The 54983-nt window shown below is 70.5% G+C and carries 57 protein-coding genes and 3 tRNA genes (2 of these 60 cut by a window edge); 24 read left to right on the top strand and 36 right to left on the bottom strand.

Translation table 11 applies throughout. The annotated features are described in order from the left end of the window. A protein-coding gene (locus tag V6S02_RS12715) for a hypothetical protein (RefSeq protein WP_124292213.1) crosses the window boundary here: on the bottom strand, positions 1–183 show its 5' portion. Its footprint begins 27 nt before the window's first position; the window shows 183 of its 210 coding nt (coding positions 1–183); its start codon is at positions 181–183; its stop codon lies beyond the left edge, outside the window. Between the two features lie 155 nt (positions 184–338). Between V6S02_RS12715 and V6S02_RS12710 the strand changes: the two genes are divergently transcribed. Beyond that, the gene (locus V6S02_RS12710; RefSeq protein ID WP_336401138.1) at positions 339–1496 is read left to right on the top strand and encodes a DUF4192 family protein; all 1158 of its coding nucleotides are present in this window, start codon (positions 339–341) and stop codon (positions 1494–1496) included. Positions 1497–1500: 4 nt separating this feature from the next. On the opposite strand, the gene lysS is transcribed toward V6S02_RS12710, so the two are convergent. From lysS to V6S02_RS12695, 3 genes are all read right to left on the bottom strand, one after another. After that, a complete protein-coding gene (lysS, locus tag V6S02_RS12705; RefSeq protein WP_336401137.1) occupies positions 1501–3039 on the bottom strand; it encodes a lysine--tRNA ligase in 1539 nt (512 codons plus the stop codon). Between the two features lie 103 nt (positions 3040–3142). Further along, complete coding sequence (panC, locus tag V6S02_RS12700; protein ID WP_336401136.1) at positions 3143–3988, bottom strand: pantoate--beta-alanine ligase; 846 nt, start codon at positions 3986–3988, stop codon at positions 3143–3145. 153 nt (positions 3989–4141) lie between these two features. Beyond that, positions 4142–5044: an alpha/beta fold hydrolase gene (locus V6S02_RS12695; RefSeq protein WP_336401135.1), complete on the bottom strand. Its 903-nt coding sequence runs from the start codon at positions 5042–5044 to the stop codon at positions 4142–4144. Between the two features lie 81 nt (positions 5045–5125). On the opposite strand from V6S02_RS12695, the gene V6S02_RS12690 reads away from it, so the two are divergent. The 4 genes from V6S02_RS12690 to V6S02_RS12675 all read left to right on the top strand — a co-directional run bounded on the left by V6S02_RS12690 (position 5126) and on the right by V6S02_RS12675 (position 8414). Then, on the top strand, positions 5126–5632 hold the full coding sequence (locus tag V6S02_RS12690; protein ID WP_336401134.1) for a CGNR zinc finger domain-containing protein: 507 nt from the start codon (positions 5126–5128) through the stop codon (positions 5630–5632). 103 nt (positions 5633–5735) lie between these two features. Further along, positions 5736–7040 (top strand): RNA polymerase sigma factor, encoded by a 1305-nt coding sequence (locus tag V6S02_RS12685; RefSeq protein WP_336401133.1) that lies wholly within the window; start codon positions 5736–5738, stop codon positions 7038–7040. A gap of 93 nt (positions 7041–7133) precedes the next feature. Beyond that, positions 7134–7490 (top strand): YciI family protein, encoded by a 357-nt coding sequence (locus V6S02_RS12680; protein WP_124292206.1) that lies wholly within the window; start codon positions 7134–7136, stop codon positions 7488–7490. Between the two features lie 54 nt (positions 7491–7544). Further along, positions 7545–8414: an aldo/keto reductase gene (locus tag V6S02_RS12675; protein ID WP_336401132.1), complete on the top strand. Its 870-nt coding sequence runs from the start codon at positions 7545–7547 to the stop codon at positions 8412–8414. A gap of 125 nt (positions 8415–8539) precedes the next feature. Here the strand turns inward: V6S02_RS12675 and V6S02_RS12670 are convergent, their stop codons facing one another. From V6S02_RS12670 to V6S02_RS12585, 18 genes are all read right to left on the bottom strand, one after another. Beyond that, positions 8540–9241, bottom strand: a complete 702-nt coding sequence (locus V6S02_RS12670; protein ID WP_336401131.1) for a Rossmann-like and DUF2520 domain-containing protein — start codon at positions 9239–9241, stop codon at positions 8540–8542. Then, complete coding sequence (locus tag V6S02_RS12665) at positions 9238–10902, bottom strand: PH domain-containing protein (protein ID WP_336401130.1); 1665 nt, start codon at positions 10900–10902, stop codon at positions 9238–9240. The genes V6S02_RS12670 and V6S02_RS12665 overlap by 4 nt, the downstream gene beginning before the upstream one ends. After that, positions 10899–11582, bottom strand: coding sequence for a PH domain-containing protein (locus V6S02_RS12660; protein ID WP_124292202.1), 684 nt, complete (start codon positions 11580–11582; stop codon positions 10899–10901). Before V6S02_RS12660 ends, V6S02_RS12665 begins: the two co-directional genes overlap by 4 nt. Continuing rightward, a complete protein-coding gene (locus tag V6S02_RS12655) occupies positions 11530–12018 on the bottom strand; it encodes a DUF3180 domain-containing protein (RefSeq protein WP_124292201.1) in 489 nt (162 codons plus the stop codon). The genes V6S02_RS12660 and V6S02_RS12655 overlap by 53 nt, the downstream gene beginning before the upstream one ends. Next, positions 12015–12548 (bottom strand): 2-amino-4-hydroxy-6-hydroxymethyldihydropteridine diphosphokinase, encoded by a 534-nt coding sequence (gene folK, locus V6S02_RS12650; RefSeq protein WP_336401129.1) that lies wholly within the window; start codon positions 12546–12548, stop codon positions 12015–12017. The genes V6S02_RS12655 and folK overlap by 4 nt, the downstream gene beginning before the upstream one ends. Then, positions 12529–12930 carry a dihydroneopterin aldolase gene (folB, locus tag V6S02_RS12645; RefSeq protein ID WP_336401128.1) on the bottom strand — a complete coding sequence of 134 codons (402 nt, stop codon included), beginning with the start codon at positions 12928–12930 and terminating at the stop codon, positions 12529–12531. The genes folK and folB overlap by 20 nt, the downstream gene beginning before the upstream one ends. Beyond that, positions 12906–13763: a dihydropteroate synthase gene (folP, locus tag V6S02_RS12640; RefSeq protein ID WP_336401127.1), complete on the bottom strand. Its 858-nt coding sequence runs from the start codon at positions 13761–13763 to the stop codon at positions 12906–12908. Before folP ends, folB begins: the two co-directional genes overlap by 25 nt. Continuing rightward, positions 13760–14350, bottom strand: coding sequence for a GTP cyclohydrolase I (gene folE / locus V6S02_RS12635; protein WP_124292197.1), 591 nt, complete (start codon positions 14348–14350; stop codon positions 13760–13762). The genes folP and folE overlap by 4 nt, the downstream gene beginning before the upstream one ends. Before the next feature lie 9 nt (positions 14351–14359). Further along, positions 14360–16363: an ATP-dependent zinc metalloprotease FtsH gene (gene ftsH / locus V6S02_RS12630; RefSeq protein WP_336401126.1), complete on the bottom strand. Its 2004-nt coding sequence runs from the start codon at positions 16361–16363 to the stop codon at positions 14360–14362. Between the two features lie 135 nt (positions 16364–16498). Further along, the gene (locus V6S02_RS12625; RefSeq protein WP_336401125.1) at positions 16499–18010 is read right to left on the bottom strand and encodes an aldehyde dehydrogenase family protein; all 1512 of its coding nucleotides are present in this window, start codon (positions 18008–18010) and stop codon (positions 16499–16501) included. After that, positions 18007–18651 (bottom strand): HD domain-containing protein, encoded by a 645-nt coding sequence (locus V6S02_RS12620; protein WP_336401124.1) that lies wholly within the window; start codon positions 18649–18651, stop codon positions 18007–18009. Before V6S02_RS12620 ends, V6S02_RS12625 begins: the two co-directional genes overlap by 4 nt. 9 nt (positions 18652–18660) lie before the next feature. Beyond that, positions 18661–19947, bottom strand: a complete 1287-nt coding sequence (locus tag V6S02_RS12615) for an NAD(P)/FAD-dependent oxidoreductase (RefSeq protein ID WP_336401123.1) — start codon at positions 19945–19947, stop codon at positions 18661–18663. 9 nt (positions 19948–19956) lie between these two features. Next, entirely contained in the window at positions 19957–20277 is a 321-nt protein-coding gene (locus tag V6S02_RS12610) for a 2Fe-2S iron-sulfur cluster-binding protein (protein WP_336401122.1), read from the bottom strand. 9 nt (positions 20278–20286) lie between these two features. Beyond that, the gene (locus tag V6S02_RS12605) at positions 20287–21045 is read right to left on the bottom strand and encodes an SDR family NAD(P)-dependent oxidoreductase (protein ID WP_336401121.1); all 759 of its coding nucleotides are present in this window, start codon (positions 21043–21045) and stop codon (positions 20287–20289) included. A gap of 8 nt (positions 21046–21053) precedes the next feature. Beyond that, positions 21054–22892, bottom strand: coding sequence for a PEP-utilizing enzyme (locus V6S02_RS12600; RefSeq protein ID WP_336401120.1), 1839 nt, complete (start codon positions 22890–22892; stop codon positions 21054–21056). Between the two features lie 59 nt (positions 22893–22951). After that, entirely contained in the window at positions 22952–24031 is a 1080-nt protein-coding gene (locus V6S02_RS12595) for a PEP/pyruvate-binding domain-containing protein (protein ID WP_336401119.1), read from the bottom strand. Next, a complete protein-coding gene (locus V6S02_RS12590) occupies positions 24028–25308 on the bottom strand; it encodes a cytochrome P450 (RefSeq protein WP_336401118.1) in 1281 nt (426 codons plus the stop codon). The genes V6S02_RS12595 and V6S02_RS12590 overlap by 4 nt, the downstream gene beginning before the upstream one ends. A 126-nt stretch (positions 25309–25434) precedes the next feature. After that, complete coding sequence (locus V6S02_RS12585; protein WP_336401117.1) at positions 25435–26244, bottom strand: IclR family transcriptional regulator; 810 nt, start codon at positions 26242–26244, stop codon at positions 25435–25437. 76 nt (positions 26245–26320) lie between these two features. Between V6S02_RS12585 and V6S02_RS12580 the strand changes: the two genes are divergently transcribed. Next, positions 26321–26995: an HD domain-containing protein gene (locus V6S02_RS12580; RefSeq protein WP_336401116.1), complete on the top strand. Its 675-nt coding sequence runs from the start codon at positions 26321–26323 to the stop codon at positions 26993–26995. A 4-nt stretch (positions 26996–26999) separates the two neighbouring features. On the opposite strand, the gene hpt is transcribed toward V6S02_RS12580, so the two are convergent. Then, positions 27000–27551: a hypoxanthine phosphoribosyltransferase gene (gene hpt / locus V6S02_RS12575; RefSeq protein WP_336401115.1), complete on the bottom strand. Its 552-nt coding sequence runs from the start codon at positions 27549–27551 to the stop codon at positions 27000–27002. 56 nt (positions 27552–27607) lie between these two features. Next, positions 27608–28600, bottom strand: a complete 993-nt coding sequence (gene tilS, locus V6S02_RS12570) for a tRNA lysidine(34) synthetase TilS (protein ID WP_336401114.1) — start codon at positions 28598–28600, stop codon at positions 27608–27610. Positions 28601–28669: 69 nt separating this feature from the next. Between tilS and V6S02_RS12565 the strand changes: the two genes are divergently transcribed. Next, positions 28670–28864 carry a hypothetical protein gene (locus V6S02_RS12565; RefSeq protein ID WP_124292193.1) on the top strand — a complete coding sequence of 65 codons (195 nt, stop codon included), beginning with the start codon at positions 28670–28672 and terminating at the stop codon, positions 28862–28864. 62 nt (positions 28865–28926) lie between these two features. Continuing rightward, positions 28927–29463, top strand: coding sequence for an inorganic diphosphatase (gene ppa, locus V6S02_RS12560; protein ID WP_124292192.1), 537 nt, complete (start codon positions 28927–28929; stop codon positions 29461–29463). 53 nt (positions 29464–29516) lie between these two features. On the opposite strand, the gene V6S02_RS12555 is transcribed toward ppa, so the two are convergent. After that, positions 29517–30923, bottom strand: coding sequence for a peptidoglycan DD-metalloendopeptidase family protein (locus V6S02_RS12555; RefSeq protein ID WP_336401662.1), 1407 nt, complete (start codon positions 30921–30923; stop codon positions 29517–29519). A gap of 268 nt (positions 30924–31191) precedes the next feature. On the opposite strand from V6S02_RS12555, the gene V6S02_RS12550 reads away from it, so the two are divergent. The 4 genes from V6S02_RS12550 (at position 31192) to V6S02_RS12535 (ending at position 32067) form a co-directional block, all read left to right on the top strand. After that, positions 31192–31264: transfer RNA gene (locus V6S02_RS12550), tRNA-Glu, on the top strand. Positions 31265–31291: 27 nt separating this feature from the next. Continuing rightward, a tRNA-Asp gene (locus V6S02_RS12545) sits at positions 31292–31365 on the top strand. 80 nt (positions 31366–31445) lie between these two features. Then, positions 31446–31518, top strand: a tRNA-Phe gene (locus V6S02_RS12540). 198 nt (positions 31519–31716) lie between these two features. Further along, entirely contained in the window at positions 31717–32067 is a 351-nt protein-coding gene (locus tag V6S02_RS12535) for a hypothetical protein (protein ID WP_124292191.1), read from the top strand. 14 nt (positions 32068–32081) lie between these two features. Here the strand turns inward: V6S02_RS12535 and V6S02_RS12530 are convergent, their stop codons facing one another. Next, positions 32082–32516, bottom strand: coding sequence for a MarR family winged helix-turn-helix transcriptional regulator (locus V6S02_RS12530; RefSeq protein ID WP_240638759.1), 435 nt, complete (start codon positions 32514–32516; stop codon positions 32082–32084). Between the two features lie 172 nt (positions 32517–32688). Between V6S02_RS12530 and V6S02_RS12525 the strand changes: the two genes are divergently transcribed. The 3 genes from V6S02_RS12525 to V6S02_RS12515 all read left to right on the top strand — a co-directional run bounded on the left by V6S02_RS12525 (position 32689) and on the right by V6S02_RS12515 (position 34772). Continuing rightward, a complete protein-coding gene (locus tag V6S02_RS12525) occupies positions 32689–33042 on the top strand; it encodes a DUF7882 family protein (RefSeq protein WP_124292189.1) in 354 nt (117 codons plus the stop codon). A gap of 63 nt (positions 33043–33105) precedes the next feature. After that, positions 33106–33948 (top strand): hypothetical protein, encoded by an 843-nt coding sequence (locus tag V6S02_RS12520; RefSeq protein ID WP_336401113.1) that lies wholly within the window; start codon positions 33106–33108, stop codon positions 33946–33948. Beyond that, entirely contained in the window at positions 33945–34772 is an 828-nt protein-coding gene (locus V6S02_RS12515; RefSeq protein ID WP_336401112.1) for a hypothetical protein, read from the top strand. The genes V6S02_RS12520 and V6S02_RS12515 overlap by 4 nt, the downstream gene beginning before the upstream one ends. On the opposite strand, the gene V6S02_RS12510 is transcribed toward V6S02_RS12515, so the two are convergent. From V6S02_RS12510 to V6S02_RS12500, 3 genes are read right to left on the bottom strand one after another with little or no spacing between them, the layout of a single operon-like run. After that, a complete protein-coding gene (locus V6S02_RS12510; protein WP_336401111.1) occupies positions 34730–35647 on the bottom strand; it encodes a metal ABC transporter permease in 918 nt (305 codons plus the stop codon). The two genes, V6S02_RS12515 and V6S02_RS12510, sit on opposite strands and share 43 nt — an antisense overlap. Next, a complete protein-coding gene (locus tag V6S02_RS12505) occupies positions 35644–36405 on the bottom strand; it encodes a metal ABC transporter ATP-binding protein (protein WP_336401110.1) in 762 nt (253 codons plus the stop codon). The genes V6S02_RS12510 and V6S02_RS12505 overlap by 4 nt, the downstream gene beginning before the upstream one ends. After that, positions 36402–37337 carry a metal ABC transporter substrate-binding protein gene (locus V6S02_RS12500; protein ID WP_442927930.1) on the bottom strand — a complete coding sequence of 312 codons (936 nt, stop codon included), beginning with the start codon at positions 37335–37337 and terminating at the stop codon, positions 36402–36404. Before V6S02_RS12500 ends, V6S02_RS12505 begins: the two co-directional genes overlap by 4 nt. Positions 37338–37467: 130 nt before the next feature. Between V6S02_RS12500 and V6S02_RS12495 the strand changes: the two genes are divergently transcribed. Beyond that, on the top strand, positions 37468–38634 hold the full coding sequence (locus tag V6S02_RS12495; protein WP_336401109.1) for a polysaccharide deacetylase family protein: 1167 nt from the start codon (positions 37468–37470) through the stop codon (positions 38632–38634). Positions 38635–38755: 121 nt separating this feature from the next. On the opposite strand, the gene V6S02_RS12490 is transcribed toward V6S02_RS12495, so the two are convergent. Beyond that, positions 38756–39898 carry a glycosyltransferase family 2 protein gene (locus V6S02_RS12490; RefSeq protein WP_336401108.1) on the bottom strand — a complete coding sequence of 381 codons (1143 nt, stop codon included), beginning with the start codon at positions 39896–39898 and terminating at the stop codon, positions 38756–38758. Between the two features lie 102 nt (positions 39899–40000). Between V6S02_RS12490 and V6S02_RS12485 the strand changes: the two genes are divergently transcribed. From V6S02_RS12485 to V6S02_RS12460, 6 genes are all read left to right on the top strand, one after another. Next, positions 40001–40261 (top strand): glutaredoxin family protein, encoded by a 261-nt coding sequence (locus V6S02_RS12485; RefSeq protein ID WP_124292182.1) that lies wholly within the window; start codon positions 40001–40003, stop codon positions 40259–40261. 74 nt (positions 40262–40335) lie between these two features. Then, positions 40336–41922: a molybdopterin-dependent oxidoreductase gene (locus tag V6S02_RS12480; RefSeq protein ID WP_336401107.1), complete on the top strand. Its 1587-nt coding sequence runs from the start codon at positions 40336–40338 to the stop codon at positions 41920–41922. A gap of 67 nt (positions 41923–41989) precedes the next feature. Beyond that, entirely contained in the window at positions 41990–42853 is an 864-nt protein-coding gene (kynA, locus tag V6S02_RS12475) for a tryptophan 2,3-dioxygenase (protein ID WP_124292180.1), read from the top strand. Next, positions 42840–43865 (top strand): amidohydrolase family protein, encoded by a 1026-nt coding sequence (locus V6S02_RS12470; protein ID WP_336401106.1) that lies wholly within the window; start codon positions 42840–42842, stop codon positions 43863–43865. Before kynA ends, V6S02_RS12470 begins: the two co-directional genes overlap by 14 nt. Beyond that, the gene (locus V6S02_RS12465; RefSeq protein WP_205783009.1) at positions 43858–45162 is read left to right on the top strand and encodes a kynureninase; all 1305 of its coding nucleotides are present in this window, start codon (positions 43858–43860) and stop codon (positions 45160–45162) included. Before V6S02_RS12470 ends, V6S02_RS12465 begins: the two co-directional genes overlap by 8 nt. Before the next feature lie 9 nt (positions 45163–45171). Next, complete coding sequence (locus V6S02_RS12460; protein WP_336401105.1) at positions 45172–46878, top strand: aldehyde dehydrogenase family protein; 1707 nt, start codon at positions 45172–45174, stop codon at positions 46876–46878. 38 nt (positions 46879–46916) lie between these two features. On the opposite strand, the gene V6S02_RS12455 is transcribed toward V6S02_RS12460, so the two are convergent. The 5 genes from V6S02_RS12455 to V6S02_RS12435 all read right to left on the bottom strand — a co-directional run bounded on the left by V6S02_RS12455 (position 46917) and on the right by V6S02_RS12435 (position 53146). Beyond that, positions 46917–47627, bottom strand: coding sequence for a hypothetical protein (locus V6S02_RS12455; RefSeq protein WP_336401104.1), 711 nt, complete (start codon positions 47625–47627; stop codon positions 46917–46919). Between the two features lie 236 nt (positions 47628–47863). After that, positions 47864–49195: an ABC transporter substrate-binding protein gene (locus tag V6S02_RS12450; protein ID WP_124292175.1), complete on the bottom strand. Its 1332-nt coding sequence runs from the start codon at positions 49193–49195 to the stop codon at positions 47864–47866. A 53-nt stretch (positions 49196–49248) separates the two neighbouring features. Further along, the gene (locus V6S02_RS12445; protein WP_240638757.1) at positions 49249–50175 is read right to left on the bottom strand and encodes a carbohydrate ABC transporter permease; all 927 of its coding nucleotides are present in this window, start codon (positions 50173–50175) and stop codon (positions 49249–49251) included. After that, the gene (locus V6S02_RS12440; RefSeq protein ID WP_336401103.1) at positions 50172–51119 is read right to left on the bottom strand and encodes a carbohydrate ABC transporter permease; all 948 of its coding nucleotides are present in this window, start codon (positions 51117–51119) and stop codon (positions 50172–50174) included. Before V6S02_RS12440 ends, V6S02_RS12445 begins: the two co-directional genes overlap by 4 nt. Then, complete coding sequence (locus tag V6S02_RS12435; RefSeq protein ID WP_336401660.1) at positions 51116–53146, bottom strand: beta-galactosidase; 2031 nt, start codon at positions 53144–53146, stop codon at positions 51116–51118. The genes V6S02_RS12440 and V6S02_RS12435 overlap by 4 nt, the downstream gene beginning before the upstream one ends. Positions 53147–53363: 217 nt before the next feature. On the opposite strand from V6S02_RS12435, the gene V6S02_RS12430 reads away from it, so the two are divergent. Both V6S02_RS12430 and V6S02_RS12425 read left to right on the top strand, forming a co-directional pair. Continuing rightward, complete coding sequence (locus V6S02_RS12430; RefSeq protein ID WP_124292172.1) at positions 53364–54383, top strand: LacI family DNA-binding transcriptional regulator; 1020 nt, start codon at positions 53364–53366, stop codon at positions 54381–54383. Continuing rightward, on the top strand, positions 54380–54691 hold the full coding sequence (locus V6S02_RS12425; protein ID WP_124292171.1) for a hypothetical protein: 312 nt from the start codon (positions 54380–54382) through the stop codon (positions 54689–54691). The genes V6S02_RS12430 and V6S02_RS12425 overlap by 4 nt, the downstream gene beginning before the upstream one ends. 123 nt (positions 54692–54814) lie before the next feature. Here V6S02_RS12425 and V6S02_RS12420 read toward each other — a convergent pair whose 3' ends face one another. After that, positions 54815–54983 carry the final stretch of a helix-turn-helix domain-containing protein gene (locus V6S02_RS12420; RefSeq protein WP_336401102.1) on the bottom strand. 641 nt of this gene lie beyond the right edge of the window, so only the last 169 of its 810 coding nucleotides appear in the window; its start codon lies off the right edge, out of view; the stop codon is at positions 54815–54817.

Genomic DNA, 54983 nt, shown 5'->3' with positions numbered 1-54983 from the left:
GTCTGGCGCCGGCGATGCGGGGGGAAGTCCGCGCTTGGCGCGCTCCTGCGCCTCGATGCGCGTGTAGGCGCGCCGCTCATTGCGGTCGGCATGCAGGATGCTGCGGAGGATCCAGAAGAAGAGGGCGCTGACCACCACGGTGGGGAGAAGCGTCCACGCCGCTGCGATCCAGAAGCCGTCCATGCCTACCAGGATACGCGGGGCGACCCCGGGAGCGGCCCGGGAGAGGACGGATGCGGGGACGCATTCTCTCCTGCACAACCGGCGCAGATCGCCGGTTGACCACAGAGTGCGCCGGCGACCTCCCACGGCTGCACGCCGACGACCAAGGTCGGGGCATGACCACGATCGTGAAGGCCACTACCCCGGCCGAGTTCCTGTCCTTCGTCCCGCGCATGCTCGGCTACCTCCCGTCCGACAGCGTCGTGCTCATCCCTTTCGACGGCACGCGCACGCTCGGCGCGATGCGCATCGATCTCCCGGCGATCGCCGACACCGATGCCGCGGCGGCCACCTGCGTGGGCCTCGTGTGCCGGATCGAGGCCGCCGATGCACTCGCGGTGGTGGTGTTCACCGACGAGTGGTTCGACGGCGGCCGCGCTCCCGCGTCGGCGCTGGCGGAGGGCATCCGCGAGCGGGCCGACGCGAGCGGTCTGAGGGTGGTCGACATGCTCTGCCGAGCCCCCGACGGCTGGGCGTCGTATCTCGACGCCGACGCCCGGTCCGGCGGCCGGCCCCTGTCCGAGCTCCTCGATGGCGACGGGTCGCCGACCGCCCCCGCGGGCCTCCCGCTCGCGGCCGGCGACCAGTGGACGGGAGCCGCCCTTCCCGTCGTCGACCTGGCCGAGAAAGAGAGGGTCGGGCACGCCCTGCAGGCGATCCGCGTCGCGATCGAAGGCTTCGGGTCGAACGCGGCCGGGCCCACCGTGCGCGTCGACCCGCGGGGGCTTGAAGCGGTGTGCCTGCTCGACGACCTGCCGGCCCTGTTCGAGGAGGCGCTGCAGTGGAATCCCGAGATGCTCGACCCGTTCGATGCGGCCCTGCTGCTGTGGTGCCTCGAGCGGCCGGCGACCCGGGATGTGGCGCTGGTGCAGTGGTGCGACGACATCGACCGGGGCGATGAGGCGATGGCTGCGCAGCTGCGGTGGGAGGCGGGAGAGCCGTACCCCGCCGAAATCGCCAAGCGCATGTGGGGCGAAGGCCCGCAGCCGTCTGCCGAGCGCCTCCGCGGCGCGCTCGAGGTGACCCGCCGGGTGGCGGCTGCTGCGCCGCGAGCCGCGCGACCCGGCCCGCTCGCGGTCTGCGCCTGGCTCTCGTGGGCACTCGGCCGATCGACCCACGCCGAGTGGTTCATCGGACAGGCCGCCGAGATCGACCCCGCCCATGGTCTCACCGGAATCGTTGAGGCGATGGTCCGCCGCGGGCACCTTCCGGAGTGGGCGTTCGCCCGCACCGGAGTCTGGCGCCCGGAGGATGCGATGGGGGCGGCGACGTGACCGGCTACTTCACCAGGGGGAAGAGGATCGTCTCGCGGATGCCGAGCCCGGTGATCGCCATGAGGAGCCGGTCGATCCCCATGCCCATGCCGCCCGTGGGGGGCATGCCGTGCTCGAGGGCGCGGAGGAACTCCTCATCGATGCGCATGGCCTCGACATCGCCGCGCGCGGCGAGCTTCGCCTGCTCGACGAACCGCTCGCGCTGGATGACCGGATCGACGAGTTCGGAGTACCCGGTGGCGAGCTCGAACCCGCGGACGTACAGGTCCCACTTCTCGACCAGGCCCGGGATCGACCGGTGCTCGCGTACGAGCGGGCTGGTGTCGACGGGGAAGTCCATGACGAAGGTGGGGCGCGTGAGGCCCGGCTTGACGAAGTGCTCCCACAGCTCTTCAACGAGCTTGCCGTGGGTGGCGTGAGGGGGAGCCTCGACCCCGACCTCGGCGGCGAAGGTCAGCAGGTCCTCCAGCGAGGTCTCGGGCGTGATCGACCTGCTCGCTGCCGCCGAAAGGGAGTCGTACATCGACAGCCGCTCCCACTGCCCGCCCAGGTCGTAGACCGTGCCGTCGGCCCAGGTGACGGTCGTCGACCCGGCGACCGCGACGGCGGCGTTCTGGATGAGCTCCTGGGTGAGGTCGGCGATGCCGTGATAGTCGGTGTAGGCCTGATAGGCCTCCAGCATCGCGAACTCGGGGCTGTGGGTGGAGTCGGCACCTTCGTTGCGGAAGTTCCGGTTGATCTCGAAGACCCTGTCGAGCCCACCGACCACCGCACGCTTGAGGAACAGCTCCGGTGCGATACGCAGGTACAGCTCGGTGTCGAACGCGTTGGAGTGCGTGACGAAGGGGCGCGCCGATGCGCCACCGTGCTGCACCTGCAGCATCGGCGTCTCGACCTCGATGAAGTCGTGAGCGGTGAAGGTCTGCCGAAGGCTGGCGTTCACCGCGGCCCGTGCGCGCACGGTCGCTCGTGCCTGATCGCGGACGATGAGGTCGAGGAAGCGGCTCCTCACCCGGCCTTCCTCGCTCAACTCGCCGTAGACGTTGGGAAGGGGGAGCACAGCCTTCGCGGCGATCTCCCACGAATCGGCCATGATCGACAGCTCGCCGCGGCGGCTGGAGATCACCTCACCCGAGACGAAGACGTGGTCGCCGAGGTCGACCAGTTCCTTCCACCGCTGCAGCGACTCCTCACCCACGGCGGCGAGGGAGATCATGGCCTGGATGCGACTGCCGTCGCCCGACTGCAGAGTGGCGAAGCACAGCTTGCCGGTGTTGCGGCTGAAGACGACCCGCCCCGCGACCCCGGCCGTCACACCGGTTTCGGCGCCCGCCTCGAGGTCACCGAACCGGGCGCGGAGCGTGGGGATGGTGTCGGTCACCGGCACCGCTACCGGATAGGCGCCGCCGGCGGCATCCGTCCGCTCTGCGATGAGCCGCTCCCGCTTGGCCAGACGCACCGCCTTCTGCTCGAAGACCTCTTCGTCGCTGGGCTCGGAAGCGTCGGCGTCGTGAGCGGCACCGGGCGCGGGCGAATCGGTCATGAACAGGCTCCTCGGGGGTCGCAGTCAAGTCTATCGACGGGCGCCGGGGCGCCCGTCGGCTCGGTCGACCGACCCCGGCGCATCATCACCGGGGGCGCGGCGATCACTGCAGCGAGATCTCGGTGTTGTCGATGAAGCGGTGTCCGGCGACGGTCGCGGCGATCAGCGCGAGCGCTCGCCCGCGATGGTTCTCGTCGACGGGGAGGAAGGTGGCGGGGTCCACCACCGTGAGGTACTCCAGGTTGATCCGCGGTTCCCCCATCAGCGCCGACTGCGCTGCGGCGATACAGGCGTCGACCCCGCGGTCGGCGTTCGAGGCCGCGGCGTCGAGGGCCACCGTCAGCTTGCCGGCCGCCTGGCGATCGCGATCGTCGAGCAGCGACGCACGGGTCGAGACGGGGAGACCGTCGTCGCCGCGAACGGTCTCGACGGTCGCGACGTCGACGTCGAAGAAGAGGTCGCGGATCATCCGCTCTACCAGGAAGATCCGCTGCCGGTCGCGGAGCCCGTAGACGGCGACATCGGGCTCGATCAGATGGAAGAGCGCGGCCTCGACGGTGAGAAGCCCGTCGAAGTAGTACGGCCGGAACCGGCCCTCGTACCGCAGCCCCAGGTCGCCCGCGCTGATCTTCGTCGTCGCCGTGCCGCGCGGCAGCAGGTCGGCGGTCTCGGGGGCGAAGACCACGTCGACGCCGAGCGACTCCAGCAGCAGACGGTCCGCGTCGGGAGTGCGCGGATACGCCTCGAAGTCGGCCGTCGTGCCGAAGCGCAGCGGGTTGACGAACGTCGACACGACCACGATCTCCGCTCGCTCACGGGCGGTGTCGATGAGGTCGATGTGGCCGTCGTGGAGGGAGCCGATGGTGGACACCAACCCGACTGTCGCGTCCGGAGCGTCGCGGCGGGCCTCGGCCAGGCGACTGCGCAGCGCCTCGGGGGTGCGGATCATCCGACGATCGTATCGGCGGTGCGCAGGGGGCGGTCGCCCGCGGCCGGTGACGCCGGCCCCGTGACGCCGGCCCCGTGACGCCGGCCCCGGTGACGCCGGCCCCGTGACACGGGGCACGTCGCCGGCGTCATCCGGAACCGGTCGAAGGGGACGTCACGGATTGATGGGCACCGGGCGTGCGGTCACAGCGCCCGATCCCTCGGCGTCCAGCCAGGAGGTGATCGTGGCGACGACCTCGTCGAGGTGGGATTCGAGCAGGAAGTGGCCGCCGTCGACGAGTTCGACGCGAGCCTCGTGTGCGTCACGGGCGAACGCGCGGGCTCCGTCGGCGTGGAAGATCTCGTCGTTACGCCCCCACACCGCCAGGACGGGCACGCCAGAACGCCGCAGCCAATCGTGCACCGCAGGATAGAGGTCGCGATTCGAGGCGTAGTCGCGGAAGAGAGCGAGCTGCACGGCGTCCTGGCCCTCCCGGGCGAGGAGTGCGAGGTCGTGCTCCCAGGCGTCCGGGTCGACGGTGGTGGGGTCGGGGACGCCGTGGGTGTATTGCCACTCCACAGCCTCTCGACCGAGCGCGGACCGAAGCGCATCCCGCGTCAGGGTGGTCTTCTCGGCAGCGTCGGCCCAGATGGGATCCCAGAAGCTCGGGACGAAACCGTCTTCATAGGCATTGCCGTTCTGCGAGATGACCCCGGTCACGGCAGCAGGGTCGGCAAGAGCCAGACGCCACCCGATCGGAGCTCCGTAGTCCTGGACGTAGATCGCGTAACGCTCCACGCCGATGGTCGACAGGAATCGACCGGTCACCGCAGCGAGGGCGGCGAAGGTGTAATCGAACTCGTCGACCGACGGCGCCGATGAGCGACCGAACCCGATGTGGTCCGGGGCGACGACGTGGTAGCGCTCCGCCAGTGCGGGAATGAGATGACGGAACATGTGCGAGCTCGTCGGGTACCCGTGCAGGAGGACGAGGGCGGGCGCGTCGGGAGCGCCGGCTTCACGGTAGAAGACATCGAACCCGTCGACCGACACGGTGCGGTGGTGGACAGCGACCATAACTAACCTTTCAATCTTGTTTTACCGGTTAGCCACACGCTAACATGATCGATACGCATCCACGACGCGAGGAGGTGAGGGATGGTGCTCCGCGACGAAGAACTGCTGCTCGCCGTCCTGAACAGCGCGCCCGTCATCGACGGCGTGGCCACCGATGCGCTCGACGACAACCGAGGGGGAGGCGCGCTGGCGCGCAGCTGGGGCGGATCGGGCTCGTCGACGGAGCTCGCGCGACTCCGTCGCGTGCGGTCGGCTCTGCACGCCGTCATCCGCGGCGAAGAGAATGCCACCGACGGTGAGCTGGCACGTGCGCTCGACGCCGTCACCCAGACGCCACGCGTGACCAGCAACGGCGTGAGGTGGGATCTGCGCGTCTCCGACGACGATCGTCTCGCGGTGGAGACGGTCCTCGCGTGGTCGCGGGTGATGACAGACCTCCCCGGCCGCCTCCGGCCCTGTGCGAACGAGGAGTGCAACCTGTTCCTCGTCGATCACAGCCGACCCGGCACCGCGAAGTGGTGCTCGATGGCCACCTGCGGCAACAGGATGAAAGTGCGGGCGTACGCCCGTCGCGCGGCCACAGGTTGAAGGTCGCGCGCGTGCCGCGAGGCAGTCCGGCAGCGCCCTCGTGTCGAATCGACGATTCCACCCTCGCCGAACATCTGAAAGGGTCTCCGCGAAGGAGGACGACATGAGCGAGCGCCTGGAGGCGGAGCATCCGGATGACGGCGACGCATCGGAGTCGACGGACGCCGACGTCGCGCTCGCCGAGGTCCACCGCGCGGAATGGGGGCGGATCGTCGCCGGGCTCGCCCGCCGCTTCGGCGACCTCGATCTCGCAGAGGAGGTCGCCGCCGAAGCATTCGCCGTCGCCGTGGAGCGGTGGGCCGCGGACGGTGTGCCCCCGAACCCGGGCGCCTGGATCACGACGACCGCACATCGGAGGGCCATCGACCGCCTCCGGCGCGAGGCCCGGCGTGACGACAAGCATCGAGAGGCCGTGCTGCTCGCCGACGACTCCCCCGCTGAACCGGTGGGCGCGGTCGCGGACGATCGCCTGCGGCTGCTCTTCGCGTGCTGTCATCCGCTCCTCGGCCTCGAGACCCGGGTGGCCCTGACCCTCCGTGTGATCGTCGGTCTCACCGTCGAACAGATCGCGCGCCTGTTCCTCGCGCCGCCGACGACGATCGCGCAGCGGATCACGCGGGGGAAGGCGAAGATCGGCGCGGCACGCGTCCCGTTCCGGGTTCCCGAGGCGAGCGACCTTCCCGATCGCGCCGCCGCCGTGGTCGCGGTGCTCTCGCTGATGTACACGCAGGGCTACGCCGCGACCGGCGACGCCCCCGACCGGCTGCGCCTCGACCTCCTCGCCGAAGCGCTCCGGCTCGCGCGCGAACTGCACGCACTGCTCCCGGGCGACGGCGACGTCACCGGGCTCCTCGCCCTCCTCCTCGCCTCGATCGCCCGCACCCCCGCCCGGATCAGCGCCGACGGCGCACTCGTGACCCTCGCCGAGCAAGACCGCGGAGCGTGGGACCGCGACCTGATCGCGGAGGCCGACGCGCTCCTCGGCGAGCGGATGCGACGAGCCCGCGCCACCGGCATCCGTCTCGGCCGTTTCGAGCTGCTCGCCGCCATCCATCTCGTCCACGCGCACGCCCCCGATGCCGGGAGCACCGACTGGTCGCAGATCGTCGCGCTGTACGAGATGCTCGTGCGCGTCGACCCGAGCCCCATGGTGGGCGTCAATCACGCCATCGCCGTCGCCGAGGCCGACTCCCCCGAGGCGGGCCTGATCGTCCTCGAGCGGCGCGAAGACGACCTCGCCGGGCACTACGCCTTCCACGCCGTCCGGGCCCACCTGCTGGCGTCGAGCGGCGCACCCGCCGAGGCCCTCGACGCGTACGAACGCGCGATCTCCCTCGCGCCGACCGCCGCGATGGCGGAGCTCCTGACCGCGCGCCGCGACGGCGTCGATGCGACATCGCCCGGATGAATCATCCACCGGGTGTCGTATCCGGCGCCCCCTGATCGTCGCTTGTCCGAGAGGGTCGTTCAGGGCCCGCGTCACCACACGAAAGAGGAGCAGATGAGCAACAGGTACCTGGTCATCCACATGACCGACCCCACCGGAACCGATATCACCCGCGAGGAAGACCAGCGCATGCTCGAAGGCTGGCTCGCCGAAGGCGAGAAGAAGGGGATGCTGCAGAGCGGCGCCCCGACAGCGCCGGCCGATCAGGCGAAGTCGGTGGTCGTCCGCGACGGCCGTGCCCTCATCACCGACGGCCCCTTCCCCGAGTTCACCGAGTGGTTCGCCGGGTACGACGTCATCACCGCGGAGTCGATCGACGACGTCGCGGGGCTGATGACCACGCACCCGACCGCGATCGCGGGACGGGTGTATGTGCTGCCGCTGGTGAAGCTCCCCTGGGACGAGGACTGAGCATCTCCGTGGCGCCCGGGAATGCTCGGGCGCCACGGTGCGCTGCACTCCTTCATGACGAACATCACGCAGCCCGCGCAGTCATCCGGCACCTTCCGCATCGGCGGCGACCTCGAGGTCAACCGCCTCGGCTACGGGACCATGCAGCTGACCGGACCCGGCGTCTGGGGCCCGCCGAAGGACCACGACGAGGCCATCCGCGTTCTGCGCCGGTCGGTCGAGCTCGGCGTGAACTTCTTCGACACCGCCGAGTCCTATGGCCCCTACGTCGCCGAGGAGCTCCTGAAGGAGGCGCTTCACCCCTACGCCGACGATGTCGTCATCGCGACCAAGTCGGGCCTGACCCGCACCGCCCCGAACGTCTGGCCGCCGCTCGGGCGCCCCGAGTTCCTGCGCCAGGGCGCCGAGATGAGCCTTCGCCGCCTCGGCCTCGAGCGCATCGACCTCTTCCAGCTGCACCGCATCGACCCGAAGGTGCCGCTCGAAGATCAGGTCGGCGAGCTGAAGGCGCTGCAGGACGAGGGCAAGATCCGCCACATCGGCCTGTCGGAGGTCACCATCGACGAGGTGAAGGAGGCGCAGAAGATCGCCGAGATCGTCACCGTCCAGAACCTCTACAACCTGCAGACCCGCGACGCGGAAGATCTTCTCGACTGGTCGGAGGAGCAGGGCATCGGGTTCATCCCGTGGTTCCCGCTCGCGACCGGCGGTCTCACCGGCACCGACTCGCCGCTCACCGACATCGCTGCGCAGAAGGGCGCGACGCCCGCGCAGATCGCGCTCGCGTGGCTTCTGAAGCGCTCGCCCGTCATGCTCCCGATCCCCGGCACGTCCCGCGTCGCCCATCTCGAGGACAACATGCAGGGCGCCGTCATCGAGCTGACCGACGAGGAGTTCGCCGAGCTGTCCGCGCTCCGCGGCTGACGCGAGTCGCGAGTGCACCCCCACGCGTGGCGAGTGCACCCCCCACGCGTGGCGAGTGCACCCCCACGCGTAGGGGGTGCACCCTCGCGCGTGGGGAGTGCACTCTCGCGTTGCGGGGGGTGGGGTCAGACCGCGGGCGGATCGATCGCCGGGGCGTCGGCGCGCGTCAGGGCGTGATCGATCGTGGTGTGCACGAGGCTCGACAGGTAGCGCCCGGGATCGTCGACCCCGGCGCGGGAGAGCAGACCCGCCGCCTGGGCGATGATCGAGCGCGAGAACTCCGTCGCGGTCGAGATCGCTTCGGCGTACGTCGACCGCTGATCTTCGGCCACCTCGACCGGTTCGCAGCCGAGCTCCACCGCCAGCGCCTGGGCGATCGGGAGCACGGGCGCCGGCGCTGTGACCGCCGCGTAGGCGTGGGTCAACTGCCGCAGATCGATGGATGACCCGGTGAAGGCGATCGCGGGATGGATCGCCAACGGGATGGCGCCGCGCACCGTGGCGGGCTGGAGCACCTCGATGCCGTAGGAGGCGTCGGTGTGCATCACCAGCTGGCCCGGCCGCCAGGCGTCCAGTGCGGCGAGGCCCGCGACGAGGCCCGGAAGCTCCGCACGCGGAACGGCGACCACGACCAGGTCGCTCCCCGCGATGATCTCGACCGGGTCGAGCACGGGCACATCGGGCAGTACCGCGTCGACGCGGTCGCGGTCGGAGCCGGCGGTGATGCCGACGATGGCGTGACCGGCGCCGCGGAGGGCGGCGCCCACCACCGGGCCGACCCGGCCCGCCCCGATGATGCCCACGCCGAGTCGTCCGTCACGTCTCACGGCGACACCTCTTCGGTGCGGCGCGAGTCGGTCGCTTCGACCGGTCCGCGTCCCTCCGGCGGCGCGGCGGCGACTCCGGAGGTCGCCGTGACCTCATCGAACGGTTCGTCCCCTGCCCACCGGTGGCTGCGGTCGGACGCCGCCGCCGCGATCGCCGCGGCTTCGGTGCGCTCGAACAGCGACACCGCGTCATCCCGATCGATGATGCCGAGCGACCCGCTCACGCGGCCGATGACGGTGTGCACCTGCAGATTGGCGACACCGACCGCACGGTCGACGGGTCCCTGCGCGATGGCGAGGCTCTGCATGCGCGCGAGCGGGAAGAGCGCGAGCTTGCGCCAGACGAACCCGCGGCGCACGAACAGCACGTCGGGCGTGAGGAAGGCGCCGTTGCGCCGCCAACTGGTGGGCCGAAGCCACCCGGCGCGGCGCGGCGTGGTCACGTAGGGGTCGCCCTCCTCCGGCCCGAGCACCCCGTGCTGGAACACCAGCGGCCATTCCTCGCGCGGCAGGTGCGGCAGCAGCAGCTGCAGGACGCGCTCGACGTCGGCGCGGTTGCCCACGGGGAGGACGGTGGCGAACTGATCGGTCCCCGCGGCTTCCAGACCTCGTCCGGACAGCCGATTGACCGTGATCGCCCACCATCCGGCCAGCCGCCACAGAATCGGCTGGCTGATCTCGAGGGCGTGGATGCGGCCGGGCGGCAGCGTCTCGGTGACGGTGGTGAACAGGCCGAAGGTGATGCGCACACCGCTCGAGGTGGGGGCGATCGAGTACCGCAGCGACCTCGTGATGGTGCGCACCCAGTACGCCCCGAAACCGAGCAGCGCCGGGATGGCGGTCAGCAGCAGCCACGGCGTCCCGAGGATCGAGGCCACCACGATCGCCGCGACGAGGACGATCAGGAACAGGAGCGAACCGTCGAGGAGGTGCGACGCGATGAGGCGCCCCACGGGGATCTTCACCACCGACTCGGGCTCGTCGGCGGGATCCTCCGCCCCGTCGATCATCTCGGTCAGCCCGGCGGCGACGGTCGACGCGGCTGCCGACACCCGACCGCCACCCGCCGTCGCGGCCGCCTGGCGGGCCTCTGCCAGACGGCGCCCCGAGGCGAGGCGGAGGATGTCGGCCCGCACCGCCTCGGCATTGGCGGTGGAGAGGTACTCGAGCTTGACGTTGCCGTCGGTGCCCGCGCCGACGACCTCGAGCTTGGCCATGCCCATGAGCCGGGCGATCATGGGCCTCGTCAGGTTGACCCCCTGCACCCGATCCAGCGGCGCGCGCCGCTGCGTGCGGAACAGCACACCGCTGCGCACCTCGACATCGTCCCCGGTGATGCGGAAGGTGTGGAACCGCCACGACAGGTAGAAGACGCCGACCAGCACGATGACGACCACGATCACCGCGCCGAGGGCGGCGAGGATGAGCCCGCGCTCGAAGATGAAGTCCAGCGGATCACCGGTCTCGAAATCGCCCGGGTCGACCTCGGGGACGAAGATCGGCACGACCCCCTGGATGAGGCGGTCGCGGAAATTCGCGATGAGGATGCCCGCGATGATGACGAGCGTCAGCCCGCCCCGCAGAAGCGGCGTGAGCGGATGCAGGCGGTGCCAGTCGCCGTCGCTGAGCGGCGACCGGGTCGGCGCGGGAGCGCTGGTCACAGTCCCGTCCGGCGGGTCTCGGCGACGTCGATGAGGGTGTCGCGCAGCTGCTCGGCGGCCTCCTGCGTGAGACCCGGCAGCGTGACCCCCGACACGGCGGCCGCGGTGACGATCTTCAGCTGAGCGATGCCGAAGCCGCGATCGAGGGGGCCGTGGGTGATGTCCACCAGCTGCATCCGGCCGTAGGGGACGGCCACGATGCGCTGCCACAGGATGCCCCGGCGGAAGACGAGGTCGTCGCGGCGGAGCTGATAACCGTACGACCGCGCCTGGCGGGGAGTGACGATGAGAACCGCGGCGAGGATCACGAGCAGAATCCCGGCCGGGATCATCAACCAGCGGAGGTCGAACGCGAACACCGCGACGAGACCGCCGACGAGCACCAGGGCGAAGAAGAAGCCGGTCGTGATCAGCTGTACCTGCACGTAGGCCTTCGCCAGCTGGTACCAGGTGCCGTCACCGAGGGGGAGACGGTTCTCCGAACGCGGCTCGACGACACGATCGAAGGTGCCGGTGGCGAACACCCCGGGATCGAAGTCGTCCTGCCGGACCTCGTCGGCGCCGAGCGGCACGGTCGCCGGCGGTGCCGGCGCGGTCGGCGCTCCGTCGAAGGCCACGGCGGCCGGCTCAGTGTCCGCCGGGTTGGAGTCCGGGGTCGGAGCCTCCGGGCTGTTCGTCATCGTCATCCTTCCGGATCGTGCAGAACTGCTCTGCGACCAGGCCCGCGACCACCAGCAGCACCGCGCACAGGGCCGTCGCGATGACGGCCCCCAACGAGCCTAGCGAGGGCGGAACGGGGCGGGTGAGCAGGAACAGAGCCAAGCCCCCCGCGATTCCCGTCACGATCGCCCCGACCAGGCTCGACGCCTTCGCCAGCACCGCGATACGAAGCGCGCGGAAGGGATCGACCGGTGCGGCGGTCCCGCGCGTGGCGCGGCGGATCGGCACCGCGAGGGCCACGACCACGGCAGCCAGCAGCACCAGGAGGATCGGCAGGGACACCGCCGGGGTGAAGGTCGCTCGCCCCGCCGAGGTGAGTGCCTGGTCGATCGCGAATCCGACGGCGACGCCGAGGACGGCGACGATGACGAGGACGAGCGGCCGCGTGCGCCTCACGAGGGTTCCCGCAGGCGGGCGAGGATGTCGGCGACGCGGCCGGCCCCGGGAAGCACCGCGTCGGGGTCGACCTGCAGCCAGGGCTCGAGGACGAAGTCCCGCTCCGCCGCCCGCGGATGCGGGAGGATCAGCACCGGACCGTCGCTGGTCACCTCGCCGTAGGCGATGAGGTCGAGGTCGAGCGTGCGGTCGGCCCAGCGGACCCCCCGCTCCCGACCGTGCCGCGCTTCGATGGCGTGCAGGTAGCCGAGCAGCACGGTCGGTGCGAGGCGCGTGGTGAGCAGTGCCACCGAGTTGAGGTAGGCGGGGGCGTCGGCGTCCGGTCCCTCCGGTGTCAGGGCCACCGACTCGACGGGCGTGGCGGTCTTCACATGGGTGACGAGCGGCAGCCGCGCGAGGTCGGTCAGCGCCGCGTCGAGAATGGCGGCGCGATCACCCAGGTTCGATCCGAGCGCGACGACGGCGACCGCCTCGTCGTGACGCCGGGGCGTCGCATCCGTCTCCGGACCCTCAGCCAGTCGACGACTCATGGGGGTGCCCTCCTGTTTCGGTCCGCGCGCGCGTGATCGTCACCGACACATCGGTGAAGGTCAGCGGGATCGGGGCCTGCGGCTTGTGAACGGTGACACGCGCGACCGAGACGAGCGGGCGCTCGAGCACGGCGCGGGCGATGCGGTCGGCGAGCGTCTCGAGCAGGTTCACCGGGTCGCCCGCGACGATGGCGGCGACCTCTTCGGCGAGCTCGCCGTAGTGCACGGTGTCGGAGACGTCGTCGCTGGCCGCCGCCGGGCGGGTGTCGAGCGTCAGAGTCAGGTCGATGACGAAGTCCTGGCCGTCGCGCCGCTCGTCGTCGTAGACGCCGTGGTACCCGAAGACCCGCAGGCCCGTCAGCGTGATCGTGTCGCCGTCCACCGGCGGTCCCCCTCCCACGCCTCGGCGATGAGCAGCGCGTCGCGGGTGGCGCGCACGTCGTGCACGCGCACGCCCCACACCCCCTCACGCGCGGCGAGCGCACTCGTGACGGCCGTGGCCAGGTCGCGCCGATCTTCGGATGCCTCGCCCTGCGTCGCGGTCGACGACAGGTCGGCGCCGCCGGAGACGAGCGTCTCGGCGAGGAACCGCTTGCGGCTCGTGCCGATGAGCACCCGGGGGCCGATGCCGAGGATGCGGGAGAGCCCGCGCAGCACCGCCCAGTTCTGGTCGCCGCGTTTGCCGAACCCGATGCCCGGATCGAGGATGACGCGCGACGGCGCGATGCCGGCGACCGCCGCGGCCTCCAGACGCGCCGCGAGCTCGGTGACGACCTCGCGGACGACGTCGCGGTACTCGGCCCGCGCGTACATGTCGCTCGAGGGCCCCCGCCAGTGACCGATGACGACCTCGGCGCCCGACCCGGCGACGGCGGCGAGCATCTTCGGGTCGGCGAGGCCGCCCGAGACGTCGTTGACGATCGCGGCCCCGGCCTCGACGGCGGCGATGGCGGTGGAGGCGTTCATGGTGTCGATGCTCACCGTCGCGCCCTCGGCGGCCAGCGCCCGGATGACGGGAAGCACGCGCTCCTGCTCGACACGCGGCTCGACCCGGTCGGCACCGGGACGGGTCGACTCCCCGCCGATATCGAGGATGTCGGCGCCGGCAGCACGCAGGACGCGGCCGCGCGCGATCGCGGCGTCCTGCGCGAAGTAGCGGCCGCCGTCGCTGAAGGAGTCGGGCGTGACGTTGACGATGCCCATGACGACGGTCATTCGCGCGGTGCCCCCATGAGCAGCATCAGCTCGGTCCGCGAGATCGGGTCGGTGAATTCGCCACGCGCGGCGATCGTCACCGTGGAGGCATCCCGCTGACGCTCTCCCCGGAAGGTGACGCACCCGTGGGTCGCCTCGAGCACGACGAGCACGCCGCGGGTGTCGAGCGCGTCCCAGATGGTGTCGGCGATCTGCTCGCCCAGTCGTTCCTGCACCTGCGGGCGCGAGGCGAGCACGTCGACGACCTTCGGCAGGGCACCCAGACCCACCACCTGCTCCCCCGGCAGGTAGGCGATGTGGGCTTTGCCGCGGAAGAGCAGCAGGTGGTGCTCGCAGACCGAGCGGAAGTGGATGTCGCGGAGCATCACCGCGCCCGATGGCAGCGTGTCGGGCGCGGGACCGCGACTGACCGAGATGGTGTGCGAGAGCGGCTCGGCGGGGTCCGCCCCGACGCCGGAGAAGAACTCGGTGTAGGCGTCGGCGACGCGCTGCGGCGTGAGCTTCAGTCCCGGACGATCGGGGTCCTCCCCGATCGCGGACAGAAGCTCGGTCACGAGCGCGGCGACGCGCTCTCGGTCAACGGCCACAGGCCGAGCCTACGCGGTCGCCGGGCGCGCCTGTCCGCTCGGCCGGCGACGCGGCGCCTTCTCGGCGGCAGGCTCGTCCGCTTCGACAGAAGCCGCCACGCCCGCGGGCTCCGCGCGTCTCGGCACGTCGACTGGGGGAAGAGTCGACACGGGCCGGTCGCTGCTGGAAAGCCACTGCGGACGTGGCGGGAGCTTGCTGATGTCGGAGAAGATCTCGGCGAGTTCGATGTGGTCCAGCGTCTCCTTCTCGAGGAGCGCCAGGGCGAGCTTGTCGAGGACGTCGCGATTGGCGTTGATGACCTCGTAGGCCTCGTTGTGCGCCTGCTCGATGAGCGCGCGCACCTCGGCGTCGACCCGCTCGGCGATGCGCTCGCTGAAGTCGCGGCCGTGACCCATGTCGCGGCCCATGAACACCTCACCCGAGGACTGGCCGAGCTTGACCGGGCCGACCTGCGTGGTCATCCCGTACTCGGTCACCATCTTGCGGGCGATGCTCGTGGCCTTCTCGATGTCGTTCGAGGCGCCGGTGGTGGGGTCGTGGAAGACGATCTCCTCGGCGACGCGGCCGCCCATGGCGTAGGTGAGCTGGTCCTGCAGCTCGTTGCGGGTGACGGAGTACTTGTCGTCGAGGGGCAGCACCATCGTGTAGCCGAGGGCCTTGCCGCGCGGCAGGATCGTCACCTTCGTCACCGGGTCGGTGTGGTTCATCGCCGCGGCAGCCAGAGCGTGCCCGCCCTCGTGATACGCGGTGATCAGCTTCTCCTTGTCGCGCATGACACGGGTGCGCCGCTGCGGCCCGGCGATGACACGGTCGATCGCCTCGTCGAGCGCGCGGTTGTCGATCAGCTGGGCGTTGGAGCGGGCGGTCAGCAGCGCCGCTTCGTTCAGCACGTTCGCGAGGTCGGCGCCGGTGAAGCCCGGGGTCTTGCGGGCGACGACCTCGAGGTCGACGCTGTCGGCGAGGGGCTTGCCGCGACCGTGCACCTGCAGGATCTTCTGGCGGCCCTTGAGGTCGGGCGCGTCGACGCCGATCTGGCGGTCGAAGCGGCCGGGTCGCAGAAGTGCCGGGTCGAGGATGTCGGGACGGTTCGTCGCCGCGATGACGATGACGTTCGCCTTCGGGTCGAAGCCGTCCATCTCCACCAGCATCTGGTTCAGGGTCTGCTCGCGCTCGTCGTGACCGCCGCCCATGCCGGCGCCACGGTGGCGGCCGACGGCGTCGATCTCGTCGATGAAGATGATCGCGGGAGCGTTCTCCTTGGCCTGGTTGAACAGGTCGCGCACGCGGCTGGCGCCGACGCCGACGAACATCTCGACGAAGTCCGAGCCCGAGATCGAGTAGAAGGGGACGCCCGCCTCACCCGCCACGGCGCGGGCCAGCAGCGTCTTGCCCGTCCCGGGAGGGCCGTACAGCAGCACGCCCTTCGGGATGCGCGCACCGACCGCCTGGAACTTGGCGGGGTCCTTGAGGAAGTCCTTGATCTCCTGCATCTCCTCGATGGCCTCATCGGCACCGGCGACGTCGACGAAGGTGACCTGCGGCATCTCCTTGGTCACGAGCTTCGCGCGCGACTTGCCGAACTGCATGACCTTGCTGCCGCCACCCTGGGCGCTGGAGAGCAGGAACCAGAACAGCAGACCCAGCAGCAGCAGCGGGATCATGAGCGACAGGAATCCGTCGAACCACGACGGCTGCGGCACCGAGTCGTTGAAGCCGTCCTCGGGGTCGGCGGCGTTGATGGCGTTCACGACCTCTTCGGCGCGGGCCTGGACGTAGTAGAACTGCACCTCGGTCGCACCCTCGTAGGGCTCGGCGAGGGTGAGGTCGACGCGCTGGTCGCCGTCGGTGTTGAGGACCTCGGTCACCGTGCCGCCGTCGAGGAGCTCCAGACCCTCCTGCGTGGAGATCTGCTTCGCACCGCCCAGGCTCGAGATCAGCGAGAAGCCCACGATCAGGAAGATCCCGATCAGCACGATGTAGAACAGGGGATTCCGGGTGATCTTCAGGTTCATGGTGCGGGCGGGGCCCGATCCCTTCCTCGACGAGCCGTGGGCGTGACGGGAGCCGCGGCAACGGTGGATTCAGGGTATCGCGGGCTCTCTATGCCCGGCCTGTGCGTTCGTCGTGGGCGGAATCGATGCCCGATCTCAGGGCCGGGCCCGCGGTCGGGCACGGTGGACGGACTGCGGAACGAGGTAGGCCTCCAGGCCCTCGATCCCGTACTCGACCCCCAGACCCGAGTCGTGGCGTCCACCGAAGGGCGCGAAGTGGTTCGAGGCGAAGAAGTTGATGCCGACCGAGCCGGTGTCGATGCGGCGGGCGACCTCGAACGCGGCATCCTCGTCGCGACCGAACACGATGCCCCCGAGCCCGAAGCGCGTGCCGTTCGCGATCGCGATCGCATCGTCGACGTCGCGGGCCGGGATGAGCGTGATGACGGGTCCGAAGATCTCCTCCTGCGCGATCGCGTGATGCGGTCGAACGTCGGCGAACACCGTCGGCGCGACGAAGAAGCCACCGTCGACCGGTGCCGCGACATCCCCGCCCACGACCGCTCGCGCACCCTCTCGGAGCCCCGCACGGATGTGCCCCACGACGCTGTCGCGCTGCGACGCCGTCGCGACCGGGCCGAACACCGTCGCGGGGTCGAGCGGGTCTCCGACCGGCGCAGCGACCACGGTGGCGGCGACCATGTCCACCACCTCGTCGTACCGCTCGGGGGTGGCGATGATGCGGGTGGAGATGTAGCAGGTCTGGCCGGTGTTCCGCAGGCAGCTGCGGATGAGTCCGGCCGACATCAGGTCGAGGTCGGCGTCGGGAAGAACGAGCGCCGACGACTTCCCGCCGAGCTCGAGGGTCACCGGGCGCAGCAGCTCCCCGCAGGCGGAGGCGATGCGGCGACCGACGGGTGTGGACCCGGTGAAGGCGACCTTGTCGACCCCCGGATGCCGCACGAGCGCGTCGCCGGTCGCCCCATCGCCGGTCACCAGGTTGATCACGCCGGCCGGGATCCCCGCCTCGGCGGCCGCGTCGAGGAGGAACCGCACCGAGAGCGGCGTCGGGCTGGCGGGCTTGATGACGACCGCGCACCCCGCGAGCAAGGCCGGCGCGAGCTTGATGACGACGAGGTTGATCGGGAAGTTCCACGGTGCGATGAGGGCGCAGACACCGATGGGATCACGCGCGACGAGCGTCTCCCTATCACCGTCGGGGAACGGGCGGACGTCGGGACGCTCGAGGTGATCGACGAGGGAGGCGAACACCCGGAGGATCGATGCGGCGTTCGCGGCCGCGCCCGAGCTCTCGGACACGGGCGTACCGTTTTCGAGCGTGTTGGTCAGACCCAGCACGTCGGCCCGGTGTTCGACGGCCTCGGCCATCCGTACCAGTGCCGCCGCGCGGGCGGCGGGCGGCGTCGCGGCCCACCCGGCGAGCGCGGCGCGCGCCGCAGAGACGGCGGCGTCGACGTCGGCGGGCTCGGCGACCGGCACCGCCCCCCACTGCTCGCCGGTGGCGGGGTCGATCACCGCCGACGAGCGGCGTCGCACCGCGACATCCTCCCCTCCGATCCGGAAGGACTCGACCTTGGTGTACGGAAGGGATGCCGCGGCGGCCCGATGCGCGTCGCGGAGACCGGAGACGGTGGCGGCGAGGGTCATGCGAGCTGCTCCGTCTTGAGCAGGATCTCCGATCGGGCGAGCTCCGCCTCGGCCATCAGCACGGCTGCCTCGGTCAGCAGCTCGGGGATGATCTCCGCGCGCAGCCGCCGGCAGTACTCAGCGGGCGTGAGCCGGAACCAGCCGGAGGCGAGAGCGATCCCGGCGGGGGTGAACCGCCACAGGCGATCGGCGTCTCGCACGAGGCTGTCCTCGAGCGAGTGGGCCACGGGCCGGGTGTCGTGTCCGTCGATGATCGCCGTCACCCGGTCGACGAAGTCGGCGTCGTAGCCGAGCGGCGGGAGAACCTCGCGCGCGATGTCGCAGCCGTGCCGCTCGTGCTCGTAGCGCACATCGGCCCGCCGCCAGTCGCCCGAGAACCCCTCGTCGAGGATGCGTCGCTCGTCCACGCGCGCCCAGCCGGTGTCGTGGAGCAGGATCGCCACCCGCACGAGGAGTGCGTCGGCGTCGGGGTAGGCGTCGCACAGCCGCTCGGCGAACGCGAACGAGATCGGCAGGTGGATGTCGTTCGCCCGCGTGCGGGACTCGGCGACGACCGCCCGCCAGACGGGGTCGAGATCGCCGTCTCGTTCATCGGCGTGGATGGGCGACGTGTCGACGGGGTGGGTGGTCTGCAGGGTCATGGCCTCACCTCAGGATGCGACGGCCACGGGGGCGTCGACGAAGGATTGCTTCAGGCGCGCGCTCGTGTCGGCGGCGGCCTCGGGCGGGATGGTCTGGCCCTTCGCGAGGGCCTGTTTGATCGCGAGGAACTCGGCGGGCTGGTTGACGCAGTCGGCGGCGATGAGCCGGTCGCCGCGGTAGTACAGCACGGTAAAACGCTCGGTGTCGGGGTCACCGCGCACGACGACGGCGTCGTACCCCGCGGAGAGCCCCGCGATCTGGAGCTTGAGGTCTGCCTGATCGGACCAGAACCAGGGCACGGTCGAATAGGTGGCGGCCTCCCCCAGCAGTGTCGCGGCGGCGACCCTGGCCTGCTCGAGCGCGTTGTTGACGCTCTCGATGCGCACTCTGCCGCCCAGCCCCCCGGGATACGGGTTCGGCATGACGGCGCAGTCGCCGGCGGCGACCGTGCGTCCGTCCGACGCGAGGCACGACGCATCCACCACGATTCCGCCGTCGACCTCGAGGCCGAGCTGCACCGCCAGCTCGACGCGCGGCAGGACGCCGATCCCGATGACGACGAGGTCGGCGGGGATGATCCGGCCGTCGTCGAGCTCGACCCCCGTGACCGATCCGCGGCGTCCGGCGGCGGAGGCGTCCACGCCGAGGATGCGTGCGAGGCGCGCGCCCAGCACGATCTCGGTTCCCCGGCGTCGGTGCGCGGCGAGATAGAACGCGCTCGTCGGTTCGGCGACAACGCGGCCGATCAGTCGGCCGGTCCCTTCCACGAGCGTCACGTGCTTTCCGAGCTGGCGGGCAGCGGCGGCCGCCTCGAGCCCGATGAAGCCTCCGCCGATCACGACCACCCGCTCGGCGGACGGCTCGGCGAGCGCGGGACCGAGGGCGATCGCATCGTCGGCGTCGCGGAGGTAGTGCACGCCCCGGTAGTCGGTGCCAGGAAGGGCGAGGCGACGAACCGAGGCGCCGGTCGTGAGCGCGAGGCGGGTGAAGGGGATGCGCCGACCGCCGAGGGTGTGGGCGACGCCCGCGCCGGTGTCATCCCGATGGATCGTCACGACCCTGTCGCCGGCGATCAGCTGGATGTCGCGATCGTCGAACCAGGAGCGGGTGCGCAGGATCACGTCGTCGGGCTCGAGTTCGCCCTTGAGCCATCCCTTCGACAGCGGCGGCCGCTGGTAGGGACGGTGCGCCTCCTCACCGACCGTGACGATCGCCCCGCTGTCGCCGAGGTCGCGCAACGTGGCGGCGAGCTGAACACCGGCCTGGCAGGCGCCGACGATGAGTGTGGTCTCCATCAGGCGCCTCTACAGCTGCTCGCTCGGCGTGGTGACGTGGTACTCGCACCCGTCCTGGAGCTTGATCTGGCACGACAGGCGGGAGTTCTCCCGCCTGTCGACGGCCGTGCCGTCGAGCATCTCGTCCTCGAGGTCACCGGGTCCGCCGACCAGGTCGACGGTCTCGGGGGCGACGAACACGTGGCAGGTGGCGCACGAGAGGCTGCCGCCGCATTCCCCCACGATGCCGGGGACGCCGTTTCGGACCGCGGTCTCCATGACCGAGTCACCGGGGCGACCCTCGATGGTCGTGGTGGTGCCGTCGTCGGCGGTGTAGACGACAGTGCTCATTTCTTCTCCTTAGATGAACTGACGGCCACCGTCGACGACGAGCGTCTGGCCGGTGACGAAGCCGGAGTCGGGTCCGGCGAGGAACAGCACGGCGCCGACGATGTCGTCGGGGGCGATGGCTCGCCGGATCGACCCGCGGTCCACGCCGTAGCTCTCCGCGTCGTCGATGAGGGCGTGGCTGGCCTCGGTGAGGGTGAATCCGGGTGCGACGGCGTTCACCGTCACGCCCCGCGCGCCGAGCTCCTTCGCCATGACGCGGGTGAGGCCGATGACGCCCGCCTTGCTCGCGACGTAGTGCGCCCACTGCGCCGAGCCGCTGAAGACGGTCGCGGAGGCGATGTTCACCACCCGCGCCCCCTCCGTCAGGTGGGGGGATGCCGCGCGGGTGACCTGCCACGGACCCTTCAGGTTGACGTTCATGACACGGTCCCACTCCGCCTCGGCGATGTCCTCGAAGGGCGAGCGCGTGATGCCGGCGTAGACCGCGGCGTTGTTGACGACGACGTCTATTCCGCCGCCTTCGGCCACGGCCGCAGCCGCGAGGGCACGCGCAGACGCGGCATCCGTCACATCCACTCCGCGCCCGACGGCGCGGTATCCCTCCGCGACGAGGGCCTGGGCTGCCCGGCAGGCGCCGTCCTCATCGATGTCGGCGAGCACCACGAGGTCGCCCCGGCGGGCGAAAGCGTCGGCGAAAGCACGCCCGAGCCCTCCGGCCGCTCCGGTGACGATGACGGTGCGGGGCGCCCCCTCGGTGCTCTGTGCCATGACGCGCCTCAGTCCAGGATGGTGACGGTGCCGGAGTTGCCGTCGACACGCAGCCGCTGCCCGGTGCGGATCTCGCTGGAGGCGGTGCCCGTCCCGGTGACGGCGGGCATGCCGTATTCGCGGCAGACGATGGCGGCGTGGCTCATCATGCCGCCGATGTCGGTGACGGTCGCGCGGATCTTGCCGAAGATCGGACCCCAGCTCGGTGCAGTGACCGGCGCGACGAGGATCTCGCCCTCCTGCACCTCGGAGAGCTGATCGGCGCTGGAGATGACCCGGGCGGGGCCCTCCGCCGTCCCCGGCGAGGCCGGCATGCCCTTGAGCGTGCCGTCGGGCACGTCGCCCGTGCCGAGCCAGTTCTGGATCTGATCGTCGGTGATGCCCCAGAGCATGAGGGTGAAGGGCTCGGTGATCACCTCGGGCGGGGTGTTCAGCGCCGGCTGCGGACGCGCGGTCGACAGGGCGTCGACGATGCCGCGGCGCCGCTCGACCTCGGCCGGCCAGTAATCGGGGCCGATCGCCGGAGCCCCGACCATCCATGCGTTCACGTAGTCGAAGAGCGCCTCGCGCACCTCATCGCGGCGCAGGTAGAACATGTCGTTCGTCTGCGGCCAGAACCCCTGCTCGTGCAGCACGCGCGACAGCTGCCGGGCCTTGCGCCAGAACACGCCCATCGTCCAGTGCTCGATGTAGAAGTTGTGGTTCTCCACGTACGGATAGACGGTGCGGGCGAGACCGAGCTTGCCCCGGAAGGTCTCGAGGACGTCGCCCGACAGCAGCTCGGCGTACTCCTCCGTGATGCGGTCGCGCTCGGCGACCAGATCGGCCACATGGCGGTCGATGTCGTGCCCGGCCTGGAGCCGGTCGATGTAGCCCCTGATGAAGCCGAGGGGAATGGCGGGCACATCCCGCCAGTACTCGTCGTGCGCGTAGAAGCCGTTGCCGGTGGTGAAGTTGAACCACGGGTCCTGCGCGTCGCGCCACGCCCCGGTCCAGGCCGCGCCCGAGGGGTGCGCGGAGATCGCGGCGAGCGTCGCCTCGGCGTCGGACGTGTCTTCGAAGAGATCGACCAGACCGTCGCGGACGGCGATCTTGGCGAGCTTCTTCAGTTCGTCGTCGGGGCGGAAGAGCTCCATGTCGACGCCCTGCACCATCGTCGCGATCGCCTGATCGGGAATGCGCGGGAAGACCTCTTTGCAGAACATGAACAGATCGAGGTAGGCGACGTACCCGAGGTTGAGGAATTCGAAGTGGTACTGCCAGGCGCGATAGGCCAGCGCGATGAGACGGTCGTAATCGCCGAGGAGGTCGGTCGCCGGTCCGGTGCCTTTGCCGGCGAGCACATCGTCGAGGGCGATGGCCTCGGGGAGCGCGGTGAACTCGATGCTCTCGAGCTCGGCGATCGTGTCCTTCAGCTTCCCGTGCCAGTTCTGCAGCAGCGACTCCCAGTTCTGGAAGTAATGGCCCGCACGCTGCATGAACTGCGGCACCCGCGCCTCGATGTGCTCGGGGTCCACAGCCACCGGTGACATGAACACGTAGCCGTTGTGGATGCGGTACTCGATGCCGTTCGCCGTGGGGATGAGGAGCTGGCGCGAGTTGTACTGACCGAGACAGCCGACGGCGAACTCGAAGCCGATCGTCTCGAAGGGCTTCGTGACGGTGGGCCAGTGCTGGCTGTCGCAGAACCAGAACTTGCGCTCCTCGATCTCGCGACGGTTGTCCTGGAAGACGAGGTTGTAGGCGTAGAGGTCCTTCCACCCCTCGGCACCGGCGGGTGCGTCCTGCTCGTAGGGGCTGGGGAATGACGTGCGCGCGGGCGCGCTGACAGTGGTCGTCTGTGACATGTCGATGCCTTTCGTGGGCGATGTCGGGTTCTGCGTTCGGGTGGGGGATCGGTCGCCGGTCAGCGCCCGATCTGGGTGAGAAGGGACTGGGTGATGCTCTGGATGCCGAACCCCGAGGTCGTGGGGGCGGTGTCGGAACGCTTGGCCGACCAGACCGTTTCGGGGCGCGACTGCAGGAGGAGGAGGTTCTCGCCGTCAGGCAGCGTGCGGTCGATCGCCCACTCGATGTCCTGCGGAGCACCGAAGTGCTTCTCGGCACGCTTGGCGATCGCCGCGATCGCCGCGACCTCTCCGTCGGTGAGGCACCGCACTCCGCGACGCTCCTCCTCGACCTCCCGCTCGGCGATGCCGCGAGCTGCGGCATCGGGGACGAGCTCGATGTGCTTGTCGCCGAGCTGCTCAGCGGTGATCGTCAACATGACCTTGTCGACGTGCAGGTTGTCGGGGGTCACCTGACCCGAGACGACGAGCTCGCCGAGGCCCCATGCCGCATCGATCACGATCGTGGACCGATCCCCGTTGGAGGGATCGACGGTCATGGCGACGCCGGCCACCTTGGCGTCCACCATCTTCTGCACGGCGACAGCCATCGACAGTCCCTCGTTGGGGATGCCGTTGCGGAGCCGGTAGACGATGGCGCGACTGGTGTAGAGCGACGCCCAGCACCGGCGGACGTGCTCGGCGACCTCGTCGAGGCCCCGGAGCCACAGGTAGGTGTCCTGCTGGCCGGCGAAGCTCGCGTCGGGGAGATCCTCGGCCGTCGCCGAAGAGCGCACAGCCACCGGCGCCTCGGCCGAGAAGCGCGCCTGCAGCCGCGCATAGGCTGCGGTGAACTCCTCCCGGATGGGCTCCGGAATCGGGCGCCGCAGGATCTCGTCACGGATCTGGGCCGAGGCGGCGTCGATGCTCGCGACGTCGTCAGCGTCGATCGACGCGAGGAGACGGTGGATGTCATCGGCGACACCGGACGACTCGACGAACGCGGTGTAGGCATCGGTCGTGACGGCGAAGCCGGGGGGAACCGGCATCCCCGCCGACGTCAGGGCGACGAGAGATGCGCACTTGCCGCCGAGCACCTCGAGCTCAGCAGGTCCGGGCTCGTCGAAGAAGCGGATGAAGAGGCTCTCGGTCATGGTCATGCCTCCCAGGTGACGGGAACGGACGTGGGGACGCGGAACGAGAGGTTCTCGCGGAAGCGGATCGGCTCCGTGCCGGCCAGGCGCAGACTCGGGACCGCGGCCACGGTCTCCTCCAGAACGATGCGGTCCTGGAGCTTGGCGAGCATGTTGCCCAGGCAGTAGTGGATGCCGAATCCGAACGACAGGTGGTTTCGGGCGTCGTCGCGGGTGATGTCGAACTGGTCGGGGTGGGCGAAGACGGCCTCGTCGCGGTTGGCCGATCCCATGAGCAGCAGGATGTCGGCTCCCTTCGGAACGGCCACACCCCCGATCTCCGCATCGGCCAGCGCACGACGCCGCCAGGCGACGATCGATCCGCTGTAGCGGAGCACCTCGTCGATGGCCCCCGGGATGGCGGTCGGGTCGGCGACGATGCGCTCCCACGCCTCGCGGTGCGACAGCAGCACGCGGACCGAGTTCGCGATGAGCGTCGTGGTGGTCTCGTGACCGGCGAAGAGCAGGCTGTAGCACAGCGATGCGATCTCGTGGTCGGTGATCTCGGCCCCGGCGCCCTGCGCCTCGACGAGGTCGGCGATGAGGTGATCGCCGCCCTTCTCGTGGGCCTCGGCGACGAGACGCTGACACTCCTGCCAGTACTCGACGAGGTTGTGCGCGTGCGGCACCTGCTCGTCGTCGTCGAGGTCGCCCCAGGTCATCGCCGCCCGCGAATCGGACCACCTCTTGTACGTCGGCACCATCGAGGGGTCGACGCCGAGCAGCGTCAGGATCGTGACGGTCGGGATGTCGTAGGCGACGTCGCGGAGGAAGTCACCGGTGTGATCGGCCGAGGCGAGCATCGCGCGGAGGGCAGTTCGGGTGTTCTCGCGGATGGTCGGCTCGAGGGCCTTGAAGCGGCGCGGGGTGAAGGCCCGCTGTGCGATGGCGCGGATGCGGGTGTGATCGGGCGGGATACGCGCCGACAGCCCCGAGTAGGCGGTGAACCCGCCATCCTTCATGATCCTCGTCGCCGCCGGACCGCGCTGTCGCACCGGCGCCTGTGCATTCTCGCTCGAGAAGGTCTCCCAGTCCTCGAACACGGCGCGGACGTCCGCCCATCGCGACACGACCCAGTAGCCGATGCGCTCGTCGTACATGACCGGCTCGTCTCGGCGCAGTCGCGCATACGCGTCGAACGGATCATCCATCTCGAAGGGCTGGTACCCGTGGTGATCGACCGGGCAGCCGACCGCCGTCGATGCGGCGTCGCTCTCGGTCAGTTCGGTCGGCGTCGGACCCATGCCCACTCCTTCGTCAGCGGGTGCCGTGACGGCTTCGTCATCAGGCACCGGAACTGGGATCATTCAAACCCCGGATGCCGCGAGCCCGCGCCGGATCTTCCACTGGATGGAAGCGACTTCACCGCCTCAGCTCGGCGGGCCGCTGCCGCTCACCCGCGCCGAGGGACGGAGGGTGCGAAGCGGGAAGGGGCCGACGCTCGCCTCGATGCGGCGGGAGATTCCTCGCATCGCCGGCAGGTGGCGTTCGAGCGCGCCGGCATCCTCCGCCGGCGCCACCAGCCCCAGGGCGGCGCCGATGCCACCCTCCCGCTGGAAGATCGGGACGGCGATCGATGACGCTCCCAGGCGTGCCTCATTCAGGGCGAGTGCGAAACCGCGCTCGCGGATCGTCGTCAGCTCCGCCCGCAGCGCGTCGGGGTCGACGTGCGTCTGACTGGTACGGCTCTCGAGCGGTTGAGCGAGCACGGCGTCGCGCACCCACGACTCCTCGAAGGCCAGGAGCACCTTGCCCACCGCCGTCGCGTGCAGGGGGAGGCGCCCTCCCACCCGGGATGCCTGCGGCACTCGCCGCGTGCCGTAGACACGATCGATGTACAGGGCGTCGGTGTTCTCGCGGATGGCGATGTGAACGGTCTCCTGGGTCAGGCTGTAGAGGTCCTGCAGAAGGGGCCGCGCGATGTCGCGCACTTGGCGGCCGGCGTGCTGTCCGAGCTCCCACAGCCGGATGCCGATCTGATAGCGGCCCTGATCATCCCGCTGCAACGCCTCCCACGCCTCGAGTTCGGCGAGGAGGCGGTGGGTCGTGCTGAGCGGAAGCCCCGTCTCGGCGCTGATCTCACTGAGGCTCCGGGGCGCGAGGCTCTTCTCGAAGACCGCGAGGATCGACAGCACGCGGCCGGTCACCGTCTGCCCCGGCGTCGAGACTCGTCCCGCCACGGCTGCCTCCCTGCATCCGTTTCCGATCAGTGGAAGCTTAGTTCCGCGGGACGCCTCTCGGTGAGACCCTCGGCGCATGCCAGGTTCGAGCACGCGCTTCGGCCGAGACATCCGTGGTCACCTCCCCGACGCGAAGGAGGTGCGGGGTCTCGTGACCCTCCCCCCGGAGGACGACGAGGTGTGGACGCGCGCCGCGCCGCACCTGCGGGTTCGCAACAACGACTCGCACTCGCTGTACGCCTACGCGATCGCCCGGGCGCTGCTGCGACGACTTCCCGAGGCCGACCCGTCGATCGTCCGCCCCGCCATCCTGCTCCACGACACCGGATGGTCGACCGTCCCCGATGACGAGATCCTCGAGGCGATCGCGCCCGGCGGCGGTCGGCCCGACCTGGTGCGGCATCACGAGATCGAGGGTGCGCGCATCGCGCGGGAGGCGCTGAGCGGTCTCCGTCGGCCCGAGACCGTCGTCGGGCGCGTGACCGACATCATCGACGGACACGATTCCCGGCCGGAGGCACTGTCGATCGAGGACGCCATCGTCAAGGACGCCGACAAGATCTGGCGGGTGACCCCGCACGGACTGACCGTCGTCTGCGGCTGGTTCGACCTCGACCGCGACGAGGCTCTGCGGCTCTGCGCGAGCCGCGTCGAGTCGAGACTTCACACCGATGCCGGGCGGGCGATGGCCGGCGCGCTCATCGCCGTGGCGTCGATGGACCTCGCGCCCCAGCGCCAGGGTCTGGCGTAGCGCGTCAGGCGTAGACGTGCGGCGCGAGCACCGCGACGTCGCGCAGGTTGCGATACTTCTCAGCGAAGTCGAGCCCATACCCGATGACGAAGTCGTTCGGGATGTCGAATCCGACGTACTTGCAGTCCACGTGCACCCTCGCGGCATCCGGTTTGCGGAAGAGCGCGAAGACCTCGACGGAGGCGACCCCGCGGGAGGCGAAGTTGTCCAGCAGCCAGCGGAGCGTGAGGCCGGAATCGATGATGTCCTCGACGATCAGCACGTGCTTGTCGTGCAGGTCGGTGTCGAGGTCCTTCCGGATCTGCACCACACCGCTCGAGCGGGTTCCGGCGCCATAGGACGACACCGCCATCCAGTCCATCGGGTACGACACCGGCAGAGCACGGGAGAAGTCCGCCATCACCATGATCGCGCCCTTGAGCACCCCGACGAGGACCACGTCTTTGCCCGCATAATCCGCGGCGACCTGCGCCGCGATCTCATCGAGCTTGGTGCGGATCTCCTCCTCGGTGACGAGAACCCGGGTGATGTCGCCTTCGATGTCAGCCGCGCGCATGCCCTCCAGCTTACGTCGCCGCGTGTGAACGCCCGAGCGGCGGGAGGACTGCTCGGTCAGCGTGCGGTGAAGACCACGCGACCACCGACGCGCGCGGCGCGGCACGCGGGGAGGTCGATGGGTCCCTGCCCCGACCAGTCGGTGACCAGGCGCGCGACCTCGAGCGTCTGCACGCGGGTGAGGCTCGCACCGAACTCGGCGGCCACGACGTGGCGGATGATGCGGTGCCGGAGCGCCGGTGGGTTGGCGGCGAGCGCAGCGACCGACACCGCGATGCCGGCCTCGGCGTGCTCGACGATGTCTTCGATCGTCTCGTCGATCATCTCGTCGAAGGCCTCCGCGTCCTCGCGCAGCTGTTCGGCGGTGCGCGCGAGCGCCTCGGCGATACCCGGGCCGAGCTCGGCCTCGAGCACCGGCAGCACCCGCTCCCGCACCCGCACGCGCGCGAAGCGCGGATCGGCGTTGTGCGGGTCGTCCCACGGCACCAACCCGAGCGCCCCGCACGCGGCCCGGGTGGTCTCGCGCCGCACACCCAACAGCGGCCTGAGGAGAGGCACGCCCTCGAGATCGGATGCCGCGGCCATGCCCTGCAGGCTCGCCGCGCCCGAGCCGCGGGCGAGCCCGAGCAGCACCGTCTCAGCCTGGTCGTCGAGGGTGTGGCCGATGAGGATCGCCGTGGCGGCCTCCTCGCGAGCGGCCGCCCGGAGCGCCGCGTAGCGCGCATCGCGCGCCGCGGCCTCCGGCCCGCCGGTGGCCCCCACCTCCACCCGCACCACCCGGGCCGTGGCACCCGAGGCCTCCGCGGCGCGTCGGGCCGCATCCGCGGCATCCTCCGACCCCTGCTGGAGACCGTGGTCGACCGTGATCGCGACCACCCTGATCCCGCGCCGTGCGGCCTCGAAGACCGTCGCAGCGGTGAGGGCGAGCGAGTCGGCGCCGCCGGAGAGACCGATGATCACAGAATGACCGTCGGTCACCACCTCGAGGCTTCTGCGTACGGCGAGCCGCACCGCGGCCACCGCCGGGTCGAGCGAGGGTCGCAGCGTCACGCCTCCACGCTACCCATCGACGGCGTGGCGACCGTCGACAGCGCGCACGCGGGGCTCTACGTTGTGGCCATGGAATCCGAATCCGAGATGGGTCGAACCCGTTACCGGCTGTACATGATCATTGGCCTCGTCGTCTCGCTGCTCTTCGCCATCGTCGGCGTCGCCGCGCTCCTCACCAACGGCGGACCGGTGCTCGGGTGGGTCATGATCATCGCCGGCCTCGCGATCGCCGTGGTCTCGATCGTGCAGCTGCGACGATCCTGAGCGCAGAGGGTGCCCCGGCTAGGCTGGTCGCCGGCCACCCACCGTTCTGAAGGAGCACAGGCATGGGCGCATACGACGCCGTCATCGAGATCCCGCGCAACAGCAAGATCAAGTACGAGGTCGACCACGGCACCGGACGGGTCTTCCTCGACCGCATCCTCTTCACCCCGATGGGGTACCCGACCAACTACGGGTTCTTCGAGAACACCCTCGGCGAAGACGGCGACCCGCTCGACGTGCTGGTGCTGCTCGACCAGGACCTCATGCCCGGCATCCTCGCGAAGGTCCGCCCCGTCGGCGTGCTGAAGATGGTCGATGAGGCCGGCGGCGACGACAAGGTCGTCGCGGTGCTCGCGAAAGACCCGCGCTGGGCGCACATCCAGGACGTCGACGACATCCCCGAGTACACCAAGAACGAGATCGGGCACTTCTTCGAGCACTACAAGGACCTCGAGCCGAACAAGTGGGTCAAGGTCGACCAGTGGGCGAATGCCGCCGAGGCCGAGCGCCTGGTGAGTGAGGCCTTCGTGCGCTTCGAAGAGCACGAGGGCGAGACCCGCACCCAGGGTGAGGGCGAGTCGCCGAACACGCTGGACTGATCGCCCGCGGGATGACGAGAAGAGCGGATGCCACGGCATCCGCTCTTCTTGATTCAGACGCCGATACCGCGATCTGCCATGAAATAGATGGGGTTCACCGTGGCACCGTTGACATAGCACTCGAAGTGGAGGTGGCAGCCGAACGATCGCCCGGTGTTGCCCTCAGCGCCGATGAGCTGGCCGGCGTTGACCCACTGGCCGTAGCCGACGTAGATCGAACTCAGATGGGCGTATCCGGTGGCGATGCCGCCGCCGTGGTCGATGCGGATGAAGTTGCCGTAGCCGCCGTTCCAGCCGGAGTACGTGACGCGTCCGGCGGATGCGGCGAAGATGCCCGCTCCACATCCGGCGGCAAGGTCGACACCGTAGTGGAATGAACTTGCGCAGCCCTGCGGGCCGCACTGGGGCGCACGCGCCCCGTAGCCCGAGGACCGCCATCCCGACGACGGACGAGCCCAGCCGGTTCCGACGACGCCGCCGCCGTTCCCTCCGCCGCCGCCACCGCCGCCGCCGCCGCCTCCACCGCCGCCACCACCGCTGTTCTGCTGGGCTTCGCGACGCTTGCGCTCCTCCTCAGCGAGGCGGGCGGCCTCGGCCGCGCGGGCGCGGGCTTCTTCCTCTTCGCGGCGCTTGCGCTCTTCTTCGGCCTTGCGACGGGCCTCGACGCCGGCCTGGTAGTCGGCGATCGTCTTGGCGGTCGTGTCACGAAGGGCCGCGAGCTGGGCCTCGAGCTCGACGCGGTGCGTCTGCTGCGCGGCGAGGGCCGCCTCAGCCGCGGCGGCCGCCTCCTGGGCGGCGACCATCTTCTGCTCCGCCTCCTTCTGCAGGCGGTCGCGCTCGGCGCGCTGAACGGCGGCCTGGTCGCTCAGGCTCTGCGCCGAATCGCGGGCGGTGATCGCTTCGGCGTAGACCCCGCGGTTGCGCTCGACGAGCTTGTCCATCGTGCCGAGCTTGGCGAGCAGATCATCGGCCGTGGCGGCGGAACCGGCGAAGAACAGCTCGAGCGAGGTGTCGTCGCCGCCGTTCCGGTAGAGCTCGGCAGCCACGCGTCCGGCCTTGTTGGCGGCATCCGTGGCCTTTTCGGCCTGCTCGTCCGCCTGCCGCTGCAGCTCATCGGCGCGGTACGCGGCCTCGAAGAAGGCCTGCTGCGCCTCGTAGTACTCGTCGCCCGCCCGCACCGCTTCTGCCTGCTTGGCGGCGACATCTGCAGCAAGACCGGCGATGAGCCCCTCGATGCGGGTGATCTCGGCGGCCTTCGCGCCCTCGTTCTGCTTGGCGCGCTCGACGTCGTCCCACGACGGGTAGTCGACGGCGAAGGCGGGAGCGAGGGTCGGACCCGCCAACGCGCTCGCCGCGGCGAGACCGACGATGCCGAGACCGAGAAGGCCGCGGCGGCTGAGGTCGGGCCAGAGCAGCGCCTTCTCACGCGCCGTGGGCGCGCAGCCGCAGTCGTCATGCATCGCGTCGGAGTCCACAGGCCCTCTCCTTCGCACACAGGCAGAAGTAGACGTGCATCACACTAGCAACATCAGTCACAATCGCAACGATGATCACCGGAATCGTGCTCGTCGATTCCGGTGCGACCGTCAGGCCCAGTGTCGTCGTGAACCCCGCCTCTCACGCGTGCGACGCGCGGGCCGACACCGCATCGGAGAGCTCGATTGGCGCAAGCGCCGGGGATTGCGTATGCTTGGGCGTCGGCGAGTGAGCCTCCGGGTTCGTTCATCCGGCCCCATCGTTTAGCGGCCTAGGACGCCGCCCTTTCACGGCGGTAGCACGGGTTCGAATCCCGTTGGGGTCACTCCGTAAGGCACAATTGAATAAGCATGGCCCTGTAGCGCAGTTGGTTAGCGTGCCGCCCTGTCACGGCGGAGGTCGCGGGTTCAAGTCCCGTCAGGGTCGCTCCAAGCGGCGGGCCTTCTTTCGAGAGGGCCCTTCGTCTAGGACGTGGCATCGCGTCGTTCGCGATACGGATGCCGCGCGGCTCTGTAGCTCAGTTGGTAGAGCGCACGACTGAAAATCGTGAGGTCACGGGATCGACGCCCGTCGGAGCCACTGGGACCCTCGTGTGGCTTCTACGCACGGGGGTTTCTTCATTCTCCCTGACGGGCCACGGTGGACGTTCGGTCGCAGAACCGCACGGATGTCGCAGAAGTCCGGCGCTCCGCTGCGACGTCGACAGATTTCTGCGACACCAGCGCTTGTGATGACGCATAATCCAGGTGACGCGTCCTCAACCCGAACGGTTTCCTCATGCCCTTCCGCAACGCCGCCACCCTCCAGGCATGGTTGGAGGAGTTCCTCGCCTCCGGCGACCACGCCGGCTTCGCGGGCACAGTGCGCGTGATCCCGCAGGACGGGGCGGACGGAGCGGACACCGGCCTCGTCGGGGTGAAGTTCGAGCGACTCTCCACGACGACCGCGATCCGACCCGAGCAACCCGGCTCGACCCGCTGGCTGGTGAGCTTCGAACCGCGCGACACTCCGGTGTCGATGCCTCCCGAACAGGTCAGCGCCCTCGCCGAGGATCTCACCTACGTCGCGCGACTCTGCCGGTTTCTCGAGCGCAAGTCGGCGGAATACATCGAGGGCGACCAGCCCTAGCCGGACCCCCGGTCTCAGCGTGAGGTGACCGCGGCGGTGAGGTCGTCGAGGAGCGTCGACAGCTCCTCGACACGCGCCACGTCGCGGAGCGACACCGCCTCGTCGAAGTCGTCGTCGAAGCGGCAGAGCGATGACCACGGGGCATCCGAGAGGTCGATGGCGGGATTGATCCGGATGACGCGGCGATCGTCCGGGTCGTAGTCACGGGTCGCGACGCCGCGCTCGACCAGTCGGTCGATGAGGGCCGTGGCCCCTGCTGCGGTGATGCCGAGGTATGCCGCGATGTCGGCTGCGCGAACGCCCGGACGCTCGCAGATGAACATCAGTGCGCGTGCATCGCCGTCGCCCATGTTGAGGTCGCGGCGGGCCTGCGAGAAGGCGGCGGAGCGTGCGTCGGAATACCCGGAAAGCGCCCGGCGCAGAGCGGATGGCTGTCGTGCGATCGTCATCGCCTCCATCCTGCTGCCCACACTCGTGCGGTGTGGTTCACACCCTGAGTATTACACGAATTTAATTAAATCGGTGAAGTATTGTGTTAGCGTTGCCCTGTTGCCACTGGCTCGCTCCCGGTGTCGATACCTCGATCCCAAACGCTGGGTGGGCCTGGCGAAGGAGTGGACCATGGGTTACTTGTATTACGGCAGCGACACACAGGCCATCTCGATGCCTGACCGCATGCTCGCGCACGTGAAGGTGCTGGCAGCGACGAAGCTCCGACGGAACGAATCCTTCACGATCACGTGGCGTCATACCGACGACGAAGCCCCGGGGCGTACGACGCTCTGGCTGCATCCGGCGATCCCGCTGCGCTTCACCTTCAGCACGGTCGACGCGGAGAAGATCGACGGACCCCTCCTGCAGCGGCTCGCGGCCGAAGCCAGTTCTTCCGGCGGCCTCAATCTCGACGCACGCATGTTCGCGACGAGCCCCGAGGCCGAGCCTCAGCCCGCGCTGACCCTCGCCGCCGCCGGCTGACAGGTCTTCACCCCGTCCTCATCCGCCGCCCCGACCCCTTCCACGCCGCCGTAGGCTGACGGCATGGAGGACGGTCCGCGACGGGGCACCGCGCCGCTCGACGCCGGCGAGGCGGAGGAACTCCGCTCCCTGCGTCGGCGCGCCTTCAGCCCCGACGCCGACATCCATCTCGACGCGGCAGCGTCAGCGCGCCTCGACGAACTCGAGGCGCGCGCCCTGCCGAGCCCCCCTCCTCCCCCGCCCGCACCGCCGCCGGCGTCGCCGGCCGGCCCGGGCGCCGCGGCGCGGCACACCTCCGCAACGGGCGCGGCCACCGACAGCCTGCTGATTCCCGCCGATGAGGATGACGCCGACTCGGCCGCCACCGCCGGGGACGACGTCGAGCCGCGGCGCGTGCGGCGACCCCGGCCGGCCGCGACCTGGGCGGCCTCGCTCGTGGGCGCCCTCGTCATCGGGGCGGGCATCACGGCGGGAGTGATGGGTGCCGCCGCCGACAGCGGCGGCATCCGCCAGGTCGCGACCCTGAACGTCGACGAGGAGTTCCAGGCGCCGATGTTCATGGACCCCGAAGCCTCCTCGGTCCGGGGCTTCGAGGACTTCTACGGCATGGTCGTCATGGCGAGCGACCAGAAGTGGCTCGGGCCGGGTTCGGATCAGTGTCTCGTCATCACCGCCGGCGGCGACATCAGCTACCAGTCGCAGGCGTTCCAGGGGCGACTCTTCGTCGGGTGCGGCGCGGGCGAGTTCCCCGCCTCGGCGCAGTTCACGGTGTCGCCGGGTCTTCCCCGCGACCTCATCGCGGCGTTCCCCGTGGGCACCCCGCTCCAATTCGTGCTCGACGGGTCGCGGGTCGGGGTCTTCGTCGGGCAGGAGACGACCGTCGAAGCGGGCGGGGCCGGCGGATGACCCTCGACGCCACCCACGAAGAGCTCCGACGCCTGCGGGAACGCGCGTGGGGTCCCGACGCCGACCTCGCCGACGATCCGGCCGCCGTCGAACGACTGCGTGCGCTCGAGTCCGCCCTCCGGCGGAACAACGGGCGGACGGATGACTCGGGCCCGCCGACGCACGGATCCGCACCGCCCGCGGCCGAGCCCGCTCCCGCCCCCGTACCCGCCGCACCCGGAGCGCCCGAGGCGCCCGAGGCGCCCGAGTCGCCCGGCACGTCAGGCTCGAAGACCGAGAACCGGCCCACGTCCGGCGGCGATGAGCCCGCGGCATCCCCCCTCCCCCCGGCCGAGGAACGACCGCCGCTTCGCGCCTGGTTCCCCCGGCGACGCGCACCCTGGGCAGCCTCGCTCCTCGCGGCGGCGGCGATCGGCGCCGTCATCGTCGTCGCCGGCGCGACCACCGTCGAGCGCACCGGCGGCGGCCAGCAGGTCGGCACCCTCGCCCGAGACCCCGGCTTCACTCCGCCGGACTTCCTCGGCATTCCGGCGGACTCGCTGCGCGGATTCGACGAGTTCTACGGTCTCACCGTGTTCAGCAGCAACGAGGAGTGGATCGGGGGCGGCACCGACGAATGCCTCCTGGTCGTCGGCGACGGCGGCGGCGAGGCGCAGCGGCAGGTCTTCCTCGGATGCGGCGTGGGCGCCTTCGCCGCATCGGTGTCGTTCCGGGTGCAGCCGAGGATGCCCGCCGCCCTTCTCGAGCGCTTCCCCGAGGGCACGCCGCTGAAGTTCGTGCGTCAGGGCTCCGACGTGCGGGTGCTCGCGGGCGACACGCCCTGACCACCGAGCCGGCTGGCCTCGCGGCTCGTTCGCCGGGCCACGAGGCGACGGCCGATGATCCCCTGCCGCGGGGCGAAGAGGTAGGCGAGAGTGAAGAACGCCCCCTGCACGAGGACGACGAGCCCCCCGGATGCCGCATCGAACCAGTAGCTCAGGTAGATGCCGATCACCGACGCGGCCGCCGAGATCACCGGCGCGATGACGAGCATGCGACCGAACCGGTCGGTGAGGAGGTACGCCGTCGCACCGGGGATGATGAGCATCGCCACGACGAGGATCACGCCCACCACCTGCAGCGCGACGACAGCGGTGAGGGCGAGCACCCCGAGGAGGAGAGCGCCGAGAACCCGCGGCGACAGTCCGATCGCGAAGGCGTGCGTCGGGTCGAAGGCGTAGAGCGTCAGGTCGCGACGCTTGACGATGAGCACCGCGAACGCGACGACGGCGAGGATGAGGATCTGCACGAACTCGGCGTCGGAGATCCCGAGGATGTTGCCGAAGATGATGTGGCTGAGATCGGTCTGGCTGGGCGTGACCGAGATCAGCACGAGCCCCAGGGCGAAGAGCGTGGTGAAGACGATGCCGATCGCGGCATCCTCTTTGACACGACTGGTGCCGCGGATGAGCCCGATGAGCGCGACGGCGAGAAGGCCGAACACCAGCGCCCCGAGGGCGAAGGGCGCTCCGACGACGTAGGCGAGCACCACGCCCGGCAGTACCGCGTGCGAGACCGCGTCGCCCATGAGCGACCAGCCCACGAGCACCAGCCAGCACGACAGCAGCGCGCACACGATCGCGGCGACGACGGTGGTGGCGAGCGCGCGCACCATGAAGTCGTACTGCAGTGGCTCGAGAAGGATGTCGAGCGGGGTCACGGGGCGCCCCCCTCAGCGCGGGGCTGCCGCTGTGCGGGCGGCTCGTCGAGCCCGAAAGCGCGCGCCAGGGTCGCGGGTTCGAGAGCCTGCGCGACCGGTCCGTGGAAGAGGACGCGATTCATCAGCAGCACCGCCTCGTCGGCGAGATCCGGGAGCGCGTGCAGGTCGTGGGTGGAGACGAGGACGGTCCGGCCCGCCGCCGCGAGGTCGCGGAGGAGGCCGACGATGGTCGCCTCCGAGCGTTTGTCGACGCCGGCGAAGGGTTCGTCGAGAAGCAGGATGCCGGCATCCTGCGCGATCGCCCGAGCGACGAATGCGCGCTTGCGCTGGCCGCCCGAGAGGCGGCCGATCTGCCGGTCGGCGAGCCCGTCGAGATCGACGCGCGCCAGAGCCTCGTCGACCGCGCGGCGGTCGGCGGCGCCCGGGCGGCGCATCGGGCCGAGTCGGCCGTAGCGGCCCATCATCACGACGTCGCGCACCGAGACCGGGAAGGTCCAGTCGACCGCCTCCGACTGCGGGACATAGCCGACGATCCCGCGCCGGCGCGCGAGCGCCGGGTCGGCGCCATCGATGCGGACCGTGCCGCTGTCGGGGCGCAGGCGCCCCACGATCGCCGCGAAGAGGGTCGACTTTCCCGACCCGTTCATGCCGATGAGCCCGGTGACCCGGCCGGCGCCGACCTCGAGCGAGACGTCGCGGAGCGCGACGACGTCTCCGTAGCGGACGGTGACATCCGAGACCTCGATGGGGTGCGTCATCCGCTCTCCCCTCGCAGACCCGCGGCGATCAGCTCGGCGTCGTGGCGGAGGAGATCGAGGTAGGCCGGAACGGGTCCGTCGGGTTCGGAGAGGGAATCGACGTAGAGGGTGCCGCCGAAGGCGGCGCCCGTCGCCTCGACGACCTGCTGCATCGGACGATCCGACACCGTGGACTCGCAGAAGACCGCGGGGATGTCATCGTCGTCGACGCGCTCGATGACGGCGGCTATCCGCTGCGGGGTCGCCTGCTGCTCGGCATTCACCGGCCAGATGTAGGCCTCGTCGAGCCCGGCATCGCGGGCGAGGTACGAGAAGGCCCCCTCGCAGGTCACGAGCACGCGTTGCGCCTCGGGCACCGCCTCGAGCTCGGCGAGCAGACCGTCGTAGACCGCCTGCAGCTCGGCCTTGTACGCCTCGCCGTTCTCGGCATAGTCGGCGGCGTGGTCGGGGTCGAGATCGGCGAAGGCGGCCACCATGTTGTCGATGTAGATCGCGGCGTTGACCGGACTCATCCATGCGTGCGGATTCGGCAGCCCCGCGTACGCGTCACCGGAGATGTCGATCGGGTCGACGCCCTCCGAGACGACGACGTGCGGCACGTCGACCGACTCGACGAACTGCGCGAACCAGGCCTCCAGGCCCAGCCCGTTGTCGAGGATGAGGTCGGCATCGGCGGCGCGGCGGACGTCGCCGGGCGTCGGCTCGTAGCCGTGGATCTCGGCCCCCGCCTTGGTGAGCGACTCGACGCGGAGGTGGTCGCCGGCGACGTTCTGCGCGATGTCGGCGAGCACGGTGAAGGTCGTCAGCACCACCGGGCGATCATCGTCCGCGGGGCTGTCGGCGGCACCGCCGGAGCATCCCGTGAGCGCGGCGGCGAGCGCCAGCATCCCCGCGAGGAGCGCACCAGCGAGCGCCGCACGATTTTTCGGCATACCGAAAAATATAGCGGGAGAGACACGTCGGGGTATCACGATCAGGACGCGGCGGTCTCGCGCTGCCGGCCGTGACGTGCCCGAAGGACTACGATGCCCTCGGCGCGGGGGCGCTGCGAAGGGGGACGCGATGTCGCAGGTGGGTCGATACGGACGGCGGCGCGCCAGCGCCCGCGTGCGGCGCCGGAGGCGCCTGGTCGCGACGATCGCAGCCACCGTGCTCGTGGTCATCCTGGTCGCGACCGTCACGATCGCGGCACTCACGCGCGGTGCGCCGGCGCCCGCGGCCGACAGCGACACCTCGACGACGCCCGGGCCCTCGGCCGAGCCGACGCCCGAACCCACCCCGCTGACCCCGGTCGAGACGCTCCTGGCAAGCACCGACGACCCCAACGCGTGCGCGGTGAGCTTCGCCGGCGACGGCATCGACCAGGCGCCGATCCTGCAGACGCAGGGGACGCTCTACGCGGGCCTGCCGATCCCCGGGCGCGACGGCGCGGTCTTCGCCGGGTGGTACGCGACCCCCGAGGACGCCGCGACCTTCACCGTGCCCGCGCGGGTCAACGGATCGGAGATGGTCGCCTGCACCGACCGGCAGGTGACGCTGCACGGGGCGTGGAAGACCCCCGAGGAGAATGCCGCCGAAGACGCGCGCATCCCGATCCTGATGTACCACCAGTTCACGACGAACCCCGAGGGCGAGAGCGGGTGGCTGCGCGGCAACTACGCCTACATCGGCGACTTCGACGCGCACATGAACCACATCGCCACCGGCGGGTTCTACCTTCCGACCTGGGATGAGCTCAGCGCCTTCATCGACGGGCGGCTGTGGCTGCCGAACCGGTCGGTGATCGTCACCGACGATGACGCCGATCAGACGTGGTTCGATCTCGCGGTGCCGGTGGTGGACAAGTACCAGGTGCTCTCGACGTCGTTCATGATCACGGCCTACCGGCAGGACCCGGCACCTTCGCCCTATGTGCTGCGCCGCTCTCACACGCACGACATGCATCAGGCCGGCGCGAACGGCGACGGGCGGATCACGAACTACGCGGTCCCTGAGATCGTGGCCGACATGGAGGCATCCGCTCAGGTTCTCGGGGTGAAGGAGGTGATGGCCTACCCCTTCGGTCATTACAACGAGACCGCGAAGGAGGGCCTGCGCCAGGCCGGCTTCGAGATGGCGCGCACCATCGAGCCGGGCTACGTCACGATCGGCACCGACAAGCTCGCCCTCCCCACCATCCGCATCAACTACGGCATGGGTCTGGACGCACTGGTGAACCTGATCGGCTGAGCGGGGCGGGGCGTGCCGCGCAGCGGCGGCTCTTCGCGCTGCGGGCGATTCCTGCGCTCACGCGGATTTGTGCGCTCACGCAGATCTCTGAGCACGGGCGATCCGCGGGAGAAGGGACGGGTCAGAGCTCGCCGGGCGACATCGCCTGCGCGTCGAGCTCGTCGACGAACTGCCGCGCGCGGCTCGGAGCTCCCGCTCGTCGCGGGGCGTAGACGACCAGCGAGTGGAACATGAACCGCACGAGGAAGGCGACGACGAGCGTCATCCCGGCGGCGATGACGCTGGAGATGTGCCACGTCTCGACGAGGAGCGCGATGACCGGGATGCGGATGAGCGCCTCGGTGTTGTTGAAGGCGAACGACTTCGCGAAACGCGTCCAGACCCCCGATGCCTCGTGCTTCATGTCGTGGAAGACGAAGCGCTCCTGCAGCAGGAAGTTGCCGATGATCGTCGCCTCGGCGGCGATGACGGCCGCGACGATGTAACCGACCCCGAGCTGGATGAGCACCCACATGATCGCGAGGTTCGCCACGGCGCCCAGCCCGCCGATGAGGGCGAACAGCGACATCTTGCCGAAGCGCAGCGCCGTCAGCTGGGCGAGGAAGTGCAGGCCCTGCCGGAACGACGCCTTCGATCGGCCGGCGTGCCGCTCGGCGAAGTCGAACGGCACCTCGGCGATGCGCAGCGACCTGCGCGCGAGGATCTCGAGCAGGATCTTGAACCCGCGCGGCATCAGCGTGGCGGGGTCGACGGCGCGGCGGTCGATGAGGAAGAACCCCGTCATCGGGTCGGTCACGTCGTGCAGCCGGAGGGGGAACATCGCCTTGGTCAACGCGGTCGACGCGCTCGAGACGAGGACGCGGGTGCGATCGGCGAGGCCGCCCGAGGTGCCGCCGCCGGCGTAGCGCGAGGCGATGACGACGTCGACGTCGCCCTGATCGAAGCGCCGGTAGAGCTCGGGGATCTTCTCGGGCGGATGCTGCAGATCGGCGTCCATCACCAGGCACGCATCGGCCTCGGCGGCCTTCATGCCCGCCATGACCGCGCCGCCCAGACCTCCGGTGCGCTTCGCGCGGTGGATCAGCCGCACCGGGAGGGCCGCGCTCCGCGCGACGTCCTCGACCACGGCGGGGGTGTCGTCGGTGCTGTCGTCGACCACGATGATCTCGGCCTCGATGTCCTCGACCGCTGCAGAGACGCGCGCGACCAGCTCCGGGATGTTCGGAGCCTCATTGAAGGTCGGGACGATGATCGAGAGCTGCACTGCCGACCATCGTCGCACGATCCCCCGGGCCCGCGCGCGGCGTCGGGGAATGCGTCGGGCGTGCTCAGGCGTTGTCCATGCTCGGCACGAAAGGATTGAAGGATGACTGACACCCCCACCCCCATCACGATGTTCGGCGCGGACTGGTGCCGCGACTGCATCCGCACCAAGAAGCAGCTCGACGAGCTGGGTGTCGCCTACACCTACGTCGACCTCGTCGCGCAGCCCGAGGCCGCGGACGTCGCCCGGGAGATCTCGGGCCGCACGAACATCCCCGTCGTCGTCTACCCCGACGCGTCGCACCACGTCGAGCCCTCGAACTCCGACGTCGAGGCGAAGCTGCGGGAGCTCGCGCTCCTCTGACGCGCGCCGCGCCATCCGATCCCCGCCCCGCGACGAACAGGTGAAGTCAGGCCGAGAAGCGGAAGGGGAGCCGGATGACCACGAAGACGGCACGCCGCCCGATCGGGTGGGCTGCGGCATCCGGAATCATCGGCGCCGCCGCCTTCCTCGCCGCGGCCGAACTCGTCGCCCTGGTCGTCGCGCGCAGCGCGAGCCCGATCCTCGCGGTCGGGTCGTTCCTCATCGACATCGTTCCGCAGCCGATCAAGGAATTCGCGATCTCGACCTTCGGCGATGCCGACAAGGTCGTGCTGCTCATCGGGATCGGCGTCGGCGTGGTCGTCGCCGCGGCGGTCGCGGGCATCCTGCAGTACCTCCGACCTCCGCTCGGCGTCGCCGCCCTCGCGCTCGCCGGCATCCTCTCGGGAGCCGCGACGCTGACCCGTGCCGGGGCGACTCCGCTCAGCGTCCTGCCGCCGCTCGTGGGCACGGTCGTCGGCATCCTCGCCCTCATGCTGCTCGTCAACCGCCTCCGCCGGTGGCGCAGCCCGCGCACGAACACTCCGGCCGAACACGCCGACACCCCGCAGCCCACCGCCGAACGCCCCGCTGCCGTCGACCGCCGCGCGTTCCTGCGTGCGAGCCTCGTCACCGCCGCGGCGGCGGTCGTCGTGGGAGCGGGTTCCCGCGTCGTCAACGCCGCGACCTCGTCTCTCGCCGCCATCCGCGAAGAGCTGGCCCTCCCCGCCCCCCGCACGACGGTGACCATCCCCGACGGGGCGAGCTTCGACATCCCGGGCCTGTCGCCCCTCATCACCCCCAACGACGACTTCTATCGCGTCGACACCGCACTCACCGTCCCCTCAGTCGACCCCGCCACCTGGCGGCTTCGGATCGACGGCATGGTCGACACCCCCGTCGAGCTGAGCTTCGACGACCTCGTCGCGATGGGGCTCGACGAGTACGCCGTGACCCTCACGTGCGTGTCGAACGAGGTCGGCGGCGGGCTGGTCGGCAACGCCGTCTGGCTCGGCGTGCCGCTCCGCGACGTCCTGCGCATGGCGGGCCCGCAGGCCGGTGCCGACATGGTGCTCTCGCGCAGCGTCGACGGCTACACCGCATCCACGCCGCTCAGCGCCGTCACCGACGACGGCATCGACGCGATCCTCGCCGTCGGCATGAACGGCGAGCCGCTCCCGTTCGAGCACGGCTTCCCGGTGCGGATGGTGGTGCCCGGCCTGTACGGCTACGTCTCGGCGACCAAGTGGCTCACCCAGCTGACCGTGACCACCTTCGCGCAGGACGAGGCGTACTGGACTCCCCGCGGCTACAGCGCCGAGGCTCCGATCAAGTTCTCCTCGCGCATCGACACCCCGCGTGCCGGCACCCCGATCCCCGCCGGACGCACGCCGATCGCCGGCATGGCCTGGGCCCAGACCGTCGGCATCGAGCGGGTCGAGGTCAGCATCGACGACGGCCCCTGGCAGCAGGCGACCCTGTCGACGCCGATCAACGACGACACCTGGGTGCAGTGGTTCCTCGACTGGGACGCCCCGGGCGGCACGCACTACATCGCCGTCCGCGCGGTCAACCGCGACGGTGAGACCCAGATCCAGGAGCGTGCGCCGATCGCACCCGACGGATCGACCGGATGGCAGCGGGTGCTGGTCACCGTCCGGTGACCGACATCCTCCGTCGCGCCATCCCCGCACCCGCGGCCGGACCACCGCGACTGGTTAGGCTGACGGGGTGACGGTCGAGCGCAACACCCGACCACTGGAGCCCACGGTCGAGACGGACTTCTCAGACCGGATGAGCTACGGCGGCTATCTGCAACTTCCCACCCTGCTGTCGGCCCAGCTGCCGCTGAGCGACCCCGAGCACCACGATGAGCTGCTGTTCATCGTCCAGCACCAGACCACCGAGCTGTGGCTGAAGCTCGTCCTTCACGAGCTCGCCGAGGCATGCCGCCTGCTGCGACAGGACGAACTCGCCCCGGCACTGAAGTGCGTCGCACGGGTCAAGCACATCCAGCGCACCCTGACCGAGCAGTGGTCGGTGCTGGCGACCCTGACCCCCACCGAGTACGCCCAGTTCCGCAGCGTCCTCGGCAAGGCGAGCGGCTTCCAGTCGGCGCAGTACCGGGCGGTGGAGTTCACGCTCGGCAACAAGAACGCCGCCGTCCTGCGGGTGTTCGACGCCGACCCGGCCGCGCACGACCTCGTGCGCACCGCGCTCGAGCAGCCGAGCCTCTACGACGAGTTCCTGCGGCTCCTCGCGCGCACCGGCTACGACATCCCCAGCGCGATCCTCGAGCGCGACGTCACCCAGGCGTGGACCTTCACCCCCGAGCTCGTTCCGGTCTTCACGAGCATCTACGCCGACACCGCGACGCACTGGGCCGCCTACGAGACGTGCGAAGAGCTCGTCGACCTGGAGGAGAACTTCCAGTTCTGGCGCTTCCGTCACCTGAAGACCGTGGAGCGCATCATCGGCGGCAAGACCGGCACGGGCGGATCGAGCGGCGTGCCGTTCCTTCGCCGCGCCCTCGACCTGACCTTCTTCCCGGAGCTCTGGGCGGTGCGCACCGAGGTGCCCGATGCCGCATCCTGAGCCGCTGCGCGCCCTGCTCGGACCCGACGCCGCCGCGGTCCGCCGCGCCCTCACCGACGAAGCGGGGGTCTCGCTCCCCGCGTTCGTCGATCACCACGTGCACCTGCACCTCGTCGACGGCGAGCGTCTGCCGCTCGGCGGGGTCGCAGCGGTGGTCGACCTCGGCGGCGATCCCGCGATTTTCGCCGACCGCGCCGCGGGCACGCTCCCGCAGGTGACCTATGCCGGGGCCTTCCTCACCACCCTCGGCGGCTACCCCGCCGGTCGCGAGTGGGCCCCGCCGGCCATCGTCCGTCAGATCACCGACGCCTCCCCGCAGATCGGGCGCCGCGGGGGCGCGGCGACGGCGGTCGACGAGCAACGGCTCGCCGGAGCATCCGTCATCAAAGTCGTCCTCCATCACGACCGCCCCCTCCCCGAGGATGCCGTGGCGACGATCGTCGAGACGGCCCACGCCGCCGGGCTTCCGGTCGTCGCTCACGTCGAAGGCGAGGGGATGACCCGACGCGCGCTCGAAGCCGGAATCGACGCTCTCGCGCACACCCCGTTCACCGAGCGGCTCGACGAGGCCCTCGTCGCCCGGGCGGCCGCCGCACAGGTGTGGATCTCGACCCTCGACATCCACCGCGACGACGAACAGGCAGCAGACGTCGCCCGCGAGAACCTCCGCGCCTTCCGCGCGGCCGGCGGCCGCGTCGTCTACGGCACAGATCTCGGCAACGGCGATCTGCCGCTGGGGGTGAATCCGCGCGAGCTGCGCGCCCTCCTCGCCGCCGGGTGCGACGTGCCCGCCCTCGTCGCCGCCCTGACCGATCCGTGGCCCGGCGCCGCTCCGCTGCCGGAGGTGCGCACGTTCCTGCGCGGGCAGCCGCCGCGGGCCGCCGACGGCGCCGACGACCCGACCGCCCTCGCCGACTGGCTCGCCACGGCGAGCGTTGTTCCGGCCGAAGACCTGCTCCCCGACCTCGACGACGAGGCCGGGAACGCCGACAGTGAGGATGACGATGACTGACCCCCGTGAGCGTGCCGGTACGCAGGACTGGGATGCCGCGGCATCCGCTCTCGACGCCGCCGATCCGCTCCGCGGCTTCCGCGACCGGTTCGTGGGAGCCGAGACGTCGCTGGTCTACTTCGACGGCAACTCGCTCGGCCGGCCTCCGCGTGCGACCGCCGATCGCCTCGCCCGCTTCGTCACCGACGAATGGGGCGGCCGACTCATCCGCGGCTGGGATGAGTCGTGGATGCGCCTCCCCTACGCGATCGGCGACGAGATCGGCCGGGTCGCCCTCGGGGCGGCGGCCGGGCAGACGGTCGTCGGCGACTCGACCACGGTGCTGCTGTACAAGCTGATGCGCGCCGCCGTCGATCACCAGCGCCGTCGCGACCCCGCCCGGGTCGAGATCGTCATCGACACCGACAACTTCCCCACCGACCGGTTCCTCGTCGAGGGGATCGCCGCCGAGCGGGGCGCGACGATCCGATGGATCGAGGTCGACACCGCCGCCGGGGTCACCCCCGACCAGCTGCGCGCCGCCGTGGGACCGGCGACCGCACTCGTCGTGCTGTCGCACGTGGCCTACCGCTCGGGACACCTGGCCGATGCGCCGGCGCTCACCGCCATCGCCCGCGACGCCGGTGCACTGCTGCTGTGGGATGTCTGCCACTCGGCCGGGTCGGTGCCGGTCGACCTCGACGGGTGGGGCGCAGACCTGGCGGTCGGCTGCACCTACAAGTATCTGAACGGCGGGCCGGGGTCACCGGCCTTCGCCTACGTCGCGACCCGGCTGCAGTCCGAGCTCACGCAGCCTATTCAGGGGTGGATGGGCGCGGCCGACGTCTTCTCGATGGGGCCGCGCTACGAGCCCGCCGCGGGCATGGGCCGATTCCTCTCCGGAACCCCGCCGATCGTCGGGATGCTCGCGATGCAGGACACCCTCGCGTTGATCGACGAGGCGGGTATCGGACCGATCCGTGAGAAGTCGCGCGCGCTCACCGGCTTCGCCGTCGACCTCGCCGACGACCTGCTCGCGCGCTACGGCGTGACCCTCGGGTCACCCCGCGACGCGGCCGAGCGGGGCGGACACGTGACGCTGCGGCATCGGCAGATGCGCGCCGTGACGGCGCGGCTCTGGGAGAACGACGTCATCCCCGACTACCGCGACCCCGGGGGCCTGCGCATCGGCCTGTCGCCGCTGTCGACGAGCTTCACCGAAACGCTGTCGGGCATGCGGGCCGTCGCCGACGCGCTCGAAGCCCTGGACGGGGATGGGGACGGAGCCCGAGCGACGACGGCCGGCACCGCGGCTTAGGCTGAGCGCGTGCCCGCACCTGACGTCGACGTCGCCCTCCGAGACCTGCGCGAGGGATCGCGCGCCTGGGTCGCGCTGACCCTCTCGCAGCGGGCTCGCCTTCTCGACCGCGTGCATGCGAGCATCAGCGACGCCGCCCCCGAGTGGGCTGCGGCGGCCGCGCGATCGAAGGGCCTCGACGCCGGCCACCCGCTCCGTGGCGAGGAGTGGCTCTCGGGTCCGTACGGCGCGATCGAACTCGTCGACGCCCTGGCCGCCACCCTCCGCCGTCTGGCACGGGGCGGCAATCCTCTCGACGGGGTGCGCGTCACCCCCGCCCCCGGGGGCCGGGTGCGGATCGACGCCTTCCCGCTCCGCGCGATCGACGCGCTGCTGCTGTCGGGGTTCACCGGCGAGGTGTGGCTGAGACCGGGCGTCACCGAGGCCGAGGCTCGGGAGAGGGCGGGTCTCGCACAGCGATCCCCCGGCGCCCCCGGCGGGGTGGGGCTCGTGCTCGGCGCCGGAAACGTCACCTCGATCCCGGTCGCCGACGTGCTGTACGAACTGTTCGCCCACAACCGCGTGGTGATGCTGAAGCTGAATCCGACGCAGGAGACGCTGCTGCCGGTGTTCACCCGCGCGCTCGCCCCGCTCATCGAGCCGGGGTTCCTGCGCGTGATCGCCGGCGGGCCCGAGGTGGGCGCCGCCCTCACTGCGCACCCCGGCGTCGATCACGTGCACATCACCGGGTCCGCGGCGACGTTCGAGCGGATCGTGTGGGGTGACGGGCCGCAGGCCCGCCGCCGGCGACGCGAGAACCGTCCCGCGCTGAAGAAGCCGATCACGGCCGAGCTCGGCGGGGTCTCGCCGATCATCGTGGTGCCCGGGCGATGGTCGGCTGCCGACATCCGGTATCAGGCCGAGCACATCGTGACCATGCGACTGCAGAACGCCGGGCACAACTGCATCGCCGGGCAGGTCGTGCTCCTCAGTCGCGACTGGCCGCAGCGCGCGCAGTTCGTGGCGGCGCTGCGGCGCGCATACGACGAGGCGACCACGCGCACCCCCTGGTACCCCGGCAGCGCGGAGCGGATGGATGCCGCGGCAGCGGCGTACCCCGACGCCGTCTGGTGCGCCGACGGCACCCGGCTGCTCGTCGAGGCCGATGCGGGAGCCGTGCCCGGACCCATCGAGGAGACCGAGTACTTCGCGCCGGTCCTCGGCGTGATCGCGCTCCCGGGTCTGGGTCAGGAGTTCCTCGACGCCGCGGTCGCGCACGCGAACGAACGGCTGACCGGCACGCTCGGCGCCAACATCCTCATCGATCCGGCGACCGAGGCGGCGCTCGGTGACGGGTTCGAGCGGGCGGTGACCGACCTGCGGTACGGGGCGATCGCGATCAACGCGTGGACGGCCTTCGTCTTCCTCACCCCGACCCTCACCTGGAGCGCGTTCCCCGGGAGCACCCTGCAGGACGTCGGGAGCGGTATCGGCGTCGTGCACAACGCGCTGCTGCTCGACGACGTCGAACGCTCGATCGCCCGCGGGCCGTTCCGACCCTTCCCCCGCTCCCTCACCGCGCTCGTGCGCGGTGGCCGATTCTCGGTGCTGCCGAAGCCGCCGTGGTTCGTGTCGTCGCGCACGGGCGCGACGGTGAGCGAGGGGTTCACCCGGTTCCGGATGCACCGGCGGTGGCCGGCGCTGGGAAAGACCCTGCTGCGGGCGTTCCGGGCCTAGGCGGGGCCGGCGCCGCCGGCGCGGGTTCCGACGCGGATTCAGCCGACGGCGAGGATCACTCCCCACGCCAGCGCGGTCGTCGCCAGAAGGGGGAGGATGCCGGGAGCGTCGGCGTCCGCCGGCCGGAACCAGCCGCGGAACCACACCGCGATCGACAGGGCGAGCACGACGAGGGTGACGATCCGCGTCCCAAGCCCGACGGGGTCGCCGACCAGGCCCCCGCCGATCTGCGCGAACGCGATCAGCCCCCAGGGCACGATGCCGATGACCGCCGCCAGCGCGGCGGGGCGCCGGAGACCTCGGATGACGCGGGACGCGGTGGGGGCGTCGGGGGCGTCGGCGGGTGCGGGGTCGTCGAGGCGGGGGGCGACGAGGGCACCGTCGAGGGCGAGGAGCATCACGGCTCCGGCCGTGAGCGCGTAGAGCGCGACGAGGGTCGTCAGTTCGGTGATGCCGTTCAGCTGGGCGATGAGGAAGACCGCGACGCCCGACAGCTGCGACCACCCGATCCAGGTGACCAGCCGCGCGCGTGTGGCGAGCGGTTCGATGCGCGCGACGGCGGCGTCGACGAGCCCGCCGAAGGCGAGCAGCACCACCGCGGCCCACCCCGCGTGGACAGTCGCGATCGCGACATCCGCTCCCCCCAGCCGGGCGGTGACCTCGCCGGTGGCCGGCATGGCGGTCAGCGTGATGACGACGCCGGCGATGATCGCCTGCACGAGGTACAGGCCTGCGCGAACGAGCCTCATGGGGTCATTCTGCCCGGCCGCGGTCGCCGCGGCGCAGGGGTTGCGAGGTGGCATCGCCATTCCATGACGCCGGCGGAAGCCCGGACGCGAACGAGCCCACCCGATCCGCCCCGCCACCGCGTCCTTGCGAAAGGACGGGCGACGGGGAGGAAAGGGTGGGCTCGACCGGCCGGAACCCCCGGCGAGAGGGGCCCCGGCCCGGCGCGGATTGGGCCGCGCCGGTGTCTTACCGCGTGTTACTCGGCGACGGGGATCGACTGCGCCTCGAGCGTCGAGATCGTGGCCGCCTGGCCCTCCTCGAGCGCCTCGAGCAGCGTGCCGTTGCCCTGCGCGGCGGCCTTGAAGCCGTCGGACACGTCACCGTAGGTCTGCGTCATGGTCGGGCCCCACGTGAAGTTGGGGTCGACCTGGGTCGCGGCCTCGGCGAAGACGTCGTAGATCGGCTGGCCGCCGTAGAACTCCACGCCCTCCTTCAGCACCGGCAGCTCCAGTCCCGCGGTGGTGGCGGGGTAGATCTGCGCGGTCTCGTTGAGCGAGGTGAGGGCCTCTTCCGAGGTGTTCAGCCACAGCGCGAACTTCGCCGCCTCGTAGAGGTGCTCGGTGCCGTTGAAGACCGCGATGGACGAGCCACCCCAGTTGCCGGCCTTCTGGTCACCGGCGTTCCACTGCGGCGCCAGGGCCACCGACCAGTTGCCGGAGGTGTCGGGGGCACCCGAGAGGATCGAGTTCGCGCCCCACACGGCCGAGTTCCAGGTCCAGACCTCACCGGAGTTGTAGGCGTTGTTCCACTCGTCGGTCCAGGCCGGGTAGGTCGAGACGAGGTCGTTCTCGATGAGGTCCTGCCAGTAGTCGGCGACCGTCGTCGACTCCTCGCCGGTGAGGTTCACCGTCCAGGCGTCGCCGTCGTTCTCGAACCACTGACCGCCCGCCTGCCAGACGAAGCCGGCGAACTGGTTGATGTCGCTGTCCGAGAAGTTGGTGATGTAGCCGCCGGCCTCGCGGACCTTCACCGCAGCCTCGCGGTACTCCTCCCACGTGGTCGGAACCTCGATGCCGTTCTGCTCGAACAGGTCGCTGCGGTAGAACAGCGCCATCGGGCCCTGGTCCTGAGGGATGCCGTAGACCTCGTCCTCGGTGCCGAGGGTGACCTGACCCCAGGTCCAGTCGAGGAACTGGTCCTCGGCGGCGAGCACGTCCTCGCATGCACCGAGGTCGACGAGGCCGTCCTGCACGCGGAAGTTCGGCAGCGCGTCGTACTCGATCTGACCGAGGTCGGGGGCGTTGCCGGCCTCGAGCTGGTTGAAGAAGTTCTGGTAGGTGCCGGCGTTGCCCGAAGGGCCCGTCTGCACCTCGACCTGGATGTCGGGGTTCTCCTCGTTCCACATCGCGACGGCATCCTCGATGCCGGGGATCCACGAGGTGAACGTGAGGGTGACATCCTCGCCGGCCGGCTCGCAGGAGGCGGCGTCGCCTCCACTGCCCGACCCTCCGCCGGCCGCACAGCCGGCGACGGCGAGCGCGGACACGGTGAGCAGGGCTGCGGTGGCCGCTCGTTTCGTTGAACGCATTGTTTCCTTCTCTCGGTGGTGGGTGCCCGGGTTGCTGCCCGGGCGGGGGGTTGTCACTTCAGCGCGCCGGTGCCGAGGCCCGTGCGCCAGTACCGCTGAAGCAGCAGGAACGTGATGATCAGGGGGACGATCGACAGCAGCGAACCGACGAGCACGAAGGTGCGCAGCTCGGGGAACTGGTTGATCGTGGAGTTCCAGGCGTAGAGCCCGTAGGTCACCGGGAACAGCTCTTCGCTGCGCAGCATGATCAGCGGCAGGAAGAAGTTGTTCCAGATGGAGACGAACTGGAAGAGGAAGACCGTCACCAGCGCCGGGAACATCAGGCGGATCGACACCGTGAAGAAGGTGCGCACCTCGCCCGCTCCGTCGAGGCGGCTCGCCTCGAGCAGTTCGTCAGGAACGGATGCCTCGGCGAAGACCCGGCTCAGATAGACACCGAACGGGCTGACGATGCTCGGGAGGAAGACCGCCCAGAAGGTGTTGGTCAGCTGCACCTGGCTGAACAGCAGGAACAGCGGCAGCGCGAGAGCGGTGGCGGGCACGAGCACTCCACCGAGGACGACGTTGAAGAGCGTCTCGCGGCCCGGGAACCGGTACTTCGCCAGGGCGTATCCGCACATCGAGGCCAGCAGGGTCGCCACGACGGCGCCCACCCCCGCATACAGCAGGCTGTTCAGCAGCCACCGGAGGTACACCCCGTCGCGGTAGGCCACGAGGGCGCCGACGTTCTCGAAGAACCGGAAGTCGGCGAACCACAGAGGGTTGGTGCTGAACAGGTCGCCGCGGTCTTTCGTGGAGGCGATGAGCAGCCACCAGATCGGCGTGAGGAAGTAGAGGGTGAAGACCCCCATGACGATGAAGGCGGCGGTGCGGGGGATGACGCCCTCGCGGGGTCCGCGACCCACGGCATCCTGTCCGCCGCCCCTCCGGCGGCGCGACGCCGTCGGGTTGACGGCCGTCATCGTGGTCGTCGTGGTCATGACGCCGCCGCCTTCCGCCGGGTGATGCGCAGGAACGTGAACGACAGCACGAAGGTCGCCAGCGCCAGTACTACCGAGAACGCTGCGGCAAGCGACACGTTCGGGATGGAGCTCGTGGCGTAGATCGTCATGTTCGGGGTGTACGTGCTCGTCACCGCCGAGCTGAACGACCGGAAGGTCTGGGGCTCGGCCAGCAGCTGCAGGGTGCCGATGATCGACAGCACCCCGGTGAGGACGAGCGCGGGGCGGATGAGCGGGATCTTGATCGACCACGCGATCCGTGCCTGCCCCGCGCCATCCAGGCGCGCGGCCTCGTAGATGTCGCCGGGGATCGCGAGAAGGGTCGAGTAGATGATCAGCATGTTGTAGCCGACGAACACCCAGGTCACGACGTTCGCAATCGACCACAGCACCAGATCGGACGAGAGGAAGTCGACCTGGCTGGTCACCGCTTCGAAGGGCGACAGGTTCGGCGAGTACAGGAAGCCCCACATGATGGCGGCGATGACGCCGGGCACCGCGTACGGCACGAAGAAAGCCAGGCGGAAGAACTTCTTCCCCCGCAGGAGAGGCGAGTCCAGCAGCAGGGCGAACAGCAGCGCAAGGCCCAGCATGACCGGCACCTGCACGATGCCGAAGAGGAAGACGCGACCGACGGATGACCAGAACTCGGCGTTCTGGAACACCAGCGCGTACTGCGCGAACCCGCCGAAGACCTCGCGAGCCTCGCCGAACGTGCCTTCGCGCTCGACGACGAGCAGCGACTGCCACACCGCGTAACCGATGGGGATGACGTAGAAGAGCGTGAAGACCAGCGCGAACGGCGACACGAAGGCGACGATCGCCCACGGGTTCTGCACGCGGGGTCGCTTGCGCTTCTGCACCGGCGCGTCGGGCGCCGCGGCCGCGCCGGCGACGCCGGCGATGGGTGGCGAAGTGGTCATGCCGTCTCCTCTGTCGGCTGCTCACGGATGACACGGACGCCGCCGGCCGGAACGACGAGCGTTCCGGTCACGCGGCTCTGGGTCACGAGGTCATCGCCGACCGCGTCGATCTCGACGGGCCGATCGGTGTTGTTGATGACGAAACGGTAGGCGCGGTCGTCGCCGTGACGGCGGATGACCTCGACGCCGCGTCCTGCACCGGGCTCTGCGGTGACCCCCGCCGCTGCGGCGGCGGTCTCGAGCAGAGCGCGCAGCGCCGGTGCCTCCAGCAGCGTCGCGACGTACCACGCGTCGCCGGTCCCGGCCGCCCCGGCGGTGCGCCGGGTGATCGCCGGCAGACCCGCCGACGGCCCGTCTGCGAAACGTGCCACGACGGCGGCGTCGGTCACCGACATCCGCTCGGTCCACATCGTCGCCGTCGCACCGCTGTCGAGGGTGACGGTGGTTCCCGGCAGGACGGGGGCGAACTCCTCGACGCGGACGCCGAGCAGGTCGCGCCACGCACCGGGGTGACCGCCCGGGCGGACCCGGTCGTTCTCATCGACGATGCCGCTGTAGAAGGTGACGACGACGTGGGTTCCGGTCGCGGCGGCGCCGTCGAGGGCACGCGCGTCGGCGTCGGAGACGAGATGCAGGCCCGGCACGACCACGAGGCGGTAGCGCGAGAGGTCAGCACCCGGGCGCACGACGTCGACGGTGTGGCCGAGGTCGCGGAGCGCTGCGTACATCGCATGCACCTGGTCGAGGTAGCCGAGCGCGTGGTTCGGGCGGTTCTCGGCGTCGGCGGCCCACCAGGATTCCCAGCTGAAGAGCATCGCGACGTCGGCCGTGACGGTGGTGCCCGCGACCTCGTCGAGGCGACCGATCAGAGCGCCCAGCTCTCGCACCTCGCGCCAGAGAGCGCTGTCGGTGCCGGCGTGGGGAAGGAGGGCCGAATGGAACTTCTCCGAGCCCTGGAGCGAGGCGCGCCACTGGAAGTAGCAGACGGCGTCGGCGCCGCGCGCGACGTGCGACAGCGAGTCGCGGGTCATCTGACCGGGTGCCTTGGCGAGGTTCACGGGCTGCCAGTTCACCGCACCGGTGGAGTGCTCCATGAGCAGCCAGGGCTCGCCGCCCGCGAGCCCGCGGGTGAGGTCGGCGGTGAACGCGAGCTCGGCGAGCGGGTCGGCCAGTCGGGAGTCGATGTAATGGTCGTTGGCGATGACGTCCATCTCGGGCGCCCAGGTCCAGTAGTCGAGGGCGTCGATGTGGGCGGTCACCATGAAGTTGGTGGTGACGGGGATGTCGCTGTGGCGACGGATCACGTCGCGCTCGGCCCGGTAGTGGGCGAGCACCTCGTCGCTGCAGAAGCGGCGGTAGTCCAAGACCTGCCCCGGGTTGCGCGTGGAGACGGTGCGCAGCGGGGTGAGGATCTCGTCGAAGTCGCTGTAGCGCTGACTCCAGAAGCTCGTCCCCCAGGCGGCGTTCAGCGCGTCGATGGTGCGGTACCTCGCCTGCAGCCACCGGCGGAAGGCACGGGTCGACTCGGCGCAGTGGCATTCGGCGTTGTGACACCCGAGCTCGTTGGAGACGTGCCACAGGGCGACCGCGGGGTGCGCGCCGTAGCGTGCGGCGACGGCCTCGACCAGCGCGAGCGCGTACCGGCGGAACACCGGGGAGCTCGGGCACCAGGCCTGGCGACCACCGGGATAACGGGTGGTGCCGTCATCCATCACCGGCAGGATCTCAGGATGCCGCGTGGTCAGCCACGGCGGTGGAGACGAGGTGCCGGTGCCGAGGTTCACGCGGATGCCGTTCTCGTGCAGCAGCGCGACGACCTCGTCGAGCTCATCGAAGCGGAAGGCGCCGTCGGGCCCCTGGAGGGCCGACCAGCCGAAGACGTTGATCGCGACCAGATCGACCCCGGCTTCGCGCATCAGGGCGACGTCTTCGCGCCACACCTCGGGCGTCCACTGCTCGGGGTTGTAGTCGCAGCCGAAGGCGACACCCTGGTGCGCGAAGCGCGGGTGAGCCGGCGACGCATCGATCTCGGTGAGAAGCGCGTCGTCGCTCTGCGGGGGGAGCGTCGTTGCGAGGTGGTCCACGGATCTCCAGAAGTGAGGGTGCTGTCCGACGTGCTGTGTGAACGTGCACAGTTTCTCGGACGACAACTCCTCGTCGAGAGTCTGTGAACGTACACACACTGACATTCCCGCGGGCCGGCTGTCAAGCAGAAAGTCGAACGGCGGGGGCTACAGTGGCCTCGTGACCACTCCGCCCGTGCGCCCCAAACGTGCGACCGTGCACGATGTTGCGCTGGAGGCCGGGGTGTCGCGCGGCACGGTCAGCCGGTACGTCAACGGCGACCGCTACGTCTCCGCCACCGCGCGCGAGGCGATCGAGGCGGCCATCGCGAAGGTCGGCTACGTGCCGAACACCGCGGCGCGCAACCTCGTGATGCAGCGGAGCCAGGCGGTCGGTTTCATCGTGCACGAACCGCACTCGCTGTTCATCGAAGATCCGAACATCGGCGAGATCCTGCTGGGGGCCAACGCCGCCCTCTCCGAGGCCGATCATCAGATGGCCGTGCTCATCGCCGACACCGGCCGCGACACCGACCGCGTCGCCCGCTACCTCTCCGGTGGCTTCGTCGACGGGGTCATCATCGTCTCGGCTCGAGCGAACGACCCCATCACGCGGGTCGTGGAGCGGCTTCAGCTGCCGGCGGCGTACGTGGGCCACCCTCCCGGCGCGTCCTCGGCCTCGTTCGTCGTCATCGACAATCGCGGTTCGGCCCGCGCGATCACCTCGCGCCTGAGGAAGACGGGCCGCCGACGGATCGGCATGATCGCCGCGGCGCTGGACCGCGACTCGGGGTCCGACCGCCTCGCGGGTTTCCGCGAGGCGCTCGGCGAGCAGTTCGACGACCGCCTCGTCGAGCCGGTGCCGCTGTACTCGTACTCGGCGGGGAGAGAGGGCATGCAGGCGCTGCTGGCGCGCGCACCCGACATCGACGGCATCTTCGCGGCATCCGATGCGGTGGCCGCCGGAGCGGTGGAAGCCCTGCGCGCGGCCGGACGCCGGGTGCCCGAGGATGTCGGCGTGGTCGGCTTCGACGATTCGGCGTGGGCGCGGCGCACCCTGCCCGCGCTGTCGACCGTGCGCCAGCCCGCAGCGGGGCTCGGCGCCGAGGCGGCGCGGCTGGTCCTCGATCGCATCGGCGGCGCCCCCGGGGGTGCCGAGGTGATGCTCGAGTGCGAGACGGTGTGGCGGGAATCGGCATGAACCTCGACGACAGCACCCTCGCGGCACGCGTGCTCGAAGCACGGCTGGAGGTGCGGCATCCGTCCCCGCTGAAGCGCGCGGCGAAATACGTCGGCGCATTCGCGCTGGCCGTCATGGGCGGCGGCGACGACCTCGCCGCCCCGACGTTCGACCTGGTGGTGGTGCGCTCCGACAGCGACGCACCGGTGCTCCGCGTGAACGCCGGAACCGATGCCGAGGCGAGCCGCCTGCTCGAGACGGTGCGGCGCGACCTCGGCGAGAAGACCGTGCGCGACTTCTTCGCCGAGTGGCGGCTGCTCGACGCCTGACCTCCGCGTCCGCTCCCCTCCACCCCCCGCTCCCGCACCGGCACTGCACCTGCGGAGAATCGCGCGGACTTCGGACGCGGCGCCCGGGGCAGCTCCGAGGTCGGCGCGCATCTCCGAAGCTCGTCACGCGCCGGCCAGGCGGCGCCGGTAGGCGGCGGGCGGCTCGCCGCAGCGGTCGCGGAACCGCGCGTAGAACTGGCTCTGCGACCGGAAGCCCGCGGCGAAGCCGACCTCGGCGATCGGCAGGTCGGTGGTCAGCAGCAGCCGCTGGGCCCGCGCAACCCGGCACTGC

Source organism: Microbacterium sp. CCNWLW134 (assembly GCF_037083565.1).
Taxonomy (GTDB): Bacteria; Actinomycetota; Actinomycetes; order Actinomycetales; family Microbacteriaceae; genus Microbacterium.
Note: the sequence above shows the minus strand (reverse complement) of the source record. Positions and strands in the feature narration are given on the sequence as shown.

What these genes read in the sequence shown, in the direction of transcription:
- V6S02_RS12710 (WP_336401138.1), top strand. Translation starts at nt 339, where the DNA reads ATGACCACGATCGTGAAGGCCACTACCCCGGCCGAGTTCCTGTCCTTC.
- lysS (WP_336401137.1), bottom strand. Translation starts at nt 3,039, where the DNA reads ATGACCGATTCGCCCGCGCCCGGTGCCGCTCACGACGCCGACGCTTCC.
- panC (WP_336401136.1), bottom strand. Translation starts at nt 3,988, where the DNA reads ATGATCCGCACCCCCGAGGCGCTGCGCAGTCGCCTGGCCGAGGCCCGC.
- V6S02_RS12695 (WP_336401135.1), bottom strand. Translation starts at nt 5,044, where the DNA reads ATGGTCGCTGTCCACCACCGCACCGTGTCGGTCGACGGGTTCGATGTC.
- V6S02_RS12690 (WP_336401134.1), top strand. Translation starts at nt 5,126, where the DNA reads ATGGTGCTCCGCGACGAAGAACTGCTGCTCGCCGTCCTGAACAGCGCG.
- V6S02_RS12685 (WP_336401133.1), top strand. Translation starts at nt 5,736, where the DNA reads ATGAGCGAGCGCCTGGAGGCGGAGCATCCGGATGACGGCGACGCATCG.
- V6S02_RS12680 (WP_124292206.1), top strand. Translation starts at nt 7,134, where the DNA reads ATGAGCAACAGGTACCTGGTCATCCACATGACCGACCCCACCGGAACC.
- V6S02_RS12675 (WP_336401132.1), top strand. Translation starts at nt 7,545, where the DNA reads ATGACGAACATCACGCAGCCCGCGCAGTCATCCGGCACCTTCCGCATC.
- V6S02_RS12660 (WP_124292202.1), bottom strand. Translation starts at nt 11,582, where the DNA reads ATGACGAACAGCCCGGAGGCTCCGACCCCGGACTCCAACCCGGCGGAC.
- folK (WP_336401129.1), bottom strand. Translation starts at nt 12,548, where the DNA reads ATGAGTCGTCGACTGGCTGAGGGTCCGGAGACGGATGCGACGCCCCGG.
- folP (WP_336401127.1), bottom strand. Translation starts at nt 13,763, where the DNA reads ATGACCGTCGTCATGGGCATCGTCAACGTCACGCCCGACTCCTTCAGC.
- ftsH (WP_336401126.1), bottom strand. Translation starts at nt 16,363, where the DNA reads ATGAACCTGAAGATCACCCGGAATCCCCTGTTCTACATCGTGCTGATC.
- V6S02_RS12625 (WP_336401125.1), bottom strand. Translation starts at nt 18,010, where the DNA reads ATGACCCTCGCCGCCACCGTCTCCGGTCTCCGCGACGCGCATCGGGCC.
- V6S02_RS12620 (WP_336401124.1), bottom strand. Translation starts at nt 18,651, where the DNA reads ATGACCCTGCAGACCACCCACCCCGTCGACACGTCGCCCATCCACGCC.
- V6S02_RS12615 (WP_336401123.1), bottom strand. Translation starts at nt 19,947, where the DNA reads ATGGAGACCACACTCATCGTCGGCGCCTGCCAGGCCGGTGTTCAGCTC.
- V6S02_RS12610 (WP_336401122.1), bottom strand. Translation starts at nt 20,277, where the DNA reads ATGAGCACTGTCGTCTACACCGCCGACGACGGCACCACCACGACCATC.
- V6S02_RS12605 (WP_336401121.1), bottom strand. Translation starts at nt 21,045, where the DNA reads ATGGCACAGAGCACCGAGGGGGCGCCCCGCACCGTCATCGTCACCGGA.
- V6S02_RS12600 (WP_336401120.1), bottom strand. Translation starts at nt 22,892, where the DNA reads ATGTCACAGACGACCACTGTCAGCGCGCCCGCGCGCACGTCATTCCCC.
- V6S02_RS12595 (WP_336401119.1), bottom strand. Translation starts at nt 24,031, where the DNA reads ATGACCATGACCGAGAGCCTCTTCATCCGCTTCTTCGACGAGCCCGGA.
- V6S02_RS12590 (WP_336401118.1), bottom strand. Translation starts at nt 25,308, where the DNA reads ATGGGTCCGACGCCGACCGAACTGACCGAGAGCGACGCCGCATCGACG.
- V6S02_RS12580 (WP_336401116.1), top strand. Translation starts at nt 26,321, where the DNA reads ATGCCAGGTTCGAGCACGCGCTTCGGCCGAGACATCCGTGGTCACCTC.
- hpt (WP_336401115.1), bottom strand. Translation starts at nt 27,551, where the DNA reads ATGCGCGCGGCTGACATCGAAGGCGACATCACCCGGGTTCTCGTCACC.
- V6S02_RS12565 (WP_124292193.1), top strand. Translation starts at nt 28,670, where the DNA reads ATGGAATCCGAATCCGAGATGGGTCGAACCCGTTACCGGCTGTACATG.
- ppa (WP_124292192.1), top strand. Translation starts at nt 28,927, where the DNA reads ATGGGCGCATACGACGCCGTCATCGAGATCCCGCGCAACAGCAAGATC.
- V6S02_RS12555 (WP_336401662.1), bottom strand. Translation starts at nt 30,923, where the DNA reads ATGCATGACGACTGCGGCTGCGCGCCCACGGCGCGTGAGAAGGCGCTG.
- V6S02_RS12535 (WP_124292191.1), top strand. Translation starts at nt 31,717, where the DNA reads ATGCCCTTCCGCAACGCCGCCACCCTCCAGGCATGGTTGGAGGAGTTC.
- V6S02_RS12530 (WP_240638759.1), bottom strand. Translation starts at nt 32,516, where the DNA reads ATGACGATCGCACGACAGCCATCCGCTCTGCGCCGGGCGCTTTCCGGG.
- V6S02_RS12525 (WP_124292189.1), top strand. Translation starts at nt 32,689, where the DNA reads ATGGGTTACTTGTATTACGGCAGCGACACACAGGCCATCTCGATGCCT.
- V6S02_RS12520 (WP_336401113.1), top strand. Translation starts at nt 33,106, where the DNA reads ATGGAGGACGGTCCGCGACGGGGCACCGCGCCGCTCGACGCCGGCGAG.
- V6S02_RS12515 (WP_336401112.1), top strand. Translation starts at nt 33,945, where the DNA reads ATGACCCTCGACGCCACCCACGAAGAGCTCCGACGCCTGCGGGAACGC.
- V6S02_RS12505 (WP_336401110.1), bottom strand. Translation starts at nt 36,405, where the DNA reads ATGACGCACCCCATCGAGGTCTCGGATGTCACCGTCCGCTACGGAGAC.
- V6S02_RS12500 (WP_442927930.1), bottom strand. Translation starts at nt 37,337, where the DNA reads ATGCCGAAAAATCGTGCGGCGCTCGCTGGTGCGCTCCTCGCGGGGATG.
- V6S02_RS12495 (WP_336401109.1), top strand. Translation starts at nt 37,468, where the DNA reads ATGTCGCAGGTGGGTCGATACGGACGGCGGCGCGCCAGCGCCCGCGTG.
- V6S02_RS12485 (WP_124292182.1), top strand. Translation starts at nt 40,001, where the DNA reads ATGACTGACACCCCCACCCCCATCACGATGTTCGGCGCGGACTGGTGC.
- V6S02_RS12480 (WP_336401107.1), top strand. Translation starts at nt 40,336, where the DNA reads ATGACCACGAAGACGGCACGCCGCCCGATCGGGTGGGCTGCGGCATCC.
- V6S02_RS12470 (WP_336401106.1), top strand. Translation starts at nt 42,840, where the DNA reads ATGCCGCATCCTGAGCCGCTGCGCGCCCTGCTCGGACCCGACGCCGCC.
- V6S02_RS12465 (WP_205783009.1), top strand. Translation starts at nt 43,858, where the DNA reads ATGACTGACCCCCGTGAGCGTGCCGGTACGCAGGACTGGGATGCCGCG.
- V6S02_RS12455 (WP_336401104.1), bottom strand. Translation starts at nt 47,627, where the DNA reads ATGAGGCTCGTTCGCGCAGGCCTGTACCTCGTGCAGGCGATCATCGCC.
- V6S02_RS12450 (WP_124292175.1), bottom strand. Translation starts at nt 49,195, where the DNA reads ATGCGTTCAACGAAACGAGCGGCCACCGCAGCCCTGCTCACCGTGTCC.
- V6S02_RS12445 (WP_240638757.1), bottom strand. Translation starts at nt 50,175, where the DNA reads ATGACCACGACGACCACGATGACGGCCGTCAACCCGACGGCGTCGCGC.
- V6S02_RS12440 (WP_336401103.1), bottom strand. Translation starts at nt 51,119, where the DNA reads ATGACCACTTCGCCACCCATCGCCGGCGTCGCCGGCGCGGCCGCGGCG.
- V6S02_RS12425 (WP_124292171.1), top strand. Translation starts at nt 54,380, where the DNA reads ATGAACCTCGACGACAGCACCCTCGCGGCACGCGTGCTCGAAGCACGG.